Genomic DNA, 56925 nt, shown 5'->3' on the forward strand with positions numbered 1-56925 from the left:
CAGCTTATCAGATCCGAGCTTGTGCTCTTTCCCGACTCGCTTTCGTCTTCCGCGCCCTGACGGCCCGTCCGACGTTTCAAACTCTAGCCGATCCCTGCTCCGGAAAGCGAATCGGCCGCAATCTCCGAAAACGAGCACGACGAAATACGAACGGGAACGCGAAAGACACGCCGACCCGTCACGGATCATCGAACTGGTTTCTCAGGGATTGGCCGCCCCGGGACCGTCCACACAGATGCGTGTCCGGTGCTCCCTGCCGAGCGACCAGTGAACACTACGCCGGATCCGCGCCGGGTGCAAACATCCGCCCCCGGGTGCGTGGCGGCGCGCAGGGTGCCGAGGGGTGAACGGCCGGAAGGCCGGCCCCTGGTGGGGGCCGGCCTTCCGTCACGCCGGGGCGCGGTGGGCTGTTCAGCTGTTGGTGGGGAAGCCCAGGTTGATGCCGCCGTGCGAGGGGTCGAGCCAGCGCTGGGTGACGGCCTTGCCGCGGGTGAAGAACTGGACGCCGTCGGCGCCGTAGGCGTGGGTGTCGCCGAACAGCGAGGCCTTCCAGCCGCCGAAGGAGTAGTAGGCGACGGGGACGGGGATCGGCACGTTGATGCCGACCATGCCGACCTCGACCTCGTTCTGGAAGCGCCGGGCCGCGCCGCCATCGTTGGTGAAGATGGCGGTGCCGTTGCCGTACGGGTTGGCGTTGATGAGCTCCAGGCCCTCGTCGTAGGAGGGGACCCGGACGACCGACAGGATCGGGCCGAAGATCTCGTCGTTGTAGACGGACATGCCCGGCTTGACGTGGTCGAACAGGGTGGGGCCGAGCCAGAAGCCGTCGGTGGTGGGGGCGCCGGTGGCGTCCTCGGCGGTGACGGCGTGCTTGCGGCCGTCGACGGCGAGCTCGGCGCCGTCGGCGACGCCGGACTCGACGTAGGAGGTGACCTTGTCGCGGTGCTGGCCGGTGACGAGCGGGCCCATCTCGGAGTCGCCGTTGCAGCCGGGGCCCACCTTGAGGGTGGCCATCCGCTCCTTGATCTTGGCGACCAGCTCGTCGCCGATCGGGTCGACGGCGACCAGGACGGAGACGGCCATGCAGCGCTCGCCGGCCGCGCCGAAGCCGGCGTTGATGGCGGCGTCGGCGGCCAGGTCGAGGTCGGCGTCGGGGAGCACCAGCATGTGGTTCTTGGCGCCGCCGAGGGCCTGCACGCGCTTGCCGTAGCGGGTGCCGGTCTCGTACACGTAGCGGGCGATCGGGGTGGAGCCGACGAAGGAGACCGACTTGATGTCGGGGTGCTCCAGCAGGCGGTCGACGGAGACCTTGTCGCCGTGGACGACGTTGAAGACGCCGTCGGGGAGGCCGGCCTCCTTCCACAGTTCGGCGATGAAGTTGGCGGCGGACGGGTCCTTCTCGGACGGCTTGAGGACGACCGTGTTGCCGGCCGCGATCGCGATCGGGAAGAACCACATCGGCACCATGGCCGGGAAGTTGAACGGCGAGATGATGGCGACCGGGCCGAGCGGCTGGCGGATCGAGTAGACGTCGACGCCGGTGGAGGCCTGCTCGGTGAAGCCGCCCTTGATCAGCTGCGGGATGCCGCAGGCGTACTCCACGACCTCCTGGCCGCGGGCAAGCTCGCCGAGGGCGTCGGAGTGCACCTTGCCGTGCTCGGCGACGATGATCGCGGCGAGCTCGTCCTTGCGGGCGTTGAACAGCTCGCGGAAGTTGAACAGCACCTGGGTGCGCTTGGCGATCGACGCCTTGCGCCAGCTGGTGAAGGCCTGGGCGGCGGCGGCGACGGCCTGGTCCACCTCAGCGATCTCGGCGAAGTCGACCTGGCCGGTGACCTGGCCGGTGGCCGGGTCGTGGATGTCGCCGCGGCGGGGCGCGGTTCCGGCGGTGGCGACGTACTGGCCACCGATCCAGTGGGTGATGTGCTTGCTGCTCAAGGGTCTCTGCCTCCGGACTGTCCACGGATGTCCCGCGCTCGTCCTCCAGTCTGCGCGGGAGGGAGGGCCCGCTCAACGAGCACCCTGACGGGGAACCGCGATTCACCCTTACAGGTCGTCGGAGGCTCCCTCCGTGCGGTCCGGTTCCGGCTCCGGGTAGGGGTCGTGCAGGCCGTCGGCGAGCGCGGTGGTCTCCAGCAGGTCGAGGCGCAGGTCCTGGGCCCAGGTTTCGGCCCACCGCCGGGTGTCGTCGGCCTCGGGCGGCAGCAGGGTGGCGGCGCTCTCCAGCCGGTCGGCGAGCGCGGCGGGGCCGAAGTCCGCCTCGGTGTCGAACGCGCTTGCCAGGGCGAGGAGTTCGCCTTCGCTCCGGTGCTCGGTGAGGGCGTCCAGGGCCAGCAGGTCGGCGGGCAGGGCGCGTTCGCAGAGGGTGCGGACGGCGAGCGCGGCGGTGTCGTCCAGCGCGGCGACCGGGACGGGGGCGCCGGCCGGTCGGGTGGGCGGGTGGTGCAGCGGTTCGCGGCGCAGTTCGATCCGCTGCGGCGGCCGCCCGGGGCCGCCGTCGAGGGACGGCCCGCCCGCGGTGACGGCGAGTTCGCGGCTGCGCGCGCTGCCGGGCGGTTCCTGGACGCGGTGGCCGGCGGCGCGCAGGGTCTCGGCGAGCCCGGTGGCGAGTTCGGCCAGGGGCGGTCCGTCGGCGGTGACCAGCAGCAGCGCGGTGTCGCGACCGGGCGCGGGGACGGCGGTCAGGCCGTGCAGCCGCAGCGCGTCGGGCCCGGCCAGGGCGAGGGCGTGCCCGAGGCAGTAGGGCCGGGCGTCGGCGAGCAGCGCGGCCCGGTCGACGTCGGCGTCGGCGTCGGCGTCACGTTCCGGAGCGTCCACGGGGTCCACGGGGTTCACGGGGTCCACGGGCTTCCCGGCTTCCTTGGCGTCCATGCGGCCAGTCTGTCCCGTCCGGGCCCGCCCCATGCGGTCCGTGCCGGTGGGCGGCGGCGTCGTGGAGGGCGAGTTCGAGGGCGCGCGGGTCGACCAGCCGGCCGTCGGGGTGCGGGGGGAGCAGCCAGTGCGGTCCGCGGCCGGCCCGGCGGGCGGGGTGCGGGACGGCGATCCAGGTGCCGCGGCCGGAGGCGCGGACGCCGGTGCCGGTCCAGCGTTCGGCGGTGCCGGCGGGGACGAGGAAGCCGACGGTGTCGTCGTCGGGGTCGGCCAGGACGGGTCCGCCGCCGAGCCGTTCGAGCAGCGCGGCGGCGGGGCGGCCGAGCGCGCCGGGGGTGTGCAGGACGTCCCAGCGGTGGCCGGCGGGGAGCAGGGCGAGGCCGGAGCGGGTGCGTTCCCAGGTGCGGCGGTAGGCGTCGGGGTCGGGGGCGGCGTCGGCGAGCCAGTGCAGGGCGCTGGGGTGGGGGGTGGTGCTCACGGCGGGGTTCCTCGTCTCTCCCGGGGACGGGCGGCGGGCGGGGTGCCTGCTGCCGTCACCCGGGAGAGCGGGGTACCGGGGTTCTCTTACACGTGATCGCGGGCGGGCCGTGGGCGGGCCCGTCGGCGGGCCGCGGTCCGCCCGCGGTCAGCGGTCGCCGAAGACCGTCCGGTGCCAGTCCTTGCGGGCGGCCGCGGTGGTGTCGAACATGACGTGCTTGACCTGGGTGTACTCGTCGAGCGAGTACTGCGACATGTCCTTGCCGTAGCCGGAGGCCTTGTACCCGCCGTGCGGCATCTCGCTGATGATCGGGATGTGGTCGTTGACCCAGACGCAGCCGGCCGCGATCTCGCGGGTGGCGCGCAGCGAGCGGTGGACGTCGCGGGTCCAGGCGGAGGCGGCCAGGCCGTAGGGGGTGTCGTTGGCGAGGCGCAGGCCCTCCTCGTCGCCGTCGAAGGGCAGCACGACGAGCACCGGGCCGAAGACCTCGCCCTGGACGACCTCGCTGTCCTGGGCGGCGCCGGTGATCAGGGTGGGGCGGTGGTAGGCGCCGAGCGCGAGGTCGGTGCCGTCGTGGCCCTTGCCGGTGGCGGGGCCGCCGGTGACGACGGTGGCGTAGGAGCGGGCGCGCTCGACGAAGCCGGCGACGCGGTCGCGGTGGGCGTAGGAGACCAGCGGACCCATGTCGGTGTGCGGGTTCAGCGGGTCGCCGAGCCGGATGCCCTCGTACAGGTCGGCGACGCCGGCCACGAAGGCGTCGTACAGCGGGCGCTGGACGTAGGCGCGGGTGGCGGCGGTGCAGTCCTGGCCGCTGTTGATCAGGGACGCGGCGACGGCGCCGTGCACGGCGGCTTCCAGGTCGGCGTCGTCGAAGACCACGAAGGGGGCCTTGCCGCCGAGTTCGAGGTGGGTGCGCTTGACGGTGGCGGTGGCGATCTCGGCGACCCGCTTGCCGACGGCGGTGGAGCCGGTGAAGGACACCATGGCGACGTCGGGGTGGCCGATCAGGTGCTCGCCGGCGGTGCGGCCGGCGCCGGTGACGACGTTGACGACGCCGTCGGGGATGCCGGCGGCGGTGCAGGCGCGGGCGAACATCAGCGAGGTCAGCGGGGTGATCTCGGCGGGCTTGAGGACGATGGTGTTGCCGGCCGCGATGGCCGGGAGGATCTTCCAGGCGGCCATCTGCAGCGGGTAGTTCCAGGGCGCGATGCTGCCGACCACGCCGACCGCCTCGCGGCGGACGTACGAGGTGTGGTCGCCGCTGTACTCGCCGGCGGCCTTGCCCTCCAGGTTGCGGGCGGCGCCGGCGAAGAACGCGGTGTTGTCGACCGTGCCGGGGACGTCGAACTCGGTGGAGAGCTTGATCGGCTTACCGGTCTGCGCGGTCTCGACCCGGGCGAAGTCCTCGGCGTGCTCGGCGAGGATGCCGGCCAGCCGGTTCAGCGCGTCGGAGCGGGTGCCGGGGGTGGCGCCGGACCATCCGGGGAGGGCGGCGCGGGCGGCGGCGACGGCGGCGTCGACGTCGGCGGTGGTGGCCAGCTCGACCTGCTGGACGGTGGCGCCGGTCGCGGGGTTGACCACGGCGAAGGGTTCGCCGCCCGAGCTCCTGGCGGGACGGCCCGCGATGTGCTGCGCGCCGTCGTTGAAGCTGGTCAGGTCCATGAGCTGCCTCCATTGCCTACTCGTCCCGGCCGACGATGCCTCGGTTCGGGGGCCCGGGGCAAGCGTCACTCAGCAACGGCCGGGTCGAAGGGCCTTACACGCTGCAAGGCTGCTCGCGGGCGACAGGGCGTCGCGGCCGCGCATGATTGACTTGACACCTTGAGAAGCCCCCAGGAGGTATCAGCGATGCTCCCCACCGTCGCCCGCGTGCTCGACCTCGACGTGATGCGGCGCGGCCTGCCCCAGGTGGTGGCCGGCTCCGGCGCGCTGGAGCGCCCGGTGCGCTGGGTGCACGTCAGCGAGCTGCCGGACGTGGCGGGGGTGCTGCGCGGCGGCGAGCTGGTGCTGTCGACCGGCATCGCGCTGCCGGAGGACCGGGACGGGCTGGCCCGGTACGTGCGGGAGCTGGCCGAGGTCGGGGTGGCCGGGCTGGTGATCGAGTTCGGCCGGCGGTACTTCGACTCGCTGCCGCGGGCGCTGGTCGCGGCGGCGGAGCGACACGACCTGCCGCTGGTGGTGCTGCGCCGGGAGCTGAGGTTCGTCGCGGTGACCGAGGCGGTGCACGCGCTGGTGGTGAACGCGCAGCTGGAGCAGCTGCGGGTCTCCGAGGCGGTGCACCAGGTGTTCAACGAGCTGGCGACGGAGGGCGCGGAGCCCGCCGAGGTGGTCCGGCAGGTGGCCCGGATGGCGGGGGCGCCGGTGGTGCTGGAGAACCTGGCGCACCAGGTGCTGGCGCACGACCCGGCGGGGCGCGGCGAGCAGGAGCTGCTGGAGGGCTGGGAGCACCGCTCGCGCGGCGTCCACCCGCCGGGCCGCACCGGCTACGACCTGCGGTCGGGCTGGCTGGTGACCACGGTCGGGGCGCGCGGCCAGGACTGGGGGCGGCTGGTGCTGGTGGACGAGCCGGTGCCGCTCCCCCGGGACGTGCCGCACCCGCACGCGATGCTGCTGGAGCGCGGCGCGGCGACGCTGGCGCTGAACCGGCTGGTGGTGCGCGACCGGGAGTCGCTGGAGCGGCAGACCCACCGCACCCTGCTGTCGGGCGTCCTGACGCACGCGCTGACGGTCTCCGAGGTGGCGCTGCGCGCGCAGGCGCTGGGCGTGCCGCTGGAGGGGCGCCGGCTGGTGGGCGTGGTGCTGCGCCAGCGGCAGGGCCCGCTGCCGGCGGCGCTGGAGGCGCAGGCCCGGCTGCGGGACTTCACCGAGCTGGCGGCCACCGCGATCCGCGCCTCCCGGTTGTCGGCGCTGGTCGGCGCGCTGGACGACGAGGGCGTGGGCCTGCTGGTGGCGCTCGGCTCGCAGCAGGAGGAGCACGCCTCGTTGGAGGCGTTCGCGGCGGCGCTGCGCCGGCTGTCCGCGGAGGCGGGCCGGGACGGTGCGGCGGCCGAGCCGGTGATAGCGGTCGGCTCCTCGGTGGGTTCGGTCCGCGACGCCCGCCGCACCCTGCTGGAGGCCACCCAGGTCGCGGACGCGGCGCTGCACGACGCGCCGGGCGGCCGGGCCGCGTACTACCGCCTGCCGGACGTCCGGCTGCGCGGCCTGCTGCACCTGCTGCGCGACGACGAGCGCCTGCAGACGTACGTGGAGCGCGAGTTGGGTCCGCTGTTGGCCTACGACGCGGAGCACGGCGGCCAGTTGGTGCAGATGCTGCGGATCTACCTGGAGCAGGGCCGCAACAAGTCGGCGGCGGCGGACGCCGCGCACCTGTCGCGCCCGTCGTTCTACGACCGGCTGCACAAGGTGGAGCGGATCCTCGGCGTGGACCTGGACCAGGTGGAGTCCTGTCTGTCCCTGCACGTGGCGCTGCTGGCGCTGGACGCGGTGCGCCGCTGACGGCGGGTCGGCGGGCGCACCGCGTCCGGGCTCAGCGCGGGCCGAGGGCGACCAGCGCGGGGAGCTCCTTCCCGTCGACCTCCAGCGCGGCCCGCGAGCCGTCCGCGAAGTGCAGGTCGACCCGGGAGGAGATCCAGGTGTGCCGGGGTTCGACCCGGGTCAGGTGGGCGTAGGGCAGTTCGCCCAGGACGTGCTTGGCCCGGTCGTGGTCGAAGGTGCGGCGGGAGGCGGGGCCGGGGGTGTTGTTGCCGCTGCCGACCAGCAGGATCCGCCGGTCGGTGAAGAGCAGCAGGACGTCGTCGTTGTCGTGGTTGCGCTCGGCGGAGCGCACCGCGATGACGAACCGTCCGGCCTGGCTCTCCCAGCCGCGGGTGAGGCCGCGCCCGCGGAAGAGCCGGCGCAGCGAGCGGACCAGGCCCCAGGTGCAGTCCTCGACCAGGTCGGCGAGGTACTCGGCGATGTTCACGAACACGAACAGGCAGCCGAACGCGGCCTCGCCGGCCCGGCCGGAGGGGTCCTTGCGGTAGCGCCGGGGCGGCCTGCGGACCAGGTCGCACAGGTCGGCGTCGACGATGCCGCGCGGCTGCTCGCCGGGCGGCAGCAGGTGGCCGACCTCGGGCAGGTGCTGGGCGCCGGGCAGCGGTGGGGCGCCGTACGGGGGGTGGTGGGGCTGGCTCATCCGAAGGCTTCCTCGATGCGGTTGTCCGGGACCCGGTAGGGGGCGCCCTGCGGCGGGCCGTCGAGCGCGCCGGCGACGGTGCCCAGGCCCTGGTCGCTGAGCAGGTTGTCGGTGAGCACCCCGGCGAAGTCCCCGGCGCCGGTGACGGCGCCCAGGCCGCCCTTCACCGCCCCCTTGACCGCGCCGAACCCCTGTCCGAGGGCCTGCGCGGTGGCGAACTCGCCGAGGCTCCGTGCCGACGGGTTCCGGATCAGGTCCAGGCCGGTCCCCCACCGGTTGCCCTTGCCGCCGAGCTTGCGGACGGCCTTGGCGGCCTTGCGGGCCTTGTTGAAGGTGCCCAGGCTGCGGGCCGCCTTCATCGCCTTGACCGCTTCGTGCAGTTCCTTGAGCGCCTTCTCCAGTTTGAGCGAGACCTGGCCGACCCGGGCGATGTAGATGGCGATCTCGCCCTCGACGATGAGCGCCTCGGCGGCGGTGGCCAGGCCCAGGGTGAGGATGTCGACGACCAGGCCGGCGGCCAGCGTGATGATCAGGGTCTCGATGGCCTCGCGGATGATCTCGATGATCAGGTTCTCGGCGAGCTGGCACTCGGCGGCGGCCTGGCTGATGATCTGCGCGACCTGCGCCATGTCCTCGGCGGTGGCGTCGACGGCCTCGACCACGACGGCCATGTGGGCGCCGAACGCCGCCGAGGCCGCGCCGTCCCAGGCCGCGTCGACCTGGGTGCCGGCCGACCGCAGTTCGGCGGCGACCTCCCGCATGGCCTGGGCCTGGGCCTGCCACTCGTGCGCGGCGGCGGTCAGCCCCTGGAGGTCGCCGGTGACCTTCTCCAGGACGTCCATCAGCCCGGTGGCGTCCAGGGCCGCCTTGACGATGGAGTCGAGGCCGGCGTCGAGGCCCTCGCTGACCGGGTTCTCGAAGCTGGGCAGCGGCGGCAGCTGGTCGGTGACCCGGTCGCGGGTCCACTTGTACGCGTCGACGGCGTCGCCGAACGAGCCGGGGGCCAGGGTGCTCATCGGCCGCCCCCGTAGACCTCGGCGGTGTCCTGCTCGTTGGTCTGGTAGTTGTCGACGGTGGCCCGGACGCCCTCGCCGGTCGCGTCGAGCAGTTCGATCAGGTCGGCGAAGTTCTCCTGCTCCGCTTCGGCGTGCTCCTGGTACGAGTCGTACAGCTCGCCCGAGCCCGGCAGTTTGCCGAAGGCCTCGGACGAGAGCCGGACGCCGTTCAGCGCCGAGCGGATCCGGGCGATCCGTTCGGCTTGGGCGTCGAGCACGGCGGCGTACGCCGTGAGCGCTTCGGGTTCGACCCGAAATCCCGTGTCCCCCATGGTCATTCCTTTGCTCTCCCAGTCAGGCGGATCATCGTACTGATGGGGTTGGCAAAGACCTCACGGGGCCCCGGACGAATCGTCCGGAGCCCCGTGGAGGATGTGTGGAGGATCGTCAGACGGTGTGTGCGTCGGTGAGGGACAGCACCTCGTCCAGCACGGCCAGGCCGGTCTTGGCCTCCTCCGCGCTGACGTTGCACGGCGGCACCACGTGGAGGCGGTTCATGTTGGTGAACGGCCACAGGCCGCGCTGCTTGCAGGCCGCCGCGAGCTGCGCCATCGGCGCGTTGTCGGCGCCGGCCGCGTTGTACGGCACCAGCGGCTCGCGGGTCTCCCGGTCCTTCACCAGGTCGAGCGCCCAGAACACGCCCAGGCCGCGCACCTCGCCGATCGAGGGGTGGCGCTCGGCCAGCTCGCGCAGGCCGGGGCCGATCACGGTCTCGCCGATGAGCCTGGCGTTCTCCACGATGCCCTCCTCGGCCATCGTGTTGATCGTCGCCACCGCGGAGGCGCAGGCCAGCGGGTGGCCCGAGTAGGTCAGGCCGCCCGGGAACGCCTTCTGCGCGAAGGTCTCCGCGATCGCCCCGGAGATCGCCACGCCGCCCAGCGGCAGGTAGCCGGAGTTGACGCCCTTGGCGAAGGTCAGCAGGTCGGGGGTGATCCCCCAGTGGTCGGCGGCGAACCACTCGCCGGTGCGGCCGAACCCGGCCATCACCTCGTCCAGGATGAACACGATCCCGTACCGGTCGCAGATCTCCCGCACGCCCGCCAGGTAGCCGGCCGGCGGCACCAGGATGCCCGCGGTGCCGACCACGGTCTCCAGGATGATCGCCGCGACGGTGCCCGGGCCCTCGAACGCGAGGGTCTGCTCCAGGTGCGCCAGCGCGCGCTCGCACTCCTGCGCCTCGTTCTCGGCGTGGAAGTTCGAGCGGTACGGGTACGGGCCCCAGAAGTGCACGATGCCCGACACGCCGGTCTCGTTCGCCCAGCGGCGCGGGTCGCCGGTCAGCGTGATCGCGTTGGCGGTGGCGCCGTGGTACGAGCGGTAGGTGGAGAGCACCTTGTGCCGGCCGGTGTGCAGCCGGGCCATCCGGATCGCGTTCTCGTTCGCCTCGGCGCCGCCGTTGGTGAAGAAGATCTTGTCCAGGTCGCCGGGGGTGCGCTCGGCGATCAGCCGCGCGGCCTCGCTGCGCGACTCCTCGGCGAAGCCCGGGGCGATGGTGCACAGCCGGGCGGCCTTCGCCTGGATCGCCGCGACCACCTTCGGGTGCTGGTGCCCGATGTTGGTGTTCACCAGCTGCGAGGAGAAGTCCAGGTAGCGGTTGCCGTCGTAGTCCCAGAAGTAGGAGCCCTCGGCACCGGCCACCGCGAGGGGGTCGATCAGGGCCTGGGCGGACCACGAGTGGAAGACGTGCGCGCGGTCGGCGGCCTTGACGGCCTGCCCGGCGACCGAGTCAGCGGTGGGAGTGCTCATGCGACCAGCGTAGGGAGGCCGCCCGACCGGGGGCAGCTCCATCCTGTCACGCGAGTCGCGCGCCCCCCTGACAGGGTGAAAAGCCGGGGGCGCGGGGAAGGACTCCCCGCGCCCCCGGCCCGCGCCCTGGCGCCCTCGGTCACGACCCGCCGTTAGATCGCGGTCATGACGTGCTTGATCCGGGTGTAGTCCTCGAACCCGTACGACGACAGGTCCTTGCCGTAGCCGGACTTCTTGAACCCGCCGTGCGGCATCTCGGCGACCAGCGGGATGTGGGTGTTGATCCACACGCAGCCGAAGTCCAGCCGGCGGGACATCCGCATCGCGCGGGCGTGGTCCTTGGTCCACACCGAGGAGGCGAGGGCGTACTCGACGCCGTTCGCGTACGCGACGGCCTGCTCCTCGTCGGTGAACTTCTGCACGGTGATGACCGGGCCGAAGACCTCGTTCTGGATGATCTCGTCGTCCTGCTGGAGGCCGGAGACCACGGTCGCCGCCCAGAAGTAGCCCTTGTCACCGACCCGGTGGCCGCCGGCCTCGACCTTGGCGTGCGCGGGCAGGCGCTCGATGAAGCCGGCCACCTGCTTGAGCTGGTTGGCGTTGTTGAGCGGGCCGTAGAGGACGTCCTCGTCGTCGACGCCGCCGGTCTTGGTGTCGGCGGCGGCCTTGGCGAGGGCCTCGACGAAGGCGTCGTGGATCGACTCGTGCACCAGGACGCGGGTGGCGGCGGTGCAGTCCTGGCCGGCGTTGAAGTAGCCCGCCACCGAGATGCCCTCGACGGCCTCGGCGATGTCGGCGTCCTCGAAGACCACGACCGGGGCCTTGCCGCCGAGCTCCAGGTGGACCCGCTTGACGTCCTTCGCGGCGGACTCGGCGACCTGCATGCCGGCCCGGACCGATCCGGTGATGGAGGCCATCGCCGGGGTGCGGTGCTCGACCATCAGGCGGCCGGTCTCGCGGTCGCCGCAGATCACGTTGAAGACGCCGGCCGGCAGGTCGAGGTCCTTCAGCACGCCGCCGATGATCTCGGCCAGCAGCACGGTGGAGGCGGGGGTGGTGTCGGACGGCTTGAGCACCACGGCGTTGCCGGCCGCGATCGCCGGGGCGAACTTCCACACCGCCATCATCATCGGGTAGTTCCACGGCGCGACCTGCGCGCAGACGCCGACCGGCTCGCGGCGGACGATCGAGGTCATCCCGTCCATGTACTCGCCCGCGGCCTTGCCCTCCAGCAGGCGGGCGGCGCCGGCGAAGAAGCGCAGCTGGTCGACCATCGGGCCGATCTCCTCGGAGAGGGTCAGCGCGCGCGGCTTGCCGGTGTTGCGCACCTCGGCGTCGACGATCTCGTCGGCCCGGGCCTCGACCGCGTCGGCGACCTTGAGCAGCAGCTTCTGCCGGGTGGACGGGGTGGAGTCCCGCCAGACCGGGAAGGCGGCGGCCGCGGCGGCCATCGCGGCGTCCACGTCGGCCGCGCCGGAGAGCGGGGAGGTCGCGTAGACCTCGCCCGTGGTCGGGTCGACGACGTCGAGCGTGCGGCCGTCCGCCGCGTCGACGAACTCGCCGTTGATGTAGTTGCGCAGCGTACGAAGCTCGCTCACGGTCTCTCCTCGGTCTGGGCCTGCGACGTTGCAGCTCCGGGCGCCAGGTTACTCCCGGGTCCGGGCCGCCACGGCATGTCAGCGACAAGCCACGATCGGCGGTGTGCAGGCTCGCGCGTGTACGTGGCCAGCGTACCCATGCCACTGCCCTTATCGACAGACGGCCGCGTGAAGCACCACGCTTTCCGTTCCCGATATTCGGATCGGCGACGAAATCAGCAGCACCGCCGCTTGCGATTCGGCGGCCGGTCGGGCACAGTGGCGGCGTGGCCAACCGCGACCGGAACGCCAGCGTTCCCCTCGACGCCGCCTCCAAGGCGATCATCGAGCAGCTCCAGGAGGACGGGCGCCGTCCGTACGCCGCCATCGGCAAGGCCGTGGGCCTGTCCGAGGCGGCCGTCCGGCAGCGCGTCCAGAAGCTGCTCGACCAGGGCGTGATGCAGATCGTCGCCGTGACCGACCCGCTCACCGTCGGGTTCACCCGCCAGGCGATGGTGGGGATCCGGGTGGAGGGCGACATCGAGCCGGTCGCCGACGCGCTGGCCGCCTTCGACGAGGTCGACTACGTGGTGTGCACCGCGGGTTCGTTCGACCTCCTCGCCGAGCTGGTGTGCGAGGACGACGAGCACCTTCTCGAACTGATCAACAAGCGCATCCGCTCGCTTCCCGGCGTGCGGAGCACCGAGAGCTTCGTTTACCTGAAGCTCCGGAAACAGACCTACACCTGGGGCACCCGATGACAGCCGACCCGGCCCAGAAGGACCTTTCCAAGACCGCCTACGACCACCTGTGGATGCACTTCACCCGCATGTCGTCGTACGAGAACTCCCCCGTGCCGACGATCGTCAAGGGCGAGGGCACCTACGTCTGGGACGACAAGGGCCGCAAGTACCTCGACGGCCTGGCCGGCCTGTTCGTGGTGCAGGCGGGCCACGGCCGCGAGGAGCTCGCCGAGGCCGCCGCCAAGCAGGCCAAGGAGCTCGCCTTCTTCCCGGTGTGGAGCTACGCCCACCCGAAGGCCGTCGAGCTGGCCGAGCGCCTGGCGAACTACGCCCCGGGCGACCTGAACAAGGTGTTCTTCTCCACCGGTGGCGGCGAGGCCGTCGAGACCGCGTGGAAGCTGGCCAAGCAGTACTTCAAGCTGACCGGCAAGCCGACCAAGTACAAGGTCATCTCGCGCGCCGTCGCCTACCACGGCACCCCGCAGGGCGCGCTGTCGATCACCGGCCTGCCGGGCCTGAAGGCCCCGTTCGAGCCGCTGGTGCCGGGCACCCACAAGGCCCCGAACACCAACATCTACCGCGCTCCGGCCTTCCTGGCCGGCCCCGACGGCACGGTCGACCCGGAGGCCTACGGCCGCTGGGCCGCCGACGAGATCGAGCAGGCCATCCTCTTCGAGGGCCCCGAGACCGTCGCCGCCGTCTTCGTCGAGCCGGTGCAGAACGCCGGCGGCTGCTTCCCGCCGCCGCCCGGGTACTTCCAGCGCCTGCGCGAGATCTGCGACCGCCACGACGTGCTGCTGGTCTCGGACGAGGTCATCTGCGCCTTCGGCCGCCTGGGCACCATGTTCGGCGCCGACAAGTTCGGCTACGTGCCGGACATGATCACCTGCGCCAAGGGCATGACCTCGGGCTACTCCCCGATCGGCGCCACGATCATCTCGGACCGCATCGCCGAGCCGTTCTACAAGGGCGACAACACCTTCCTGCACGGCTACACCTTCGGCGGCCACCCGGTGTCCTCCGCGGTGGCGCTGGCCAACCTCGACATCTTCGAGCGCGAGGGCCTGAACCAGCACGTCCTCGACAACGAGTCGAAGTTCCTGGCCACCCTGAACAAGCTGCGCGACCTGCCGATCGTCGGCGACGTCCGCGGCAACGGGTACTTCTACGGCATCGAGCTCGTCAAGGACAAGGTCACCAAGGAGTCGTTCAACGACGACGAGGTCGAGCGCGTCCTGTACGGCTTCCTGTCCAAGGCCCTGTTCGACAACGGCCTGTACTGCCGCGCCGACGACCGCGGCGACCCGGTCGTCCAGCTGGCCCCGCCGCTGATCTCCGACCAGTCGACCTTCGACGAGATCGAGCAGATCCTGCGGACCAGCCTCTCCGACGCGTGGCAGAAGATCTGATCCTCCTTCCCCACCCTCCACCGAAGGGCGGCCCCGGCACCTCACCGCCGGGACCGCCCTTCGGCGTTCCCGGGCGGATCCGGGCGTTCGCGGACGGAGCCGGCAGGGTCAATCTGCGGGGCAACACGCCGCTTTCGGGGTGATTCCTCCCTGTTCGGAGGAGTTCGGAGCAGTGCGGCGCACCCGCGCCGCCGCCCGATCGTTCTAATCTGACGACTGTCATATCCCCGTCGGCACCTGGATGGATCTCATGTCAGCGGCCCCGCCCGACAACGACGTGCTCTGGGCCCGAGGGATCGTCAAGTCCCACCACGGCACCCCCGCCCTGCGCGGCGTCTCGCTGGGCGTCCGGGAGGGCGAGATGCTCGCCGTCACCGGCCCGCGCGGTTCCGGCAAGTCCACCCTGCTGGGCTGCCTCTCCGCGCAGCTCCCGGTCGACGAGGGCGAGGTCTGGTTCCACAGCGCCCCCGTGCACACCCTCGGCCGCTCCGGGCGCGAGAAGCTCCGCCGCGAGCGCTTCGGCTACGTCGGCCCCGAGCCGCAGCTCGTCCCGGAACTGACGGCCCGCGAGAACGTCGCCCTCCCGCTGCTGCTGGCCGGCGCCGGCCACCGGGCCGCCCACCGGGCCGCCGGCGACTGGCTGGAGCGGCTCGACGTCGCCGACCTCGCCAAGCTCCGCCCGGCCGACCTGCGGCAGGACCTGCGCCAGCGGATCGCCGTCGCCCGCGCCCTCGCCGCCGAGCCGCCGGTGGTCTTCGCCGACGACCCCACCGCGCCGCTGCACCGCGACGACCGCGAGCAGGTCCTGCGGATACTGGCCAGCGCCGCCCGCTCGCACCGGCTCACCCTCGTCCTGGCCACCCACGACCCGGCGCTCGCCCGGTTCGCCGACCGCACCGTCCAACTGGTCGACGGCCGGATCGCGGCCGGCGAACCCGCCGCCGTCGCCGCCGGGAACTGAGGGGGCCGCCGTGTACTACCTCAGGCTCGCCCGCGGCTACCGCGCCCTCGACCTCGCCCGCTGGCTGCTCACCGCGACCGCCGCCGCCGTGGTCGCCGCCTTCCTGCTGCGCGCGCTCGGCCGCGCCCTGCACGGCACCGGCGGCAACCTGGAACGGCTGCTGTGGTGCCTGCCGCCGCTCGCCGCCGTCGGCTGGTTCGCCGCCGTCGCCGCCCGCGCCGTCCCCGCCCAGCACCCCGAACGCGTCACCGGCCTGACCGCGGCCGGCGCCGGACCGGCCCGGATCCGGCTGCTGGTGGCCGGCGAGACCGCGCTGGCCTGCGCGCTCGGCTCGGCGCTGACCCTGCTGCTGTTCCTGATCCTGCGCAACGACATCGCCGGCCCGGGGCTCGCCCCCGACATCGGCATGGGCGTCCCGCTGCCCGCCGCCGCGCCGGTCGCCCTGCTCGCGGTCCTCCCGCTGGTCGCCGGCGTCTGCGCGGCCGCCGCGATCCGCTTCCCCGAGGGCCTCCCGGGCCACCCCGTCGAGCCCGCCCGCCACCACTACGGCGCCCGGCGGCTGCTGCTGCCCGCCCCCGTCCTGCTGGTCGGCGTCGGCCTCGAACTGTACGGGCTGCGCCCCGACGCCACCGACGCCGAACGCACCCTGGCCCTCCCCGGCGGACTCCTCGCCACCAGCCCCGCCCTGCTCACCGGCTGGGTCCTCGCCGCGTTCGCGCTCGCCCTGTGGACCGGCCCGCTGCTCGCCCTGGCCGGCCGACTGCTCGCCCTGCGCCGGCCCGAGCCGCTGCGCCTGCTGGCCGGCCGGACGCTCACCGCCCAGGCCCGTCGGCTCGGCGCCCCGCTGGCCGTGCTCACCGCAGTCGTCGCGCTGCTGCTGGTCGCCTGGCGGGGCTGGGCCCGCACCGGCGCCGGCGTGCCCGTCCTCAACCTGGTCGAGGGCCTGCTCGTCCTCGCCTGCGCGGTCGCCGCCCTCGCCGCCCGTCTGCACGAACTGCGCGCCGACCGCCGCCCCGCCCTGGACGCGCTCGACCGCCTGGGCACCCCGCCCGCCCTGCTCACCGGCACCGCCGCGCTGCGCACCCTCGCCGCGGGTGGCGTCCTGCTGCTGACCGGCGGGCTGACGGTGCTGCTCTGCCCGCTGCGGTAGCCCGCCGCCGCGGACGCGGAGGGGCCCGGGAGGAACGCGTCCTCCCGGGCCCCTCCGCCGCTCTCCGTCAGCCCGCGGCGGCCAGCTGGCCGCAGGCGCCGTCGATCTCCTGGCCGCGGGTGTCGCGGACGGTGGTCGGCACGCCGTGGGCCTGCAGGCGGCGGACGAACTCGCGCTCGTCCTCCGGCCGGGAGGCCGTCCACTTCGAACCCGGAGTCGGGTTGAGCGGGATCAGGTTCACGTGCACCCGGCGGTTCCTGATCAGCCGGCCGAGCAGGTCGGCCCGCCACGCCTGGTCGTTGATGTCCTTGATCAGCGCGTACTCGATGGACACCCGGCGGCCGGACTTCTCCGCGTAGTTCCACGCGGCGTCCAGCACCTCGTCGACCTTCCAGCGGGTGTTGACCGGCACCAGCTCGTCGCGCAGCTCGTCGTCGGGGGCGTGCAGCGACAGCGCCAGGCGGCAGCTCAGGCCCTCGTCGGCGAAGCGGTGCATGGCCGGGACCAGGCCGACGGTGGAGACGGTGATGCCGCGCTGGGAGAGGCCGAAACCGTCCGGCGACGGGTCGGTCAGGCGGCGGATCGCCGACAGCACCCGGTTGTAGTTGGCCAGCGGCTCGCCCATGCCCATGAACACCACGTTCGACAGCCGGGCCTCGCCGCCGGGGACCGCCCCGGACTTGAGGTCGCGCATGCCGGACGCGATCTGCTCGACGATCTCCGCGGTGGACAGGTTCCGGGTCAGCCCGGCCTGGCCGGTCGCGCAGAACGGGCAGTTCATGCCGCAGCCGGCCTGCGAGCTGATGCACATCGTGACGCGGTCCGGGTAGCGCATCAGCACCGACTCGACCAGCGTGCCGTCGAACAGCCGCCACAGCGTCTTGCGGGTGGCGTCGTCGTCGCAGGAGACGTGCCGCACCACGGACATCAGCTCGGGCAGCAGCGCCTCGGTCAGCTTCGTCCGGCTGGCCGCCGGGATGTCCGTCCAGCTCTCCGGGTCGGCCGACATCCGCCCGAAGTAGTGGTTCGACAGCTGCTTCGCGCGGAACGGCTGTTCGCCCAGCTCGGCGACGGCCTCCTTGCGCTCGGCAGGGCTGAGGTCGGCGAGGTGTCGCGGGGGCTTGGCGCCGCGCGGCGCGACAAAGGTCAGTTCTCCGGGCTTAGGCATGGTTGTTCCAGTGTCGCAGATGCCGAACGGCCCCCGGACGCGGTGGCGTCGCGGGGGCCGTTCGCACGCCGGACGGGCTCCGGACGGGCTCCGGGCGGCTCAGCCGCCGACGAAGACCGCGAGCAGCAGCCAGACCACGGGGGCGGTGGGCAGCAGGGAGTCCAGCCGGTCCATGATGCCGCCGTGGCCGGGGAGCAGGGTGCCCATGTCCTTGATGCCGAGGTCGCGCTTGATCATCGACTCGGCGAGGTCGCCGAGGGTCGCGGTGACCGCCGCGCAGCCGCCCAGGACCAGGCCCTGCCACCAGGTGCCGCCGTCGATCAGGAAGTGCATCAGCAGCGCGCCGGCGATCATCGACAGGCCGATGCCGCCGGCCAGGCCCTCGCGGGTCTTGCCGGGGCTGATCGTCGGCGCGAGCTTGGTGCGGCCGAACTTGTAGCCGACGGCGTACGCACCGGTGTCCGAGCAGATCGTGACGACCAGGAACAGCAGGATCCGCCAGGCGCCGTCGTCCGCGGCCAGCATCAGCGCGACGAAGGTGGCGAGGAACGGCACGTAGAAGGCGGTGAAGACGCCGGCCGTTATGTCGCGCAGGTAGTTCTCGGGCGGGGTGGCCATCCGGGCGACCATCATCGCCAGGCCGGTCACGGCGAGGATCGCGGCGGCCCACTGGCCGCCCTCGAAGTAGCCGGTGACGACCATGCCGACGCCGCCGACCAGCAGCGGGACCTGCGGGACGTGGACGTCCTTGCGCTCGGCGAGGCGGCTGGTGAGCTCCCGGATGCCGACCGCCACGGCGGCCGCGACGACCACCATGAAGACCGCCTTGACCACGAACAGCGAGGCCGCGACCACCGCCCCGAGTCCGACGCCCACGCCTATCGCGGCGGGCAGGTTGCGGCCGCCGCGCGGCTTGCGGGGCTGCTGGTCGGTCTGGGCCACGGGGGTCTCCTGGGCGGGGGGCATGAACTGAGTCTGTGCCGCGCCGCCCCCTCGCCATGCCGGGGGCCGCCGCGCGTGACCCGTTTGGGGTCGGCCGGGTCGGGCCGCCGGGCACCGAGCCGGCCGCAGCGGCGGGTTCGGGCCCGGGTGGAGCCGCGCCCCGGGCCGGGCGGTCGGGCCGCCGGTCCGGGGCGCTGCGGGCGGGGTCCGGGTCAGACCTCCAGCAGTTCGGCTTCCTTGTGCTTGAGCAGCTCGTCGATCTGCGCCACGAACTTGGCGGTCAGGTCGTCGAGCTCCTTCTCGCCGCGGCGGCCGTCGTCCTCGCCGATCTCCTTGTCCTTGACCAGCTTGTCGATCGCGTCCTTGGCCTTGCGGCGGATCGAGCGGACCGAGACCTTGGCGTCCTCGCCCTTGCCGCGGGCCTGCTTGATGTACTCGCGGCGGCGCTCCTCGGTGAGCTGCGGCAGCACCACCCGGATGACGGAGCCGTCGTTCGACGGGTTGACGCCGAGGTCCGAGTCGCGGATCGCGGTCTCGATGGCCTTCAGCGCCGTCTTGTCGAACGGGGTGACCATGGCCATCCGCGGCTCCGGCACGGAGAACGAGGCCAGCTGGTTGATCGGCGTCAGGGCACCGTAGTACTCCGCGACGATCTTGGCGAACATCGCCGGGTGCGCGCGCCCGGTGCGGATGGCCGCGAGGTCGTCCTTGGCGACGCCGACGGCCTTCTCCATCTTCTCCTCGGCTTCGAGGAGGGTCTCATCGATCACTGTGTGCTCCCTGTCCGGTTCATCTGCTGTTGTCCCGTCCCGGTGCTCCGGACGGCTGGTGCTGCTCAGGGCCGCCGGCGACTAGGCCCGGGCGGAGTCCTCGCTGATGAGTGTGCCGATCTTCTCACCCTTGACCGCGCGGGCGATATTGCCCTCGGCCAGCAGCTCGAAGACCAGGATGGGCAGCCCGTTGTCCTTGCACAGGGTGATCGCGGTGAGGTCGGCGACCTTGAGGTCGCGGGAGATCACCTCGGTGTAGTCCAGCGCGTCGAACCGGACCGCGGCGGGGTTGGTGCGCGGGTCGGAGTCGTACACGCCGTCGACGCCGTTCTTGCCCATCAGCAGGACGTCGGCGTGGATCTCCAGGGCGCGCTGCACGGCGGTGGTGTCGGTGGAGAAGTAGGGCATGCCCATGCCGGCGCCGAAGATCACCACGCGGCCCTTCTCCAGGTGCCGGATGGCGCGCAGCGGCAGGTACGGCTCGGCGACCTGGCCCATGGTGATGGCGGTCTGCACCCGGGTCTCCATGCCCTCCTTGATCAGGAAGTCCTGGAGCGCCAGGCAGTTCATCACGGTGCCGAGCATGCCCATGTAGTCGGAGCGGGCCCGGTCCATGCCGCGCTGCTGCAGTTCCGCGCCGCGGAAGAAGTTGCCGCCGCCGATGACGACCGCGACCTCGGTGCCGGAACGGACCACCGTGGCGATCTCGCGGGCGATGGCGTGCACCACGTCCGGGTCGACGCCGAGGCCGCCTCCGCCGGCGAACGCCTCGCCGGACAGCTTGAGCAGTACCCGGCGGCGTGCACCGCCCGGCGCGGTCTCCTGCGTCTCCTGCATGGACTTTCTCCTTCTCCGCCTGCTGGTCAGCAGATCTGCAAAGTGCTGTTCACGGGGCCGGGTGTGCGGACCCGGCGCCGCTTACACGAGAGGAGGCCACTGCCGCGGGAACCGGTACGGTCTCCTGCACGGCAATGGCCTCCTCGTCGTTCATGGTGCCGACGCCGCCCCCTGGGGGTGCTGGAGGGCTGGGTCGGCGCGCTCCGCCGTCCTCGCGGACGGGGCGGTCCCTCCTACCTTATGTCCGGCGCGGGGCCGGGAAGGCGGGACGGACCGCGGGGAACGGGTCTCAGGCGCCGACGCGGAAGCGGACGAAGCGCTTGAGGGTGACGCCGGCCTCGTCGAGGACCTTGGCGACGGTCTTCTTGTTGTCCTTGGCGAACGCCTGCTCCAGGACGGCGTTCTCCTTGACGAAGCCGGTGACCCGACCCTCGACGATCTTCGGCAGGGCGGCCTCGGGCTTGCCCTCCTCGCGAGCGGTGGCCTCGGCGACGCGGCGCTCGTTCTCCAGCTCCTCGGCCGGGATCTCCTCGCGGGAGAGGTATTTCGGCGCGAAGGCGGCGATGTGCTGCGCGACGTCCTTGGCGGTCTCCGCGTTCTCCTGGTCGAGCTCGACCAGGACGCCGATGGTCGGCGGCAGGTCCGGGTCCGACTTGTGCAGGTAGACGCCGACGAAGCCGTCGTTGTCGAACTGCGCGAAGCGGCGGAAGACGATCTTCTCGCCGAGGGTGGCGTTGGCCTCGTCCACGAACTGCTGGACGGTCTGGCCCGGGTTGATCTCGGAGGCCAGGGCGGCGTCCAGGTCGGCCGGGGAGGTGGCGGCGACGTGCGCGGCGATCGCGTCGGCGACCTCGACGAACTTGCCGCCCTTGGCGACGAAGTCGGTCTCGCAGTTCAGCTCGACCAGGACGCCGGACTTCTTGTCCTCGGCGATCAGCGCGGCGACGGCGCCGTTGGAGGCGTCGCGGCCCTCGCGCTTGGCAACGCCCTTCTGGCCCTTGATGCGCAGGAGCTCGACGGCCTTCTGGACGTCGCCCTCGGCCTCGTCCAGGGCCTTCTTGCAGTCCATCATGCCGGCGCCGGTGAGCTCACGGAGCTTCTTGACGTCCGCGGCGGTGAAGTTCGCCATGGTTGTGATCTCTTCTCACGTCTCGCGTGTCTGCGTGGGAAAGTGCCGGGATCCGGGGTGCGGACCCCCGGCACGGGAGAGAGGGGCACCCACCGGCTCAGCCCGGCCGGTGCCCCTCACCCTGGTGCTGCGTCAGGCCTGCTCGGCCTCGGCGGCCGGAGCCTCGTCGGCCGGGGCCTCGACAGCCTCGGCGGCGGCCTCGGCCGGAGCCTCGGTGACGGCCTCGGCGGCGGGGGCCTCAGCGGCGGCGGGGGCCTCAGCGGCCTTCTCGCCCTCGAGGATCTCCTTCTCCCAGGCGGCCAGCGGCTGGTCGGCGCCCGGCTCGGCCTTGGCGTCGCCCTTGGCGACACCGGCGCGGGACTTCAGGCCCTCGGCGACGGCGTCGGCGATCACGCGGGTCAGCAGGGTGACCGAGCGGATGGCGTCGTCGTTGCCCGGGATCTTGTAGTCGACCTCGTCCGGGTCGCAGTTGGTGTCGAGGATGGCGACGACCGGGATGTTGAGCTTCCGGGCCTCGCCGACCGCGATGTGCTCCTTCTTGGTGTCCACGATCCAGACGGCGCTGGGCACGCGCTGCATGTCGCGGATACCGCCGAGGGTCTTCTCCAGCTTGTCGTACTCACGCTGGAGGACCAGGAGCTCCTTCTTGGTGAGGCCGGAACCGGCCACATCCGTGAAGTCGATCTCGCCGAGCTCCTTGAGGCGCTGCAGACGCTTGTAGACGGTCGAGAAGTTGGTCAGCATGCCGCCCAGCCAGCGCTGGTTGACGTACGGCATGCCCACGCGGGTCGCCTGCTCGGCGATGGCCTCCTGGGCCTGCTTCTTGGTGCCGACGAAGAGGACGCTGCCGCCGTGGGCAACGGTCTCCTTGACGAACTCGAAGGCGCGGTCGATGTAGTTCAGCGACTGCAGGAGGTCGATGATGTAGATGCCGTTGCGCTCCGTGAAGATGAAGCGCTTCATCTTCGGGTTCCAACGACGGGTCTGGTGACCGAAGTGGACGCCGCTCTCCAGCAGCTCCCGCATCGTGACGACGGCCATGTGCCGTGCTCCTCGTGTGTTGCCCGGCGCGCCGTTCGACCGTTCAGGCCTTGGGGGGTGCCGGGGTACTCGGTTTGTCCGTGCCGGTCGGGCGACCGTCACGCCTGACGCCCCGACGTGCCAAGCCGCTCGGCCTGCGCGAGGCTTGCGGCCTCGGCAGGCTCGGCGGACCGAGCGGCACTCGCACCGTCGCGACCGCTCCCCGAAGGGGTCGGACCGCCGGTGGCGGGGCGTGCGAAGTCGACCCGGCAGACCGGGTCGCGTGTGAAGTGTACGGGAAGGCCCGAGCGGCGGGCGACTCCCGGCGTGCCCGCCACCCGCGCCGACAGCGCGTACGGCGTCCTCCCGGCCCTGCGGCGATGCCGCGCCGGCACCGCTTCGCCACCGCTCCGGCACCTCCCCGGACGGCCCGCCGCCGGCCGTTCACTCCTTCGGGGGACGGCGGTTGTCCACACCCCCCGGTTTGTCCACAGCCCCCGCGCTGTCCGCACGCGGCGCGCCCCGCCGGGGCCACCCTGGGGGCGGCGGCGCGCCCGGTGCGCGGGGCGCCGGGCCAGCGGTGGAGCGGGAGCGGAGGTGCGGGGGATGCGGACGTCGGTGCGCGCGCTGGTACTGGCGCTGGTGCAGGGGGTGGCGCTGCTGCCGTCGGGCGGGGGCGTGGGAGCGACGGGGGTGGCGGAGGCGGCGGTGGGGGTGGCCGGGGCGGGTGCGGTGCGGACGCCCGTCGCGGGGCCGCTCGTGACGGAGCCGTTGGCGGCGGGGCCTCCCACCGCGGGGGCGGCCCGGGGGCGGGCGTGGCCGGTGGGCGGGCGGTCGGGGGTGCTGCGGCGGTTCGAGCCGCCGCCGGCCCGCTGGGCCGCGGGGCACCGGGGGGTGGACCTGGCGGCCGCGCCGGGCACGGTGGTGCGGGCGGCGGCGCCCGGCGTGGTGACCTTCGCGGGGCGGGTGGCCGGACGGCCGGTGGTCGTGGTGGCCCACCCCGGGTTGGGCGCTCCCCCGCTGCGGGCCACGTACCTGCCGGTGGCGGGCTCCGCGCCGGTCGGCGCGGCCGTCGCGGCGGGCGATCCGATCGGCGTGGTGACCGCGGACCCCGGCCACTGCCCGACCGCCTGCCTGCACTGGGGGCTGCTGCGCGGCGACCGCTACCTGGACCCGCTCGCCCTGCTCGGCTCCGGCCGGGCCCGGCTGCTGCCGCTTCCTCCGCTGCTGCCCCCGCGCTGACGGGCGGTTCAGCTCCCGGCGGGCCCTTCCGGCTCCGGCCCGCGCGCCACCGCGGGGGCGGCGGGCGGGTCGACCGGGCGCAGGCCGTCGAGGGCGAAGCGCACCGCGGCGTCCGCGATCTCCCGGACGGCTTCGGTCGAGGCGGCGTCCTCGCCGCGGACCCGCTCGGTCTGGCGGACCGCCGCCTCCACCACGCCCTGGAGCAGCACGGCCGCGACGCCCGGCCGGTCGTGGCCGAGCTCTTCCAGGGTGCTCACCACCATCGCGGTCAGCCCGGCGTGCGCCGCCCGGATCCTGCCCCGCGCGGCGTCGTCGAGTTCGTACTCGGCGACGGCCACCACGGCCCGGTGCACCGGGTCGGTGGCCAGCGCCACCTGGCCTCGGACGTACGCCTCGACCCGCTCGGCCGCGCTGTCGCGGACCGCCATGCCGGCCTCGACCTCGGCGGCCCAGAGTGGGAGGTCGACCGTGCAGAGCGCTTCCACCAGTTCGGACTTGGAGCGGAAGTACTCGTACACCGAGGACCTGGCCAGGCCGGCGCGCGCCGCGAGCGCGCCGAAGCCCAGCGCCTCCCGGCCGCCTTCCGCCAACAGGACGCGCGCGGCGTCCAGCAGCGCTGCCCGCTGCAACTGTCGATGCTCGGCCACCGTGGCCGCCCGGATTTTCGGCACGCCCCAACTGTACGGACGCCGACGGCCGCTGGACACGACATCCCGCTCCCACCGGCCACCACGCACCGACCGCCGGGCGCGGCTCAGCGGGCGTCGGACATCTTCGCCCGCAGCTGCAGCACCGACTTGGTGTGGATCTGACTGACCCGGCTCTCCGTCACCCCGAGCACCTGGCCGATCTCCGCCAGGGTCAGGCCTTCGTAGTAGTAGAGCGTCACCACGGTCTTCTCCCGCTCGGGCAGGGTGTTGACCGCGGAGGCGAGCAGCCGCCGCAGCTCGCGGTCCTCGGCGATCTCGACCGGGTTGTCCGCGCCGCTGTCCGGCAGCGTCTCCCTCAGGGTGAGCCGGTCCCCGCCCTCGCCCGCGGAGTGCAGCAGCTCGTCGAGCGCCACCACGTTGGCCAGCGACAACTGGCTGAAAATGGTGTGCAGGTCGTCGGTCGAGATGCCCATCTCCGCCGCCACCTCGGGATCGTGCGGGGTGCGCCGCAGCCGGGCCTCCAGCGTGGCGTAGGCCCGCTCGACCGCCTTGGCCTTCTGCCGGACCGACCTGGGGATCCAGTCCAGCGCCCGCAGTTCGTCGATGATCGCCCCGCGGATCCGGCTGATCGCGTAGGTCTCGAACTTGATCGCCCGGTCGATGTCGAACTTCTCGATGGCGTCGATCAGCCCGAAGACCCCGGAGGACACGAAGTCCGCCTGTTCCACGTTCGCGGGCAGTCCGACCCCGACCCGACCCGCCACGTACTTCACCAACGGCGAGTAGTGCAGGATCAGCTGGTCCCGCAGCCCGTGGTCACCGCTCTCCTTGTACGAGCGCCACAGTGCCTGCAGCGCCGACTGGTCGGCCCCCTTCGCCCCCTCCCCCGCCCCGGGCGCCGCCGCCGGCACGGGCACCGTCGCCCCGGCCGTCCCCGTCGGTCCGGCACCGGGCACGGGCACGGCCGGAGCCACCGCGTCGGTCGTCGTCACCCCCGGCCCGGGACGCGGCACCGCGAGCGGCGCGGGTGCCGACGCGGACGCAGAACCAGGCGCGGGCGCGGGGCGCGGCACCGGTGGTGGCGGCGTGCCCTGGGTGCCGCCCGGGCTCTCGGCCGCTCCCCGGCCCGGGAGTTCGGACGAGCGCGCGGGCGGCGGCCCGCCCGCTTGGCGGCGGACCTGGGTGCTCCGGGCGGACGGCTCCTTCGCCTTCGCCCGCGTTCCCCGCTTGGCCTGACCGCGCCCCGACCGCCCGGCCGGGGGCACCGCCGGGGCCACCGACTCGGACCGCTGCCCGTCAACACCCCGCTCGCCGACACCCTGCCCGCCGACGCCCCGCTCGCTGACGCCGGCGGCTCGGCCCGAGCCTCCCGTACCGCTCCGACCGCCCGGCTTGACCCCCGCGCCCGCTCCCGCGATCGCGCTCTTCCCCGCAGTGGCGCCGACGTCGGCACCGTTGTCCGCTCCGCCGCGTGGGTGCGGGTTGGCGACCACGCCGGGCGGTGCCGCCTGCGGGCAGGGCAGCACCTGTCCGGCGCGGTCGGTCGACGGGGGTGCCGGGGTCGGCCGGGGCGCGGGCCCGGGCAGGGCCGGTGGGCGCGGGAGGGGGGAGGGCGGGACTGGACGGACCTGGGGCTGCGGGGCCGCGGCCGGGGCGGTGCCCGGCCTCGTCATTCCCACGACTCCCGCGGACCTGGCCCGCAGTTCCGCGGCGTTGTGGGTCTCGGCCCCCGTCCCGTCCGGGGACCGACCGTCACCGGTCACCCTGTGTCCGGGAATGTGAGTGGGCATGCGTTGGTCTGCGCCGTTCTGCCGAGTCATGTGCTGATAGGGACGCCATGAGCGAGCGTAGCGTGACCGAGTCGCTGCACAGCGCTACCGCCACTCGGGCGTCGCCCGATCCGGTGGCGGCAAAGGGCGACACCGGCGCGTCGCGGTCGGACCGTCCGACCCGCCCAGGGGTGACCTCCCCCGGCCGGGCCGCCGACCGGCACGGACCTCGCGACACCACCACACGGCCCGGACCCGGGCGCTCCACGCGGCCTCCCGGCCTAGTCGGCCGGTCCACCATCGTCCCTCAACTCGCCTCGCAGCACCTCCCGTTGACCGTTTCACCCCTTCAGAACCCCTCATCCTGTCCGGCTCCGCCCGGGTCCGATCACTTGCGACGCACCAACCTCCAATGCGCTCCGTGTCGCTCGACGAAACCGAGCGAACTCAGCTCGTGGAGGTGTTGGACGGTCGCCGCCTCGGAGAGCGCCGCGTAGTGGGCGAGTCGCTGTACCGGCGCGCCGTCCGCACTCGCCGGCACCGCTTCCAGGACGCGGGCCACCGGCGGCTCCAAGGCGTCCCTCGGCAGCATCGGGCCGACCCGCTCCGGGGCCAGGTCGGCGCCGATCGCACCGATCAGTTCGCCGACCTCGGCACCGCTGGTGACCATGCTGGCCGCCCCCTTCCGGATCAACGCGTGGACGCCGGCCGAGAGTTCGGAGGTGATCGGGCCCGGGACGCCCATGGTGTGCCGATTGAGGTCCAACGCCCGCCGCGCGGTGCTGAGCGCGCCGCTGCGCGGTGCGGCCTCGACCACCACGGTGCCGCGGGTGAGCGCCGCTATCACCCGGTTCCGCAGCACGAACCTGAACCTGGTCGGGTTCATCCCGAGCGCCAGCTCGCTCACCAGCAGCCCGTCGCGTCCGATCCGCTCGATCAGCGCCTCGTTCCCGCGCGGGTAGCAGATGTCGACCCCGCTGGCGAGCACGGCGATCGTCATCCCGTTGACCGCCAGCGCCCCGAGGTGCGCGGCGGTGTCCACTCCGTAGGCCGCGCCGGACACCACCACCCAGCCCCGTTCGGCCAGTTCGGAGCCGAGCTGGCCGGCGACGTGCCGCCCGTACGCGGTGCAGGCCCGCGATCCCACGACGGCCACCGACCGCAGGGCGAGCAGGCGCAGCGACGGCAGCCGCCGCGCGGGCAGGCCGCGGACCCACAGCCCGACCGGGCGGCTGTCGCCGAGGTCGTCGAGCTGGGAGGGCCATTCGCTGTCGCCCGGAATGATGAACTTCCCACCGAGCTTGGCGATGCGTTCCAGGTCGGCGGCCGGGTTGAACTTCCGCAGCCTCTCCTGGTACGCGGCGATCCGGTCGGCGCCGAGCCCCAGCCGCTCCGCGGGGGCTCCTTCGTAGAACCCCTGCACCAGCCTCACCGCGCCGAGCCGTTGAACGGCCCGGCCGATCGCGGCGTCGCCCGGCTCGATCAGTCTGGTGAGCGCCGCCCGTGAGACCCGCTCGGGCTCGGGCGGGTCGGGCGGGGCCACCGGCGCGGCCCAGGCCGTGGGCCGGATGACGCGCGGTTCGCCGCGCGCCGCCCCGGCGCGGACGGCGCGGTCGGCGCGGTCGGCGTCCGCGCCCCCGGTCGCACTGGGCTGGGTCGGGGTCGGCCGGTCCGTATCCGCCCAGCCCATGGGTGCCGGATCCGCCGCGCCTTGGCCGCCCGCCCTCGGCGCGGCCGCCGGGTCCGGCGGCCCGTGGTGCGAGCGGTGCGCCGAGGGCGGCCCGGCGCAGCGCGGCGGGTACCGGAGTCGTTGGCCCCCGTCGCACGCCGAGTGGGTGCCGGACGGGTGGGCGGTCTCGGGCGGGTCCGGCGGACCGGAACCGCTGGACGGGTCGGCTGTTCCCGGACCGCCCGAGGGTCGGCACGGATCGGCTCCGCTCCCGGCCGAGTGCGCCGCGCCGAACGGGCGGAGGGCACCGCGCGGCACGGACGGGGGTGCGGATCGGGCGGCGGGCGGCGCGTCCCGTGGAGCGGCGGGACGGCCGGCGTGTCCGTGGGGCGCTTGGCGGGGGGCGGGGTGTGCGGTCATGGGTGTTCCTCCTGCGGTGCGGTGCGGTGCCGTCGGCGGCGGGCGGTGCGGCGCGCCCGCCGGTCGGTGGCGGTCTCCTGCGGTGTCGACGTTCCGGTGGGTGAGTCAGGTGAGCGGTGGTCAGAACTCATCCGACGAGTCGGCGTAGGGGTAGGACGGGTCGCTCCTGCGGTCCGTCGGACGGGCGATCCGCTGGACGCCGGTGCGGAGGGTGAGCGCCGTCTGGATGTCGCTCCGGTTCGGCCGGTCCCGGCCGGCGAGGTCGGAGACCGTCCAGGCCACCTTCAGGACGCGGTCGAGGCCGCGTGCGGTGAGCAGGCCCCGGTCGAGGTCGCGTTCGGCGTCGGCCAGCGAACCGGGTGCGAGTTGCCAGCGCGTGCGCAGCTCGTGTCCGGGCACTTCGGCGTTGGTCCGCCACGGGGTGTCGGCGAGGCGAGCGGCGGCCCGGGCCCGGGCCTCCCGCACGCGTTCGGCGACCGTCGCCGTGCTCTCGGCCTTTCCGCCTCGCTGCATCAGCTCGGCCTTGGTGACTCCGGCGACCTGCACCTGGAGGTCGACCCGGTCCAGCAACGGGCCGGAGAGCCGCGCTTGGTAGCGGTTGACCATGACGGGTGTGCATTCGCATCCTTCTCCTCTCAGGGAATAGCGGCCGCAGGGGCAGGGATTGGCGGCCAGGCAGAGCAGGAAACGGGCGGGTAGTCGCATCGAGCCGGCGGCCCGGGCGATCATCACCTCCCCCGACTCCAGGGGTTGGCGCAGCGCGTCGAGGACCCGGACCGGGAACTCGGGTGCCTCGTCGAGGAACAGCACGCCCCGGTGGGCGAGGGAGACGGCCCCGGGCCTGGGCAGGCCCGTTCCGCCGCCGACGATGGCGGGCATGGTCGTCGAGTGGTGCGGGGCGCAGTAGGGCGGGGTGGCGATCAGGGGGCGGTCGGGCGGGAGCAGGCCGGCCACGGAGTGGATCGCGGTCACTTCGAGGGCTTCGGCCTGGGTGAGCGGTGGGAGCAGGGCGGGAAGCCGTTCAGCCAGCATCGTCTTGCCGGCTCCGGGCGGACCCTTCAGGTAGAGGTGGTGGCCGCCCGCGGCGGCGATCTCCAGGGCTTGGCGTGCCTCGTACTGCCCGGCCACGTCGGCGAGGTCGGGGCGGCCGGCCTGTTCGGCGGCCAGGTCGCGGACGCCGAGGCCGGGCAGCAGCAGTCCGGCGAACGAGGAGTCGGGGCGGCCGGTGGAGGGGTCGGGCGGTTCTTCGGGGACGGGGGCGTTGGTGAGGACCGCGATGAGCTGGCGGAGACTGCGCACTCCCAGGACGGAGACCCCGGGCACCAGTCTCGCTTCGGCGGCGGTCTGTTCGGCGACCACGATCTGCCGGTATCCGGCGTCGGCCGCCGCCAGTACCGCGGGCAGGACTCCGCGCACCGGGCGCACGCGGCCGTCCAGGCCGAGCTCTCCGATGATCAGCAGGCCGTCGATCGACGCGGGGTCGAGCCGTTCGGCGGCGGCCAGGACGGCGCAGGCCACCGCCAGGTCGTACCCGCTGCCGCTCTTGGGCACGGAGGCCGGAGTGAGGCCCACGGTGAGTTTCCGCAGCGGCCACTTCTCGCCGCTGTTGGAGACCGCAGCGCGCACCCGGTCACGGGCTTCCAGGAGGGCCTTGTCGGCGAGGCCCACCAGGCTGAACGCGGCGAGTCCGGGTTCGAGGTCGGCCTGGACCTCGACCACGACGCCGTCCACTCCGACCAGGGCGACCGAGCAGGTGCGGGCGAAGGCCATTCAGACCGCCCCGCGCAGGTGCTCGACCGCAGCGGCGCCCCGACGCGGGTTGACCACGGCGACCAGGTCGATACGGACCCCGCCGGGCGGCGGCGGGGCCGGCCCGCCGCTCTCCACGTCGGGTCGTGGTTCGACTCCCCCGGCCTGTTCGGCGGCGAGCACGAGCCGGGAGAAGTGGATCGGCCAGCGTTCGACGAGCCACCGTTCGGCGAGGTGGCGCAGTCGGTCGGCCTTGGTCTGGTCGATGGCTTCGGCGGGCTGCTGGAAGCTCCGCTCGGAGCGGGTCTTCACCTCGCAGATCGCGAGGGTGTCCCCGTCGAGCGCGACGATGTCGAGCTCTCCGTCGGCGCAGCGCCAGTTGCGTTCCAGGATGCACAGCCCGCCCTCCGCGAGCCGGCGGGCGGCGACCTCCTCGCCGTAGCGTCCGAGGCCGTTGGTGGAGAACTTCTTGGGATTCTGCACGGCAATCACCTCCGGCCGGAAGGTTGCCGTCACGCGCCGGGGGTGGGCCAGCGAAATCACCGGGCCTGTGGATAACCCGGGCCTGTGGATAACTCAGGTCACCCGTTCGAGCGACGAATCGAAAAATGCGCTGGACACCGCTCGACCCGCGCGGTCAATCTCGGTGCCCAGAGCACCACCGCGGCTCGCGGAGGTGCGGCGGTCCGGGCAGGAGGGCACGGTCGGCCGTGCCGCTCCCGCCGGGGCACCGGGCCCTCGGGGGAACGGCCGCTCGTCGGCGGTGCGGTCAGTTCCCGAACGCGGAATCGTCCGAGGGAAGCTCCAGATCGCTCTTGGCCAGTTCCTCGATGTTCACGTCCTTGAACGTCAGCACGCGGACCTTCCGGACGAACCGGGCCGGTCGGTACATGTCCCAGACCCACGCATCCGCCATCGCCACCTCGAAGAACACCTCGCCCTGCACCGAGTGCACCTGGAGGTCGTAGTCGTTCGTCAGGTAGAAACGCCGTTCGGTCTCGATCACGTACTTGAACAGGCCGACGACATCCCGGTACTCCCGGTAGAGCTTGAGCTCCATCTCGGTCTCGTACTTCTCGAGGTCTTCGGCACTCATTCCAAGCGTCCCCTCACTCGTCACGTCCACCCCATTGTGGACCACCGGACCCGTGCTCAGAGCCTTACTGGTGGTTCTGGCGGCCCATCGGTCAGAACCCGCTCCACCAGCCCGGCCAGCCCGCGCGGGTGGACGGTCTCCTCGGTTCTCCTCAACTCCCCCACCGTCCACCAGCGAACGGTCAGTAACAGCGCGTGCTCGTCCGCTCCGCTCTCCGTCAGTGACACCGAGGTCCGCGTAGTGCGGGCCAGCCGGAACCACTGCTCCTGTCGGTACTCCCTGCCCCGGAAGGAGAACTCCGCCGTGCCGTACGCGACCAGCGGTCCCCAGTCCACGTCCGTCAGGCCGATCTCCTCGGCCAGCTCGCGCCGGGCCGCCTCCGCCGGGCTCTCGCCCGGTTCGATGCCGCCGCCGGGCGTGATCCACCAGGTGGTCCCGGGCTCGGCCGGATCCGCCCCGCGCAGCAGCAGGACCCGGCCGGCCGGGTCCAGCAGCAGCACGCGAACGGCCCTGCGGTGCTCGACCGCCACCTGGTTCAGCTCCGTCCTGAGGCGCTGGGCACGCCTCCTGGCCAGTACGGGGGCCCGGTCCGGCGCATCGCCGGCCACGGGCTCAGGAGACCTCGCGCCGCCCTCGCAGCCGTCGGACCAGCGAGACCGTCCACCCCGCCACGGAGGCGGCCACGATCAGCACCGCCCCGCTGGCCGACGTCCAGGCGGCGGGCAGCAGCGGGCCGGGCTGGTGGGCGTTCGGCGCGCCCAGTTCGTCGAAGGCCGGGGTGCGCCGCTCCATCCCGGCCCGGGACAGCGGCTGGATCACCGCCTCGACCCGCGCCTTCACCCCGGAGACCGGCACCGAACCGAACGCCACGTCGAGGTGGCTGCGCGAGTCCAGGGAGTTCTCCCGCTGGTCGCCGAGCAGGAACAGCCGTCCCTCGGGCACGGTGACCGTGAAGGAGGCCGCGCCCAGCTGGACCGGGGCGAGGTAGGGCTCGGACACTCGGTGTCCGTTGACGGTGATCCGCCCGTCCTTGTCGCCGGAGACGGTGTCGCCGCCGACCGCGACCACGCGCTTCACCAGGGTCGAGCCGCCCCAGTCCGGGTCCTGGAAGACCACGATGTCCCCGCGCCCGACCGTCCCGCCGGTGCGGGCCAGGACGGTGTCGCCGGATGCCAGGGTCGGGCTCATCGAACCCGTCGGGATCTTGTACGGCCGGTACTGGAGGGCGAGCACCGCGAAGCCGCCGAGCAGCATCACCAGGCCGAGCCCGATCACCACGCCCTGCACGACCGACGCGGCGCTCCGGCGACGGGCCGGGTCGGCCTCGGTGCGCGGGGTCCGTTCCGCGAGGCTGCTCATCGGCTCCGCCCTCTCCTGGTGCCCGGGTGCTCGGGGCGAGCGCCCTCTGCCGGTCCGCGGGCCGTCGTCCTGGTTCGGACAGCGCTGCGGGCCGTGGCACGTGCGAGCAGATTACTCGCGAGTACCACGGCCCGCGCAAGAGGCGTTCCCGGTCCGTCGGCGCCCGGTCAGCGGCGGCGCTTGCGCAACCACCAGACGGCGGGCAGGGCGAGTGCCGTACCGGCCAGCGTCGGGACGAGCGGGCCGGCCGCCAGCCCCTTCTGGTCGAAGGTGTCCGGGACGGGCAGCGTCGCCCAGTCGCCGATCGGCCAGGCCACCACGAACGCGCGGCCGACCACGTTGTCGACCGGCACGGTTCCGCCACCGGGCTGGTCCATGTGGTACCGCGAGTCCAGCGAGTTGCCCCGGTGGTCGCCCATCACCCAGATGGTGCCCTTGGGCACGTTCACCGGGCCGAACGGCTTCTCCCCGCACGGGGTGTTGCCGGGGAAGATGTACGGCTCGTCGAGCGCGACGCCGTTCACCTTGACCGGGCCGGAGCCCTGGCACTCGACGGTGTCGCCGCCGACCGCGATGACGCGCTTGATCAGGTCCTTCTCGTCGCTGGACGGCATCAGCCCGATGAAGCTGAACACGTCCTGCACGCCGCGCACGAAGGAGTTGTCACTGCGCTGGGTCGGCTCGTCGTTCAACCAGCCGCCCGGATCCTTGAAGACCACGACCTCGCCGCGCTCCGGCTCGGAACCGAACCAGGGGGTGAGCTTGTCGACCAGGACGCGGTCGCCGACCTGGAGCGTGTTCTCCATCGACCCCGAGGGGATCGAGAACGCCTGGACGAAGAAGGTCTTGATCACCAGGGCCAGCACCAGCGCGATGCCGATCAGGATCGGCAGTTCCTTCCAGAAGGAACGCTGCTTCGGTGCCCGCCTCGACGGGTTCTCCGCGTCCCCGTCGGCCTCGGCGCCGGCCTCCGCGTCCCGGAGTTCCTCGCCGTCACCGGCGTGCAGTCCCTCCTGGTTGCCGACGGGTTCACCGTCGGGCTCCGGAGCACCTGAACGGGCACCGATCACCAGATCCCCCACGACATCTCCTCCCTGCTGTGCGGACGCCTGCGCGCCCGCGCTCACCAGTGCCGCACAGCGGGCACCACACTCTGCGATCGGTCGGGAACCCGCCTCTGGCTTGCCCTGCCGGGGCAGGCCCGACACCAGGCCGGAACCGAGCACTTCACACTTCTCTATCACTCCTGGTCGACGTGCCCGTGCTCCCACGCGCCGACCGGAACGTCAGTCGGCCACCGGCCTGCTCCTCCGGTGCGCCGCGCGGTACCGGGTCAGGAGCGGAAGGACGCCCAACACACCCATAACGAGTGGGGGTTCCGCAGGAACCGGCTCGATGGCCCCCGATCCTGTCACCCGCCCCGGCAGCGAGGAGAGTGAATCGGGGACATCCAGTTGACCGAAGTGGGAGAGCGGCCAGGCCACCACGAAGGCGCGCCCGACCACGTTGCCCACCGGGATGCTCCCGGATCCCGGGTTGCCCATGTGGTAGCGGGAATCGGCGGACAGGTCGCGGTGGTCCCCCATCACCCAGAGCCGCCCCTGGGGCACCGTCACCTTGAAGGTGATCCGCGAGGGCGCGTTGCCGGGCGAGACGTACGGCTCGTCCAGCGGGGTGCCGTTCACGCTCAGCCGGCCCCGCTCGTCACAGCACTCGACGGTGTCGCCGCCGACGCCGATCACCCGCTTGATCAAGTCCCGCTCGTCGTCGGAGGGGAGCAGCCCCACCGCGGAGAACAGCGCCTTCGCGTTCCGCAGCACGGGCCCGTCCGAGGACTGCCTGTGGTCGTTCTCCAGCCAGCCGCCCGGGTCCTTGAAGACCACCACCTGGCCGCGCTCCGGCTCGGCGCCGAACCACGGGGTGAGCTTGTCCACCACGACCCGGTCACCGACCTGCAGGGTCTGTTCCATCGAACCGGAGGGGATCACGAACACCTGGATCAGGAAGGTCTTCATCACCAGCGCGATGACCAGCGCCACCAGCACGATCACCGGCAGCTCGCGCAGGAAGGAGCGCCTGCTGCGGCGCGCGGCGCGCTTGGCTGCCCGGCGCCGCTCGGCCCGTCCCCGGAGCGGGCGCTCGCCCGAGGCGCCCCCGCCGTCCTCGCCCGGCTCCGCCAGGTACACGGACTCGGTCTCGAACGCGGAGCCGGGGCCGGCGGGGTCGGACGGGCCGTCAGCGGCGGTCCTGGGTCTACCTCTGCTCCCCATGGCCACCGGTCCCCTCAATCGCGGCGAACGCCGCCGGCCGGTCGAGGGAGGTGGCGCGGCCCAGGGGGAACATCAGCCAGTCCGCACGGCCGATCACCCTGTCCTCGGGCACGGCGCCGCCGCCGGGCTCGCCGAGGTGGTCACGGGAGTCGCGGGAGGCGCTGCGGTGGTCGCCCATCATCCACAGCCTGCCGCCGGGAACCACGATGTCGAACGGCACCGCCGACGGCGCGTCACCGGGGAGCAGGTACGCGCTCTCGTCCAGCGGCACCCCGTTGACCCGGAGCTTGCCGTCGGTGCCGCAGCAGGTGATCCGGTCCCCGCCGACGCCGATCACCCGCTTCACGTAGACCGTGTCGCCGGCCGTGGCGAGGCCCGCGCCGACCAACAGCCGCTTCACGCCGGACGGTTCGTCCTGGTACGGCAGGAAGGAGCCGATGCCGTCGAAGACCACCACGTCGCCCCGCTGGGGGTGCCCGCCGAAGGCGTACGCGAGCTGGTTGACCAGCACCCGGTCGCCCGGCCGCAGCGTCCCCTCCATCGAACCGGACGGCACCGAGAACGGCCGCGCCACGAAGGCGTTCACCAGCAGCAGCGCGGTCACGCAGACCGCGGCGATCCACAGCAGGTCCCGCGACCACCGCCGCCCGCCGCCCCCGGCCACGGCTTGGGCCTCGGCCTCGGTCCCGTCCTCAGCCCGGGGGGCGGAAACGGCGGCGGACCGCGGCGGCGTGTCCGTACCCGTGGGTACGGGACTGCCGTCGCGGTCCGCCAGTGGCTCGTGCGTGCTCATCGGGGGTGAGCTTATCCCCCCGGTCTACACCGGTTGGAGGGCCGACCCCCGTCGAGCGTGCGCGATCACGCGTCGCGCTTCTCCTTGATCTTCGCGGCCTTGCCGCGGAGGTCGCGCAGGTAGTACAGCTTGGCGCGGCGGACCGCACCGCGGGTCACGACCTCGATCTTCTCGACGACCGGGGTGTGCACCGGGAAGGTGCGCTCGACACCGACGTTGAAGCTGACCTTGCGGACGGTGAAGGTCTCACCGATGCCGGCGCCGTGACGACGGATGACGACGCCCTGGAAGACCTGGACGCGCGAGCGGTTGCCTTCGATGACTCGGACGTGCACCTTGAGGGTGTCGCCGGGGCGGAAGGCGGGGATGTCGGTGCGCAGCGAGGCCGCGTCGACAGCAGCGAGCTTGTTGCTCATCGTTGCTCTCCATCGCGGGCGCCACGGGCCGCCCACGGATATTCGTCTCAACTGATGGGGTGCCGCGGGCCGCTTCGGTTGGCGGTGATCCCCCCGTGGCGGGGGCACCGGTCCACTGACCCCCGCGAAGGGAGCCCGGCGACAGACAGCAGTCGCCTATTCTTCCACAGGCTCGGCCGCGGACCGAAATCGGCCGCTGGTCTCGTCCCAGGCGAGGCCGAGGACGCTGAGCGCCTCGCGCTCCTTCTTGGTGAACGCCTCGCGCTGCCAGCGGGCCACCAGGTCGGGTCGGTTGGCGAGCGTGCGGGCGAAGGCCTGCTCGCGCCGCCACTGGGCGATCTTCCCGTGGTGGCCGCTGAGCAGGATCTCCGGCACCTCCCGGCCGCGCCACTCGGCGGGCTTGGTGTACACCGGGCCCTCCAGCAGGTCGGCCATCGCGCCGGGGGCGAAGGAGTCGTCGCGGTGCGACTCCGCGTTGCCCAGCACGCCGGGCAGCAGCCGGGCGATCGCCTCGACCATCACCAGCACGGCGACCTCGCCACCGGCCAGCACGTAGTCGCCGATCGAGGCCTCGACCACCGGCATCCGGGTCGCGGCCTCGTCGATGACCCGCCGGTCGATGCCCTCGTAGCGGGCGGGCGCGAAGGCCAGCCAGGGGCGGGCGGCGAGGTCCTGGGCGAGCTCCTGGGTGAAGGACCGTCCGCTGGGGGTGGGCACCACCAGGGTCGGCACCTCGCCCTCGGGCCCGACGGCCAGGACGGCGTCCAGCGCGGCGCCCCACGGTTCGGGCTTCATCACCATGCCGGGGCCGCCGCCGTAGGGCGTGTCGTCCACGGTCCGGTGGATGTCGGTGGTCCACGACCGCAGGTCGTGCAGGTGCACGTCCAGCTGTCCGCGGGCCCGTGCCTTGCCGACCAGGGAGACGTTCAGCGGCTCCAGGTACTCGGGGAAGATCGTGACGACGTCGATCCGCATGTCGCTCACGCGTCGCCGCCCTTCCCGTCCGTGTCCGCGTCCGCGTCTGCGTCCGCGTCAGCACCGGCACCCTCGCCCTCGTCGGCGTCCGCGTCCGCGCGGGCGGAGGCGACGACCGCGTCGACGGGGTCGATCAGGCCGGGCGGCGGGGTGAGGACGACGCGCTGCTCGTCCAGGTCGATGACGGGGACGATCTGCTCGACGAACGGGACGAGCACCTCGGTGCCGTCCGGACGCTGGACGGTGAGCAGGTCCTGGTAAGGGAGGTGGACCACCTCGGTGAGTTCGCCGACCGGCGTGCCGTCGGCCAGCACCACGTCCAGGCCGATGAGTTGGTGGTCGTAGTACTCGTCCGGGTCGTCGGGGGTCTCCTCCGGGTCGACCTCGGCGATCAGCATGGTGCCGCGCAGGGCCTCGGCGGCGGTGCGGTCCTTGACGCCGGCGAAGCGCAGCAGCAGGCGGCCGCTGTGCACCCGGCCGGACTCGACGGTCAGCGGTCCGGTGGCGGCGGGGTCGGTGAGGAGGACCGCGCCGGGCCCGAGCCGCAGCTCCGGCTCGTCGGTGCGGACCTCGACGCTGACGTCCCCCCGGATGCCGTGGGCGCGGCCGATCTTGCCGACGACGAGCTGCACGGTGATCGTTCTCCTGAGAGGTGATGGCGCTGGAAGGTGCGTACGCGCTGGTGGACGGCGGGGACCCGCCGGTGGCGGCGGGAAGCGGCCGGACACCGCCCGCGGGCGGGCCCGGAAACGGGAAGGACCGGCCGGGACGGATGCGTCCCGGCCGGTCCTGAGACCCGGTGGCCGACCTGGCGGTCGGTGCCCTCGGCGGTCGAACGTGGGGTCAGCGGAGGCTGTCCACGTCGACCAGGTCGACCCGGACGTTGCGACCGCCCAGGGCGCCGACCACGGTGCGCAGCGCGCGAGCCGTGCGGCCGCCCCGACCGATCACCTTGCCGAGGTCGTCAGGGTGCACTCGCACCTCGATGGTGTGCCCGCGGCGCAGGTTGCGCGAGCGGACCTGCACCTCGTCGGGGTGCTCGACGATGCCCTTCACCAGGTGGTCGAGGGCTTCCTCGATCACGCTCAGGCCTCGGTGGAAGCGGCCTCGGCCTCGTCAGCCTTGTCCGACTTCTTGGCCTTCGGGGTGATGGCGACACCGGTGGTGGCGTCCTCGAAGCCGGCGACGGCCTTGGCGAACAGGTGCGAGAAGTCCTCGACCTTGGGCTCGGCCACCTTCAGCGGCTCCGGAGCCGGCAGGCCCTTGAACTTCTGCCAGTCGCCGGTCAGCTTCAGGATGGCGAGCACCGGCTCGGTCGGCTGGGCGCCGACGGACAGCCAGTACTGGGCGCGCTCGCCGTCGACCTCGATCTTCGAGGGGTTGTAGGTCGGCTGGTAGATGCCGATCTCCTCGATCGCGCGACCGTCACGCTTGGTGCGCGAGTCGGCGACGACGATGCGGTAGTGCGGGGAGCGGATCTTGCCCAGACGCTTCAGCTTGATCTTGACAGCCACGGGTGTGGTTTCTCCTGTGTTGACGTGGGTGAGCAGCGCTCCGCCGCGTGGGGCTGCGGCGCGAGGTGCCGTTCAAGGGACACGCCAGCCGTTGGGAGAGAGGGTCCTGATGGGCAAGCGAGTACTCAGCCATCCATTCTGCCACAACACGGAGGTCCCCCGGACCGCACCCCTGCGCGGTCCGGGGGACCCCGGAAACCATCGGGCCGACCGGCCTCGGCGCTCCCGAGCCCCACTGCCGACCGGGGGGCGGACACCCCGCCCGCACCCCGTTCGGACCTCACTCGGAACCGCGCCCTTCCCGCCGGGACCCCTCCCGGACGGTGCGGGCGCCGTGAACGCCCCGGACGGTTCAGGCGATCTTGAACGGCTGCTGGCAGGCGCCGCAGACGATCGAGGCCTGGGCCAGCACGGACGGGACGACGCGGACGTTGCGACCGCAGCCGCACACCGCCTTGACCCGGACGCCGCCGCCCGAGGAGCCGTGCCGGGCGGCCGGGCCGCGGAAGGCGCGGTGGTTGCCCTCGCCGGCGACGGCGAGCTGGTGCGCCCCGAGCGCGCGGTCGAGACGCTCGATGGTCCCGGCGTAGCGGTCGCGGGTCTCGTGCCCCATCGTCACCTGGGAGAAGCCGCTGCTGGCGTGCGGCTCGACCGGGTGGGCCAGGCCCAGCTCGGAGGCGAGCAGCAGGAAGCGGCGGTTGTGGTAGCGGCCGGCCCGCGAGGTGTCGCGGATCTCCCGGGCGGCGGCCAGGCCGTGGGCGGCCTCGTGCAGCAACCGCTCGAAGTTGAGCTGGGTGCCGCAGGCCGACGAGGACTCGCCGATCAGCGCCTCGGGCGACGCCAGGTCGGGCAGGTCCCGGTGGTGGGCCTGGATGTCGCTCCAGGCGGCGGCCAGTTCGGCCGCGAGGACGAGGGGCTGTGTCGTGCTCACGCTGTACCAACGATGGGGAGAGAGCCGATGTTCCGGTGGGCACCCGTGTTCGGGAATTCCCAGCGGACTCTCAGGAACGCACTTCCGCGCGCGAATTGCGCGGCTCCGGACTGACGCAAGACCAACCCCCTGCACGTATGGAGCCGGCGGGTTTCGCCGGGCTCTCGGCACCCGCCGCGGAGCCCAACATCCCCACGACGGACGGCCCGCGACCTGCCTGAAAAATTGACAGGGCCACGGGCCGTATACCGTACCGCTTGCGGGGTACCTCGGGGAGTTGACTGGTCAGTAGTCTCAACTGCCAGCGCCCGGACCGGGTTTCCGGAATACTCCGGCCCGCCCGGAGGACCGGCCCGGAGCAGTGGTCCGGACCGGTCCGGACCGGACCGGAAGACCGGCCCGGCGCACCGCCCTCAGTACGCGCGGGCCACCAGCGCGAGGTTGCCGGGCTGGTCGTCGGCGGCCGGCACCGAGCCGTCCGCGGCGATCAGGCAGCGCACCGACACGCCCTGCTCGGCCAGCTTGGCCTCGCCCTCGGGGCCGAGGTCGGCCCAGGAGATCCGGCCCCAGCCGGTGGTCGCGGCCTCGGCGGCCTCGTCGATGGTCTTGACGTCCACGGTGCGGGCCTCGCGGCGCTCGCGGGACTCGCGCAGCAGCTGCGCCTGGTCCTCCTCCAGGATGCCGGGGACGATCGCGGCCAGGGAGTCGACCGAGACCGGCTCCTTGCCGCCGGCGATCCGGCGGACCAGCATCGCGGTGCCGGCCTCCAGGTCGCGCGGGCCGACCTCGATGCGCAGCGGGACGCCCTTGAGCTCCCAGTCGACGGCGCGGCGGCCGAACGGGGTGTCGGTGCGGTCGTCGACGACCACCCGCACGCCCGCGGCCTCCAGCCGGGCGCCGATCTCGCGGACCTTCGCCAGCACCGCGTCCTCGCCCTTGATGGCGAGCACCACGGCCTGCACGGCGGCCAGCCGCGGCGGCACCCGCAGGCCGTTGTCGTCGCCGTGCGACATGATCAGGCCGCCGACCATGCGGGTGGAGACGCCCCAGGAGGTCTGCCAGACGTGCTCGCGCTCGGCGCCCTGCAGCTGGTAGGTGGTGTTGAAGGCCTTGGCGAAGTTCTGGCCCAGTTCGTGGCTGGTGCCCATCTGCAGCGCCTTGCCGTCGCCCATCATCCCTTCCAGGGTGAGGGTGTTGATCGCGCCGGCGAAGCGCTCCTTGGCGGTCTTGCGGCCGAGCACCACGTCGATGCCCAGCACGTTGGTCATGAAGTCGCCGTACACGTCGGTGTGGATCCGCGAGGCGTACGCGCGGGCGTCCTCGTAGGTGGCGTGGGCGGTGTGGCCCTCCTGCCAGAGGAACTCGGTGGTGCGCAGGAAGACGCGCGGGCGCAGCTCCCAGCGGACCACGTTGGCCCACTGGTTGATCAGCAGCGGCAGGTCGCGGTGGCTCTGCACCCACTTGGAGAAGTACTCGTTGATGATGGTCTCGGAGGTGGGCCGGACGACGACCGGCTCCTCCAGCTCCTTGCCGCCGCCGTGGGTGACCACCGCGAGCTCGGGGGCGAAGCCCTCGACGTGCTCGGCCTCCTTGGTCAGGTAGGACTGCGGGATGAACATCGGGAAGTAGGCGTTCTGGGCGCCCGCCTTCTTGATCCGCGCGTCCATCTCCTGCTGCATCCGCTCCCACAGGCCGTAGCCGTACGGTCGGATGACCATGGTGCCGCGCACCGGACCGTTGTCGGCCAGCTCGGCCTTGTTGATGAGGTCCTGGTACCAGCGGGGGAAGTCTTCCGCCTGGGGGGTGAGAACGGGTGCCTTAGCCATGGGCCGAATGGTACGGAAAACCGGGCCCGGACCGTGAATCCGGCTCACCCCGCCCACTCCTCCGCCCTTCGTCGGCCCGCGACCCGGAGCACCCACCGGACCACCAACCGGTCGAACCACCGACCGGACCGCGCCGCGCCCGCGCACACCCCGGGGCGCACACCCACGGCGCGCGGATACCTGCTCGCACCCCTCTGGACGGCGGGGGCGACCCGCTGTTCGCTGGGAGAGGGGCCGGGGGGCTGGGCTGCGGGTGCCGCAGTCGATTCCGAGGACCGATTGGGAGGCCGCGATGGCTTCAGCGCAGGTGACCGGCAGCACCGTGGACCGGGTCCGGACGGGCCCGCCGGCGGGGCGGGGCGGTCGGGCGCGGGACTGGGCGGAGATCCAGGAGCGCATGCTCGTCCCCCTCTACCAGGACGTTTACCGCCGGCTGGAGGTCGGCGCGGCGACCAGCCTGCTGGGCGTCGGCTGCCGGTCGGGGCTGGCGCTGCTGCTCGCCGAGGGGCGCGGCGCGCAGGTCGCGGGGGTGGAGCCGGACGGCGGGCTGCGGGAGCTCGCGGCGGCCCGCGGGTTGCAGGTGGCGCCCGGCGGGGGCGCGGGGGCCCTCGCCCGTTCGGCGCACCCCGTCCCCCGCCCGGCGCACTCCCTGGTGACGGTTTTCGAGCGGCCGCTGACGCCCGCGCTGGTGGCCTGGTCGGCGGAGCGGACCCTGCCCGGCGGGCAGTTGGTGGTGGCCACCTGGGGTCCGGCGGAGCGCTGCGAGAGCGCCGCCGTGCTGGAGGTCGCCCGCCGGCACGCCCCGTCCGCCCCGCTCTCGCTCGGCGCCCCGGACCCGCTCGCCACCCCCGACCCGTTCGCCGCGGCCGGCCCGGGCGTGCTGGGTTCGCTGCTCGCCTCGGCGGGGGTGCGCCCGTCCGAGAGCGGCCGGGTGAGCTGCCCGTTCGCCTACGCGGGCCTGGACTCGGCGGTCCGCGGCCTGCTCTCCACCGGCCTGTTCGACCGGGCCGAGGAGGCCGCGGGCGGCGCGCTGGTGGCGAAGGAGCTGGCGGAGGCGCTGCACCCGTACCTGCGGCCGGACGGCTCGGTGCGGATGGTGAACGAGTTCCGCTGGGCGGCGGGCACCCGGCCCCGCGCCTGAGCCCCGCGGCCGAGCCCTTCGGCTGAGCCCCGCGCCTGAGCCCCGCGCCTGAGCCCTGCGGCCGAGCCCCGCAGCCGAACCCCGCGGCCGAGGGGGTTCAGGACCGGCTGAGCCCGGCGGCGGCGTACGCGGCGTCCTCGTCGAGGGTCTCGGCCTCCAGCAGCGCGGCGGCCAGCGCGTCGAGCCGGTCGCGGTGCCGGTGCAGCAGGGCGACGGCCTCCTCCCAGCACTCGGCGACGATCCGCCGGGCCTCCTCGTCGACCGCGTCCAGCGTGGCGGGGGCGGCGGCCAGGCCGTACGGGGACTGGCTGTCGTCGGGGATCGCGGTGACCCGGCCGACCCGGTCGCTCATGCCCCAGCGGCCGGCCATCGAGCGGGCGATGGTGGTGAGCTGTTCGAGGTCGCTCTCGGCGCCGGTGGTGACCACGCCGTAGACGACCTGTTCGGCGGCCATCCCGCCGAGCGCGCCGATGATCCGGCCGCGCAGGTAGGGCTCGGTGTAGGAGTAGCGGTCGGTGTCGGGGGTGGAGAGGGTGACGCCGAGGGCGCGGCCGCGCGGCACGATGGTGATCTTGCGGACCGGGTCGGCGCCGGGCTGGAGCATGCCGAGCAGGGCGTGGCCGGACTCGTGGAAGGCGGTCCGCTCGCGTTCCTGCTGGGGCATCACCAGCGGGCGGACCGCACCGAGCTGGACCTTCTCCAGCGCCTCGGAGAGGTTCTCCTGGTCGACAGCGTCCTGCTCGCGCTTGACGGCGATCAGCGCGGCCTCGTTGACCAGGTTGGCCAGGTCGGCGCCGGTCATGCCGGGCGTGGTGCGGGCGACGGCGGCCAGGTCGGTGCCCTCGGCGAGCGGCACCTCGCGGGTGTGGATCCTCAGGATCTGCTCGCGGCCGGTCCGGTCGGGCGGGCTGACGGTGATCCGGCGGTCGAAGCGGCCGGGGCGCAGCAGCGCGGGGTCGAGGACCTCGGCCCGGTTGGTCGCGGCGATCACGATCACGCCCTCGGAGCCGGAGAACCCGTCCATCTCGGTGAGGATCTGGTTGAGGGTCTGCTCGCGCTCGTCGTGGCCGCCCATGCCGCCCCCGCCGCCGCGCTGCCGGCCGATGGTGTCGATCTCGTCGATGAACACGATGGCGGGGGCGACCTTGCGGGCCTCGGAGAACAGTTCGCGGACCCGGCTGGCGCCGACGCCGACGATCATCTCGATGAACTCGGAGGCCGAGGCGGAGAAGAACGGCACGTCCGCCTCGCCGGCGACGGCGCGGGCCAGCAGGGTCTTGCCGGTGCCGGGCGGGCCGGACAGCAGGACGCCGCGCGGCATCTTGGCGCCGAGCCTGCGGTAGGCCTGCGGGTTCTTCAGGAAGTCGACCACCTCGCTGAGCTCGTCGCGCACCTCGTCGATGCCGGCCACGTCCTTGAAGGTGGTGCGCTTGCCCTGGCTGGTGTCCACCGGCTTGGGCGGGGCCTTGCGGCCGAGCGCGCCGCCGCCGATGCCGCCGGACATCCGGCGGGCGATCAGCACCCAGACCCCGATCAGCAGCAGCATCGGGGCCAGCGAGATCAGCAGGTTCGCCAGGAAGCTGCGCTGCTGCACCACCGGTCGGGCCGTCACCTCGACGTTCTGCGACTGCAGGGTGCCCCACAGGTTGTCGCTGGCGAACGCCGGGCGCTGGGTGGTGAAGTCGGTGTAGTCGCCCTTGCCGCCGTCCGGCTTGGGCTGCTTGTTCCTGAGCGTGCCCTCGATGGCGTCGCCCTTGGCGTAGATCTTGGTGATGTTCCCGCCGTTGAGCTGCTTGTTGAACTCGGTGTACGAGATCGTGGTCGAGCCGCCGTTGCCGAAGAAGCTCAGCAGGATGTCGGACAGCAGGAACACCACCAGGGCGGTGAGGATCAGGCCCGTCCAGCCGCCCGGCATCTTCCTCTTCGGCGGCGGCGGGGGCGGGGCCCCCTCGGACCGCCAGGGCTGGTCGGGGGTCTGGCGCGGCGGCACGGGGTTGCTCACCCGTCGGACGATACGGACATCCCGGACCCCGGGGAGCGCGCAACGCCGCGAGCCGCCGGCCCCGCCGGGTCAGCGCACCGGGGTCGGCCACTCCTCGGCGGTCAGCGCGAACCGCTCGTGGTCGCGCCAGGCGTCCTGCAGGAACAGCATCCGCGGCGTGAAGCCCTCGTGCCGGAAGCCCAGTCGGCGCGCCAGCGCGATCGACCGCTCGTTGTCCGGCTGCACGTTGATCTCCAGCCGGTGCAGCCCGAGCCCGCCCCGGTCCGCGGGTGTGAAGCAGCGCTCGACCACCAGCCGCATGCCCTCGGTCATCCGGCCGGTCCCGGCGAACGGCTGGTACGAGTCGTAGCCGATGACGCCGTTGCAGAAGCGCGCCATCACGATGTTCGCCACGTTGCACTTGCCGACCAGGCCGCCGGTCTCGACGTCGACGATCAGGAACGTGCGCAGGCCGGTGCCCTGCCGGCTCAGCAGGTCCGGCAGGCCGTCCGGCTCGACCGGGTTCCACCTCCCGATGTGCGCGGCGGAGCGTCGCACCGCCTCGGCGTAGGGGACGACGTCATCGGGGCGGGGGGCTCGGATCGTCACGCGCATACGGGACATCATGGCGCAACGGGGTGCCGGGGCAGGGACGCGCGGATCGTCCGCACGCCCCTGCCCCGGCACCCGCGCCCGGGACCTACAGCAGGTCCTTGAACTCCTTGGGGAGGTCGAAGTCGGCCGGGCCCTTGCCGGGCTGGAGGCCGAACGCGCCGCCCGGCGCGGTGCCCTGGCCGGGGCCGAGTGCCTTGCGCTCGGCGGCGGCGGCCTCCTCCTGGGCGCGCTTGAGCGGGTTGCCGCTCTTGCGCTTGCCCTTGGCGACCGGGGCCTTCTTGGCGGAGCGCTTGGCGCCGCCGCCCATCCCGGGGATGCCGGGCATGCCGGGGATGCCCTTGCCGGAGGCCATCGCGGACATCATCTTGCGGGCCTCGAAGAACCGCTCGACCAGGCTGGAGACCTCGCCGACCTGGACGCCGGAGCCCTTGGCGATGCGCAGCCGGCGCGAGCCGTTGATCAGCTTGGGGTCGGTGCGCTCGGCCGGGGTCATCGACTTGATGATCGCGCCGACCCGGTTGACGTCCTTGTCGTCCAGGTTGTTGATCTGGTCGCGGATCTGGCCCATGCCGGGGAGCATGCCGAGCAGCTTGGAGATCGAGCCCATCTTCTGGACCTGCTCCAGCTGCGACAGGAAGTCGTCGAGCGTGAAGTCCTTGCCGCCGCCCTGGAGCTTGGCGGCCATCTTCTCGGCCTCGGCCTGGGAGAAGGTCTGCTCGGCCTTCTCGATCAGCGAGAGGACGTCGCCCATGCCGAGGATGCGCGAGGCCATCCGGTCCGGGTGGAAGGCGTCGAAGTCGTCGACCTTCTCGCCGTTGGAGGCGAACATGATCTGGCGGCCGGTGACGTGCGCGACCGAGAGGGCCGCGCCGCCGCGCGCGTCGCCGTCGAGCTTGGAGAGCACCACGCCGGTGAAGTCGACGCCTTCGAGGAAGGCCTGGGCGGTGGTGACCGCGTCCTGGCCGACCATGGCGTCGACCACGAACAGGACCTCGTCCGGGTCGACCGCGGCCCGGATGTCGGCGGCCTGCTGCATGAGTTCCGCGTCGATGCCGAGGCGGCCGGCGGTGTCGACGATGACGACGTCGTACTGCTTCTGCTTGGCGTACTCGACGGAGTCGCGGGCCACCTGCACCGGGTCGCCGACGCCGTTGCCCGGCTGCGGGCCGTAGAAGGCGACGCCGGCCCGCTCGGCGACCACGCCGAGCTGGGTGACGGCGTTGGGGCGCTGGAGGTCGCAGGCGACCAGCAGCGGGGTGTGCTTCTGGCTCTTCAGCCAGTGGCCGAGCTTTCCGGCCAGCGTGGTCTTGCCGGCGCCCTGGAGGCCGGCCAGCATGATCACGGTCGGGCCGGTCTTGGCGAACCGCAGGCGGCGGGTCTCGCCACCGAGGATGCTGATCAGCTCCTCGTTGACGATCTTGATGATCTGCTGGGCCGGGTTCAGCGCGCCGGAGACCTCGGAGCCCAGGGCCCGGTCCTTGACCTGCTTGATGAAGGCGCGGACCACGGGCAGCGCGACGTCCGCCTCCAGCAGGGCGATCCGGATCTCGCGCGCGGTGGCGTCGATGTCCGCCTCGCTGAGACGGCCCTTGCCCCGGAGGTTCTTGAACGTCGCTGCGAGGCGGTCGGAGAGAGTGTCGAACACGTCGGTCGCGGGTCCCTTGCGGCATCGAGTACGGGTACTGTCGTCGCCCCCAAGGGTAGCCGCACCCCGGCGGGCGGTCTGCGCCCCTGCGCGAACAGCGGGTCAGCGCCCCTCCAGCGCCTCCCGGACGGCCCGCGCGACCTGCTCGGCGCGGCCCTGCTCCAGCGGCCGGCCGTCGGTGGAGGTGAGGTAGAAGGCGTCGACGGCCTCCGCGCCGAGGGTGGAGACGTGGGCGGTGCGCACCCGGACGCCGGAGGCGTCCAGCGCGCGGCCGATCCGGTGCAGCAGGCCGGGCGCGTCGTGCGCGCGGACCTCCAGCACGGTGGCGGAGCGCGAGGCGTCGTGCGGGGCGACGGCGACCACCGGCGGCGGGGTGCTGATGCCGCGCCGGCGGGGCGCGGCGGCGTCGCGTTCGGCGAGTTTGCGGGTGACGTCCAGCGAGCCGTCCAGGGCGCGGCGCAGGTCGGCGCGGAGCCGGGCGGCGTCGGGCAGGTCGCCGTACTGGGCGGCGACCGTCCAGGACAGCAGCAGGACGGCCCCGGCCCCGACCGGGTCGAGTTCGCGCAGGCCGGCCTTGCGGACGGCGAGGCGGTGCAGGGCGAGCACCCCGGCGACGGTGCCGAGCAGGCCGGGGCGGTCGGGGATGGCCAGGGTCAGCTCGACGCCCATCGGCTCGCCGCCGTCGGCGTCCGGCTCGGCCTGGGCGGTGAACGCCAGCGCGGGGGCGCCGGTGCGGGCGGCCTCGACGGCGAGCCGCTCCTGGTCGGCGGTGACCTCGGGGTCGGCGGCGGGCGGCCGGGTGTCGCCGGCCAGCCGGGCGGCGGCGCGCTCGACCAGGGTGGCGACCAGCGAGGCCCGCCAGCTCGACCAGGCGGCGGGGCCGGTGGCGGTGGCGTCGGCCTCGGTGAGGGCGTGCAGCAGTTCCAGGTGGGCCTGGGTGCCGACGGTCTTGGCGATCAGGTCGGCGGTGGCCGGGTCGTCGGGGTCGCGCCGGGTGGCGGTGTCGACCAGCGTCAGGTGGTGGCGCACCAGCAGCGCCAGGGTGTCGGTGTCGCGCTTGCCGAAGCCCATCCGGACGGCCACGTCGCGGACGATCACCTCGCCGGCCTCGGAGTGGTCGCCGGGCCAGCCCTTGCCGAGGTCGTGCAGCAGGGCGGCGACCAGCAGCAGGTCGGGGCGGGCGGTGCGGCGGGTCATCGCGGCGGCCCGGACGGCGGTCTCGATCAGGTGCCGGTCGACGGTCCAGCGGTGCACGGCGTTGCGCTGCGGCCGGCAGCGGACCCGCTCCCAGTCCGGCAGCATCCGGCTGACCAGGCCCTCGGCCTCCAGCGCCTCCCAGACCGGCAGGCAGGCCTCGCCGGCGCCGAGCAGGGTGACCAGCTGCTCGCGGGCCTCGTCCGGCCAGGGCACCGGCAGCGGCGCGGCCTCGGCGGCCAGCCGGCGGACGGTGGCGTAGCCGACGGTCAGCCCGGCCTGGGCGGCCGCGGCGGCGGCCCGCAGCGGCAGCACCGGGTCGGCGGCGGGCCGGGCGGCCTGGGCGAGCACGGCCTCGCCGTCCTGCTCGACCACGCCCTCGGCGAGCGGGCGGCGCTCGGCCGAGGCCGGGCCGACCGGGGCGCGCCGGGCGCCGTTGAACGGGAAGCCGAACCGGACGGCGCGGCGCGGCGCGGCCCGGCGGCGCTCGGCCAGCACCCGGTCGACGGCGCGCCAGGTGACGTCGCCGGCGTACGCGACGGTGCGGGCCGCCTGGTAGACCTGCCGCAGCAGGGTGTCGGCGTCGAGCACGCCGAGGCGTTCGGCGACCTGGTCCTGGTCCTGCAGGGAGAGCCGCTCGGTGGCCCGGCCGGTGGTCAGGTGCAGCGCGTCGCGGACGTCGGCGAGGGTGCGGGCGGCGGCGTCCAGGCCGTCGCGGGGGGCGTCGGCGAGCCAGGTGGCGGCCACCGCGTTCAGCGCGACCAGGTCGCGCAGGCCGCCGCGGGCCTCCTTGAGGTCGGGTTCGAGCAGGAAGGACAGCTCGCCGTGGCGCTCGGCCCGGGCCCGGCCGAGCTCGCGCAGCTCAGGGAGGCGCTCGGGGGCGGCGGCCCGCCAGTCGGCGAGGACGGCGGAGCGCAGCTCGGCGGTGAGCTGCGGGTCGCCGGCCAGGTGGCGGGCGTCGAGCAGGCCGAGCTGGGCCTTGAGGTCCTCGGCGGCGACCTTGCGGGCCTCGCCGGGCGTGCGGACGGCGTGGTCGAGGGCGACGCCGCTGTCCCAGACCGGGTACCAGACGCGTTCGGCCAGGTCCGCGGCGAGCGGGCCCTCGTGCAGCAGCAGCACGTCCAGGTCGCTGCGCGGGGAGAGCTCGCCCCGGCCGTAGCCGCCGACGGCGACCAGCGCGGTGCGGGCGGGGGCGCCGGCCGTCCGGTAGAGGCCGGCCAGCCAGTCGTCGGTGAGCCGGGCCAGGGCGGCGCGCCGCTGCGGGCCGGCCGCGGCCGGGTCGGCCAGCAGGCGGGCGCGTTCGGCCGGGTAGCCGTACTCGGCGGGGTCGGTGCTGCTCACGTCTGCTCCCGGTGCGTGCTGGTGCCGGATACGCCTTCGGCGGACCTGCCGCGTGGGCAGGTCCGCCAGGAGGGTTGTCAGCGGTGGGTCGGAGGGCGCCGGCGGCTCAGAGGGCGTCGGGGCCGCGTTCGCCGGTGCGGACCCGGACGGCGGTCTCGACCGGGACGGACCAGACCTTGCCGTCGCCGATCTTGCCGGTGCGGGCCGCCTTGACGACCACGTCGATCAGCTGCTCGGCGTCCTCGTCGTCGACCAGTATCTCGATCCGGACCTTGGGGACCAGGTCGACGGTGTACTCGGCGCCGCGGTAGACCTCGGTGTGGCCGCGCTGGCGGCCGTACCCGCTGGCCTCGGTGACGGTCAGGCCGTGCACCCCGAAGGCCTGCAGGGCGTCCTTGACCTCGTCCAGGCGGTGCGGCTTGATGACGGCGGTGATCAGCTTCATCGGGCGTCGACCTCGGTCTTCTCGGCGGGGACGGCGGCGGCGGGGGCGGCCACGGGGCGGGCCAGGCTGGCGCCGACGGCGGTGAAGTCGTAGGCGGACTCGGCGTGCTCGGCCTGGTCGATGCCGGACACCTCGACCTCCTCCGCGACCCGGAAGCCGATGGTCTTCTGGATCGCCTGGCCCAGCAGCCAGGAGAGCACGAACGAGTAGACCAGGACGACGACCACGCCGAGCGCCTGCTTGCCGAGCTGGCCCAGGCCGCCGCCGTAGAACAGGCCGGACGCGGTCTGGCCGACGTGGCCGGTGGCGAAGAAGCCGATCAGCAGCGAGCCGACGACGCCGCCGACCAGGTGGACGCCGACCACGTCGAGCGAGTCGTCGAAGCCGAACTTGTACTTCAGGCTGATCGCCGCGGCGCACAGCGCGCCGGCGATCAGGCCGATCGCGATCGAGCCGAGCGGGGAGACCGAACCGCAGGCCGGGGTGATCGCGACCAGGCCGGCCACCGCGCCGGAGGCGGCGCCGAGGGTGGTGAACGCGCCGTGCCGGATCTTCTCGTACGCCAGCCAGCCGAGGACGGCGGCGGCGGTGGCGACCTGGGTGTTGACGAAGGCCATGCCCGCGACGCCGTTGGCGGCCAGCGCCGAACCGGCGTTGAAGCCGAACCAGCCGAACCAGAGCAGGCCGGAGCCGAGCATCACCAGCGGCAGGCTGTGCGGGCGCATCGGGTCCTTCTTGAAGCCGATCCGCTTGCCCAGCACCAGCGCCAGGGCCAGGCCCGCCGCGCCGGCGTTGATGTGCACCGCGGTGCCGCCGGCGAAGTCGATCACGCCGTTGCGGTCGCCGAGCCAGCCGCCGTCGCCGCCGTCGAAGAAGAACACCCAGTGCGCGACCGGGAAGTACACGACGGTCACCCAGAGCGCCACGAACAGGCTCCAGGCCGCGAACTTGGCCCGGTCCGCGATGGCGCCGCTGATCAGCGCCGGGGTGATGATCGCGAACATCAGCTGGAAGGCCGCGAAGCCGGTCACCGGGATCGTCCCGGTGAGCGCGTTCAGGTCGATGCCGCGCATGCCCAGGTAGTCGAGGTTGCCGATCAGGCCCGCCCCGGCGTCCGGCCCGAAGGCCAGCGTGTAGCCGTACAGGACCCAGAGCACCGTGACGATGGCCAGTGAGATGAAGCTCATCACCAGCATGTTGAGGGTGCTCTTGACCCTGACCATGCCTCCGTAGAAGAAGGCCAGGCCCGGGGTCATCAACATGACCAGGGCCGCACAGATGAACACAAAGGCGGTATCGCCCGCGCTGAAGCCGTCCGGCATCGGCGTCTCCTCCGAAATGAGAGCCGCACCACGACCGGGATACCTGTCCCGTGCCATCCCGGCGTGTCGGCGATGAGAGGAGAGTGCCGAAGGCGGGTTTCGGCCGATGCGGCTCGGTGTTTCGCCGCAGTGACGCGGACGACGCGCCCGTTACGGGCGCGTGAACCACGGCAGGTGACGCGTACTGGACAGCGCGTGTCATACTCCGACGGCCGTCCGGACGGGGGGCGGACGGCCGTGGGCGACGGGGCGGCGGAGGGGCCGCGGCGGGGTCAGACCACCGAGACGAACTCCGGGATGTCCTGCACCACGCGGTCGGCCAGCCGGTCCACCCCGGGGGCGCCGCGGAAGTCCCGGCTGGCGGCCTCGGAGGTCTTCCGGACCCGGGTGTTCAGCCGCTCGGAGCGCACCTTCTTGGCGATGTCGACCGCCTCCTCGCAGTACTTGGCCGCGTCCTCCGGCTCGTTCTGCAGCAGCCGCACCGAGCCCATCCCGACCAGGTTGAACGCGTAGGTGCGGACGTGGTCGCCGTCCTCCCGGAACAGGTCGACCGCCTCGGTGATCAGCGGCTCGGCGGCCTTGGCCATCGCCACGCTGCGGTCCGAGGTGTAGGCGAGGTCCCGGTACGAGTGCCCGTTCTCCGCGCACAGCTCGGCGTACGAGAAGAACCGGAGCCAGTTCGGCGTCTCCTCGTTGGTCTCCCGGATGTCGCTGAAGGTGTCCTCCGACAGCCGCACGGCCCGGGCGCAGCGGTTGACCTCGCCGATGGTGGAGTACGCCCGCGCCTCCATCGCGTACAGCAGCGACTGCTGGCGGGCGGTGGCGGTGTCCCGGCTGCCGTACTGGGCGAGGTGGATCAGCTCCAGCGCGTCCTCGCCGCGGTTGAGGTGGATCATCTGGCGGCTCATGTCGGTCAGCACGTGCGCGCCGAACGGGCGGTCGCCGGCCTCCTTCGCCGCGTGCAGCGCCAGCACGTAGTACTTCTGGGCGCTCGGGTGCATGCCCACGTCGTACGACATGAAGCCCGCCAGGTGGGCGAGCTCGGCGGTGATCCGGAACAGCCGCTTGGTGGTCGCCTCGGGGTAGGTCTCCTGCAACAGGTCGGTGACCTCGTGGAGTTGGCCGACCACCGCCTTGCGGCGCAGGCCGCCGCCGTTCTGCGCGTCCCACTTCCGGAACATCTCGGTGGTCTGCTCCAGCAGCTGCATCTCCGGCTCGGAGAGCCGGCCGGAGAAGTGCTCGCCGCCGTTGGCCGCGGCCAGGATCGGGGTGGGCGCGCCGTTCGGACCCGGCGTCAGCCAGCGCTGCATCGGCTCGATCAGCGCCGCACCGGCCGTCAGCGCCAGCGAAGTGCCAAGGAAACCACGGCGGTTGAGCATCAGGTCGCTGCGCGAGTACTCGCTGATCGCCTGGACGGTCTGCTGCGGGCTCCACGGCAGGTCCACCCCGCTGCCGGCGGTGGTCACCTGGACCACCGCGCGCAGCCCGAGGTCCTCGACCGAGACCACCGAGCCGAAGCGCTCCGAGAACAGCTCCGACATGATCTTCGGGATCGGCTCGCGCGGCTGCTCGCCGTCCAGCCAGCGGCGCACCCGCGAGGTGTCCGTGGAGACGTGGTGCGCGCCGATCTGCCGTGCCCTGCGGTTCACTTGGCGCGCCAGCTCGCCCTTCGACCAGCCGCTGCGCGCGAACCAGGAGCCCAGCTTCTCGTTCGGCTGCTTCTCACCCATGGGACCGTCCCCATCCCGCCCCGAACCCGGGGCCCCGCTTCGCCCTGACCCGTTTCCTCACCGCCCGCGTGACCGGTCGGCTGCGTTCCGTATGCCGAACGTAGCGTCCCTGCGCCATCCGGGGGAGCAACGTCGGGAAAACGCCACCTTTCGCCACCCCCACGAGTGAACTCCCGGACGCGCGACCGCGCTTCACTGGGAGTCAGCCCGGCATGACCCCGGCACATGCCCGGACCCGACGGCACCCGACGGAGGCACGCGTGCGGCAACGACGATCCGGCATCCGAAGCGCCGCTGCAAGGCGTCTGCTGGCCCGCGCCACCCGGATCGGTGTGCGCCGGTCCGCGCGCGCCTCCGGTGCACCACGCACCACGCGCCCGTCCGGCGACGCGCCGTCACCGTCCCGTAACCAGCGGCGACCGGAAGCGGTTGGGGGTGGCATGGACAAGCTCTTCGGCACCCTGCGGCTCACCCCCCTCGGCGCCCGCCGCCGCGCCCGGCCGACCGCGCTGCAGACCGCCGCCGAGTACTCCGGCCGCTGGGGCTGGACGCTGGCCGCCGGCAGCCCGACCGCGCGGCCCGGCACCGGCTGCGACTGCGGGGTCCCGCGCTGCGCCGCGCCCAACCTGCACCTGCGGGTCGGCCCGGCGATCGCCCCCGGCGCGACCGCCGCCGAGCTGGCCGCCCGCTGTCCGGAGGGCGCCCCGCTGCTGCTGCCCACCGGCCACCAGTTCGACGTCCTGGACGTGCCGGCCCAGCCCGGCCTGCAGGCCCTGGTCCGGCTGGAGCGGATGGGCACCCAGGTCGGCCCGGTGCTGGCCTCCCCGACCGGCCGGCTGCTGCTCTTCGTCGCCCCCGGCACCGCCGAGCGGCTGCCCGACCTGCTCTACCGGATGGGCTGGGACGACGCCTCGCTCGACCTCGCCTGCCACGGCCTCGGCTCCTACCTGGCCGCCCCGCCCACCCCGCTCGGCCCGCTCGGCCCGATGCGCTGGCTGCGCCGCCCCACCGCCGACGCCGCCCCGCCCGAGGCCCGGCTGCTGCTCGGCACCCTGGCGTACGCCTGCCACCGCACCCGCGACCGCGAGACCGAGCTCGCCGGCTGACCCGCGCCGGCCCGCTCCGGGGAACGCCCGAGGTCCGTCCCGGGAGGGCGCTCCCCTCCCCGGACGGACCTCGTCGGTGTGCGGGCCCGCTAGCCCAGCAGCGCGTCCACGAACGCGCCCGGCTCGAACGGCGCGAGGTCGTCCGCGCCCTCGCCGAGGCCGATCAGCTTGACCGGGACGCCGAGTTCGCGCTGCACCGAGATGACGATGCCGCCCTTCGCGGTGCCGTCGAGCTTGGTGAGCACGATGCCGGTGATGTCGACCACCTCCGCGAACACCCGGGCCTGCACCAGGCCGTTCTGGCCGGTGGTGGCGTCCAGCACGAGCAGCACCTCGTCGACCGGGCCGTGCTTCTCGACGACCCGCTTGACCTTGCCGAGCTCGTCCATCAGGCCGGTCTTGGTGTGCAGCCGGCCCGCGGTGTCGATCAGGACGGTGTCGACGCTGTCCGCGATGCCCTGCTTGACGGCGTCGAAGGCGACCGACGCGGGGTCGCCGCCCTCGGGGCCGCGCACGGTGTGCGCGCCGACCCGCTCGCCCCAGGTCTGCAGCTGGTCGGCGGCGGCGGCGCGGAAGGTGTCGGCGGCGCCGAGCACGACCTTCCGGCCGTCGGCGACCAGGACCCGGGCGAGCTTGCCGGTGGTGGTGGTCTTGCCGACGCCGTTGACGCCGACCACCAGCACCACGGCCGGGCCGTCGCCCGGCTTGACCGAGCGGACGGTGCGGTCGGCCTCGGTGCCGATCAGCTTGACCAGCTCCTCCCGGAGCAGGCCGCGCAGCTCGTCGGGGGTGCGGGTGCCGAGGACCTTGACCCGGGTGCGCAGGTTGTCGACCAGCTCCTGGGTGGCGGCGACGCCGACGTCGGCGGTGAGCAGGGTCTCCTCGACCTCCTCCCAGGTGTCCTCGTCGAGGCGGTCCCGGGAGAGCAGCGTGAGCAGGCCCTTGCCGAGGGTCGACTGCGAGCGGGAGAGCCGGGAGCGCAGCCGCACCAGGCGGCCGGCGGTGGGCTCCGGCACCTCGATCGCGGGCGCGGCCTCGGCCTCCTCGGCGCGCACCTCCTCGGCGGTCCCGGGCTCGACGACGCCGGGCTCGACGGTCCCGGGCTCGGCCGCTTCGGGTTCGGCGGTGCCGGGCCCGGCGGCGGCCGGCTCCTCCGGCGCCCGGGTGGCGCCGGAGGCGGTGGGCGGCGCGGTTCCCGCGGTGGGCCCGGTCGCCGTCGGCTTCACCTGGTCCGGCTTCGCGGGCGCGGTGATGGTCGGCGGCTGGCTGGGCCGGTCCAGTTCTCTGCGTCGTTTGCCGGAGACGACGAGTCCGGTGATCGCGCCGATGGCGACCACCGCAATGACAACGGCAAGGATCACGTATTCCATAACCCGTCCAGTATCACGTAGCGCCTAGGCCGGTCCCGGTTGCGCGGGTTCCGGCGCCGTCCTGTGCCCGCCCTCGCGATCCTGCCCGGGCACCCGCAGCCGCTGGCTGATCACCTGCGAGATGCCGTCGCCCTTCATGGTGACGCCGTAGAGGGCGTCGGCGGACTCCATGGTGAGCTTCTGGTGGGTGATGACGATCAGTTGGGAGCTCTCCCGCAGCTCCTCCATGATCCCGACCAGCCGCCGCAGGTTGGTCTCGTCGAGCGCGGCCTCGACCTCGTCCATGACGTAGAACGGGCTGGGCCGGGCCTTGAAGATCGACACCAGCAGGGCGACGGCGGTGAGCGAGCGCTCGCCGCCGGAGAGCAGCGAGAGCCGCTTGACCTTCTTGCCGGGCGGCCGGGCCTCGACCTCGACGCCGGTGGTGAGCATGTTCTCCGGGTCGGTGAGCAGCAGCCGGCCCTCGCCGCCGGGGAACAGCCGGGCGAAGACGCCCTCGAACTGGGCGGCGGTGTCGTGGTAGGCCGCGGTGAACAGCTGCTCGACCCGGGTGTCGACGTCGCGGACGATGTCCATCAGGTCGCGGCGGCTCCGGCGCAGGTCGTCGAGCTGCTCGCCGAGGAACCGGTGCCTGGCCTCCAGCGCGGCGAACTCCTCCAGCGCGAGCGGGTTGACCCTGCCGAGCTGCTGGTGGGCGCGTTCGGCGGCCCTGAGCCGCTGCTCGACCTCGGCCCGGACGTACGGGCGGGGCTCGTCGGAGGGCTCCTCGCCGTCCGCGGGCGGCGGGGGCGGGACGGGCTGGTCGGGGCCGTAGCCGGCCAGCAGCTCGGCGCCGGCGATGCCGAACTCCTCCAGCGCCCGGGCCTCCAGCTGTTCGATCCGCATCCGCTTCTCGGCGCGCAGCACCTCGTCGCGGTGGCCGGCGTCGACCAGGCGGTCGAGTTCGGCCTTGAGCGCGCGGCCGTGGTCACGGAACTGCCGCAGCTCGGCCTCGCGGACGGCCCGGTCGGCCTCGACGGCGGCGCGCTCGGCCTCGGCGGCGGCGAGGGTCTCCTCGATCCGGCCGAGCAGGTGGCGGGCACCGGCGGCGACGGCGCCGGCGGTGGCGCCCTCGCGGCGGGCCCGGTCGCGGCGTTCGGCCGCGCGGGCGCGGGCCTCGCGCTCGGCGCGGGCGGCGCGGTCGAGCTGGTCGGCGCGGCCGGCCAGGTTGCGGACCCGCTCCTCGTGGGTGCGGACGGCGAGCCGGGCCTCGGTCTCGGCCTGCCGGGCGGCGGACGCGGCGGCGGCCAGCCGGTCGCGTTCGGCGGGGTCGGGTTCGTCCTCGCCGCCGTCGGCGAGTTCCTCGGCGGCGGCCAGTCGGGCGGCGGCCTCCTCGGCGGCGGCCCGGGCCTCGGCGAGGCCGCCGGCGGCCTCGGCGGCGGCGCCGGCGGTGCGCTCGGCCTCGTCGGCGGCGGCCCGGGCGGCGCCGGAGGTGCGGCCGAGGGCGCCGGCGAGCTCGGCCCGGCGCTGCTCGCCCCGGCGCCGGAGGGCGGTCAACCGCTCGGTTTCGGCGGCGAGTTCGGCGCGCCGTTCGCGGGCGGCGGCCAGCTCCCCGGCCAACCGGGCGCAGCGGGTGTCGAGTTCCTCGATGCCGCGGGCGGCCTCGGTGACGGCGGCCCGGGTCTCCAGCGGGCTGGGCGCGCCGGGCGAGCCGCCCTGGGCGAGGGTGGCGGAGAGCAGGTCGCCGCTGCGGGTGACGGCCTGCCAGTCGGGGGCGGCGGCGACCGACTCGCGTGCCGCGTCGAGGTCCTCGACCACGGCGGTGCGGGCCAGCAGGCGGCGGGCGGCGGGTCCGGCCGGGCCGTCGACCAGGTCGCCGGCCCACCGGGCGCCCGCGGGCGGCTGCGGCCTCGGCGGCGGCGTGCCGCCGGTGACCAGCAGGGTGGCGCGGCCGGCGTCCTCGGCGCGCAGCCGGGCGAGCGCGTCGGCGGCGGCGGCCGGGTCGGTGACGGCGAGGGCTTCGGCGGCGGCGCCGAGCGCGGCGGCCACCGCGAGTTCGAACCCGGGGGTGACGGTGAGGAGTTCGGCGGCCGGGCCGAGGACGCCGGGGCGGCCGAGCAGGGCGCCGCTGCCGTCCTTGCGGCGCAGGCCGAGGGCGAGGGCGTCGTGCCGGGCGGTGAGCGCGGCGCGTTCCTTCTCGGCGGCGGTGAGGGCGTCGCGGGCGGCGGAGGCGGCGCGTTCGGCGTCCCGGTGGGCTTCGCGGGCGCGCTCGTGCCGCTGTTCGACCTCCTCCTCGCCCGCGCTGAACTCCGCGCCCTGTTCGTCGAGGCGTTCGTGTGCGGCCCGG

At 73.6% G+C, this 56925-nt stretch carries 50 protein-coding genes (1 of these 50 only partly in view); 8 read left to right on the forward strand and 42 right to left on the reverse strand.

Features of this window, described 5'->3' with window-relative positions; genetic code table 11:
* Nucleotides 1–411 precede the first annotated feature (411 nt).
* From ACZ3J7_RS32820 to ACZ3J7_RS32835, 4 genes are all read right to left on the reverse strand, one after another.
* Entirely contained in the window at nucleotides 412–1938 is a 1527-nt protein-coding gene (locus tag ACZ3J7_RS32820) for a CoA-acylating methylmalonate-semialdehyde dehydrogenase (protein WP_465627045.1), read from the reverse strand.
* A 108-nt stretch (nucleotides 1939–2046) separates the two neighbouring features.
* Nucleotides 2047–2871: a hypothetical protein gene (locus ACZ3J7_RS32825; RefSeq protein WP_465627046.1), complete on the reverse strand. Its 825-nt coding sequence runs from the start codon at nucleotides 2869–2871 to the stop codon at nucleotides 2047–2049.
* On the reverse strand, nucleotides 2798–3349 hold the full coding sequence (locus ACZ3J7_RS32830; RefSeq protein WP_465627047.1) for a hypothetical protein: 552 nt from the start codon (nucleotides 3347–3349) through the stop codon (nucleotides 2798–2800). Before ACZ3J7_RS32830 ends, ACZ3J7_RS32825 begins: the two co-directional genes overlap by 74 nt.
* A 147-nt stretch (nucleotides 3350–3496) precedes the next feature.
* Nucleotides 3497–5011 carry a gamma-aminobutyraldehyde dehydrogenase gene (locus ACZ3J7_RS32835; protein ID WP_465627048.1) on the reverse strand — a complete coding sequence of 505 codons (1515 nt, stop codon included), beginning with the start codon at nucleotides 5009–5011 and terminating at the stop codon, nucleotides 3497–3499.
* Between the two features lie 186 nt (nucleotides 5012–5197).
* On the opposite strand from ACZ3J7_RS32835, the gene ACZ3J7_RS32840 reads away from it, so the two are divergent.
* On the forward strand, nucleotides 5198–6844 hold the full coding sequence (locus tag ACZ3J7_RS32840) for a PucR family transcriptional regulator (RefSeq protein ID WP_465627049.1): 1647 nt from the start codon (nucleotides 5198–5200) through the stop codon (nucleotides 6842–6844).
* A gap of 31 nt (nucleotides 6845–6875) precedes the next feature.
* Here the strand turns inward: ACZ3J7_RS32840 and ACZ3J7_RS32845 are convergent, their stop codons facing one another.
* From ACZ3J7_RS32845 to ACZ3J7_RS32865, 5 genes are all read right to left on the reverse strand, one after another.
* On the reverse strand, nucleotides 6876–7523 hold the full coding sequence (locus ACZ3J7_RS32845) for a hypothetical protein (RefSeq protein WP_465627050.1): 648 nt from the start codon (nucleotides 7521–7523) through the stop codon (nucleotides 6876–6878).
* Nucleotides 7520–8539, reverse strand: coding sequence for a WXG100-like domain-containing protein (locus ACZ3J7_RS32850; RefSeq protein ID WP_465627051.1), 1020 nt, complete (start codon nucleotides 8537–8539; stop codon nucleotides 7520–7522). The genes ACZ3J7_RS32845 and ACZ3J7_RS32850 overlap by 4 nt, the downstream gene beginning before the upstream one ends.
* Nucleotides 8536–8850, reverse strand: a complete 315-nt coding sequence (locus ACZ3J7_RS32855) for a WXG100 family type VII secretion target (protein WP_465627052.1) — start codon at nucleotides 8848–8850, stop codon at nucleotides 8536–8538. Before ACZ3J7_RS32855 ends, ACZ3J7_RS32850 begins: the two co-directional genes overlap by 4 nt.
* 115 nt (nucleotides 8851–8965) lie before the next feature.
* Entirely contained in the window at nucleotides 8966–10324 is a 1359-nt protein-coding gene (locus tag ACZ3J7_RS32860) for an aminotransferase class III-fold pyridoxal phosphate-dependent enzyme (protein ID WP_465627053.1), read from the reverse strand.
* 152 nt (nucleotides 10325–10476) lie between these two features.
* Complete coding sequence (locus tag ACZ3J7_RS32865) at nucleotides 10477–11922, reverse strand: gamma-aminobutyraldehyde dehydrogenase (protein WP_465627054.1); 1446 nt, start codon at nucleotides 11920–11922, stop codon at nucleotides 10477–10479.
* Nucleotides 11923–12188: 266 nt separating this feature from the next.
* Here ACZ3J7_RS32865 and ACZ3J7_RS32870 point away from each other — a divergent pair, with 266 nt between their 5' ends.
* From ACZ3J7_RS32870 to ACZ3J7_RS32885, 4 genes are all read left to right on the forward strand, one after another.
* Complete coding sequence (locus ACZ3J7_RS32870; protein WP_014138339.1) at nucleotides 12189–12662, forward strand: Lrp/AsnC family transcriptional regulator; 474 nt, start codon at nucleotides 12189–12191, stop codon at nucleotides 12660–12662.
* Nucleotides 12659–14053: an aspartate aminotransferase family protein gene (locus ACZ3J7_RS32875; protein WP_014138338.1), complete on the forward strand. Its 1395-nt coding sequence runs from the start codon at nucleotides 12659–12661 to the stop codon at nucleotides 14051–14053. Before ACZ3J7_RS32870 ends, ACZ3J7_RS32875 begins: the two co-directional genes overlap by 4 nt.
* Nucleotides 14054–14303: 250 nt before the next feature.
* Nucleotides 14304–15014 carry an ABC transporter ATP-binding protein gene (locus ACZ3J7_RS32880; RefSeq protein ID WP_465627055.1) on the forward strand — a complete coding sequence of 237 codons (711 nt, stop codon included), beginning with the start codon at nucleotides 14304–14306 and terminating at the stop codon, nucleotides 15012–15014.
* A 10-nt stretch (nucleotides 15015–15024) separates the two neighbouring features.
* Nucleotides 15025–16164, forward strand: coding sequence for a hypothetical protein (locus ACZ3J7_RS32885; RefSeq protein ID WP_465627056.1), 1140 nt, complete (start codon nucleotides 15025–15027; stop codon nucleotides 16162–16164).
* A 67-nt stretch (nucleotides 16165–16231) separates the two neighbouring features.
* Here the strand turns inward: ACZ3J7_RS32885 and rlmN are convergent, their stop codons facing one another.
* The 6 genes from rlmN to rpsB all read right to left on the reverse strand — a co-directional run bounded on the left by rlmN (nucleotide 16232) and on the right by rpsB (nucleotide 22051).
* A complete protein-coding gene (gene rlmN, locus ACZ3J7_RS32890) occupies nucleotides 16232–17332 on the reverse strand; it encodes a dual-specificity RNA methyltransferase RlmN (RefSeq protein WP_465627057.1) in 1101 nt (366 codons plus the stop codon).
* 99 nt (nucleotides 17333–17431) lie between these two features.
* On the reverse strand, nucleotides 17432–18490 hold the full coding sequence (locus ACZ3J7_RS32895) for a phosphatidate cytidylyltransferase (protein WP_465627112.1): 1059 nt from the start codon (nucleotides 18488–18490) through the stop codon (nucleotides 17432–17434).
* A complete protein-coding gene (frr, locus tag ACZ3J7_RS32900) occupies nucleotides 18487–19044 on the reverse strand; it encodes a ribosome recycling factor (RefSeq protein WP_014138333.1) in 558 nt (185 codons plus the stop codon). The genes ACZ3J7_RS32895 and frr overlap by 4 nt, the downstream gene beginning before the upstream one ends.
* An 81-nt stretch (nucleotides 19045–19125) precedes the next feature.
* Nucleotides 19126–19881: a UMP kinase gene (gene pyrH / locus ACZ3J7_RS32905; protein WP_100836193.1), complete on the reverse strand. Its 756-nt coding sequence runs from the start codon at nucleotides 19879–19881 to the stop codon at nucleotides 19126–19128.
* Nucleotides 19882–20170: 289 nt separating this feature from the next.
* The gene (gene tsf, locus ACZ3J7_RS32910) at nucleotides 20171–21010 is read right to left on the reverse strand and encodes a translation elongation factor Ts (RefSeq protein WP_465627058.1); all 840 of its coding nucleotides are present in this window, start codon (nucleotides 21008–21010) and stop codon (nucleotides 20171–20173) included.
* Between the two features lie 132 nt (nucleotides 21011–21142).
* Entirely contained in the window at nucleotides 21143–22051 is a 909-nt protein-coding gene (gene rpsB / locus ACZ3J7_RS32915) for a 30S ribosomal protein S2 (protein ID WP_465627059.1), read from the reverse strand.
* A 585-nt stretch (nucleotides 22052–22636) separates the two neighbouring features.
* Here rpsB and ACZ3J7_RS32920 point away from each other — a divergent pair.
* Nucleotides 22637–23272 carry a peptidoglycan DD-metalloendopeptidase family protein gene (locus ACZ3J7_RS32920; RefSeq protein WP_465627060.1) on the forward strand — a complete coding sequence of 212 codons (636 nt, stop codon included), beginning with the start codon at nucleotides 22637–22639 and terminating at the stop codon, nucleotides 23270–23272.
* 8 nt (nucleotides 23273–23280) lie between these two features.
* Here ACZ3J7_RS32920 and ACZ3J7_RS32925 read toward each other — a convergent pair whose 3' ends face one another.
* The 18 genes from ACZ3J7_RS32925 to proS all read right to left on the reverse strand — a co-directional run bounded on the left by ACZ3J7_RS32925 (nucleotide 23281) and on the right by proS (nucleotide 40709).
* A complete protein-coding gene (locus ACZ3J7_RS32925; protein ID WP_465627061.1) occupies nucleotides 23281–23943 on the reverse strand; it encodes a TetR/AcrR family transcriptional regulator in 663 nt (220 codons plus the stop codon).
* A gap of 83 nt (nucleotides 23944–24026) precedes the next feature.
* A complete protein-coding gene (whiG, locus tag ACZ3J7_RS32930) occupies nucleotides 24027–24833 on the reverse strand; it encodes an RNA polymerase sigma factor WhiG (protein WP_465627113.1) in 807 nt (268 codons plus the stop codon).
* Nucleotides 24834–26079: 1246 nt separating this feature from the next.
* On the reverse strand, nucleotides 26080–27381 hold the full coding sequence (gene dprA, locus ACZ3J7_RS32935) for a DNA-processing protein DprA (RefSeq protein WP_465627062.1): 1302 nt from the start codon (nucleotides 27379–27381) through the stop codon (nucleotides 26080–26082).
* A 519-nt stretch (nucleotides 27382–27900) separates the two neighbouring features.
* Complete coding sequence (locus tag ACZ3J7_RS32940) at nucleotides 27901–29550, reverse strand: YifB family Mg chelatase-like AAA ATPase (RefSeq protein WP_465627063.1); 1650 nt, start codon at nucleotides 29548–29550, stop codon at nucleotides 27901–27903.
* Nucleotides 29551–30021, reverse strand: coding sequence for a YraN family protein (locus ACZ3J7_RS32945; protein WP_465627114.1), 471 nt, complete (start codon nucleotides 30019–30021; stop codon nucleotides 29551–29553).
* Between the two features lie 277 nt (nucleotides 30022–30298).
* Nucleotides 30299–30625 carry a DUF2469 domain-containing protein gene (locus tag ACZ3J7_RS32950; protein WP_043916176.1) on the reverse strand — a complete coding sequence of 109 codons (327 nt, stop codon included), beginning with the start codon at nucleotides 30623–30625 and terminating at the stop codon, nucleotides 30299–30301.
* A 56-nt stretch (nucleotides 30626–30681) separates the two neighbouring features.
* Nucleotides 30682–31233 carry an NUDIX hydrolase gene (locus ACZ3J7_RS32955; protein WP_465627064.1) on the reverse strand — a complete coding sequence of 184 codons (552 nt, stop codon included), beginning with the start codon at nucleotides 31231–31233 and terminating at the stop codon, nucleotides 30682–30684.
* A gap of 4 nt (nucleotides 31234–31237) precedes the next feature.
* Nucleotides 31238–31984, reverse strand: a complete 747-nt coding sequence (gene lepB / locus ACZ3J7_RS32960; RefSeq protein WP_465627065.1) for a signal peptidase I — start codon at nucleotides 31982–31984, stop codon at nucleotides 31238–31240.
* A 167-nt stretch (nucleotides 31985–32151) separates the two neighbouring features.
* A complete protein-coding gene (lepB, locus tag ACZ3J7_RS32965; RefSeq protein WP_465627066.1) occupies nucleotides 32152–33066 on the reverse strand; it encodes a signal peptidase I in 915 nt (304 codons plus the stop codon).
* A gap of 204 nt (nucleotides 33067–33270) precedes the next feature.
* Nucleotides 33271–34254: a signal peptidase I gene (lepB, locus tag ACZ3J7_RS32970; RefSeq protein ID WP_465627067.1), complete on the reverse strand. Its 984-nt coding sequence runs from the start codon at nucleotides 34252–34254 to the stop codon at nucleotides 33271–33273.
* Nucleotides 34238–35047, reverse strand: a complete 810-nt coding sequence (lepB, locus tag ACZ3J7_RS32975; RefSeq protein WP_465627068.1) for a signal peptidase I — start codon at nucleotides 35045–35047, stop codon at nucleotides 34238–34240. The genes lepB (ACZ3J7_RS32970) and lepB (ACZ3J7_RS32975) overlap by 17 nt, the downstream gene beginning before the upstream one ends.
* 65 nt (nucleotides 35048–35112) lie before the next feature.
* Nucleotides 35113–35463 carry a 50S ribosomal protein L19 gene (gene rplS, locus ACZ3J7_RS32980; protein ID WP_030458810.1) on the reverse strand — a complete coding sequence of 117 codons (351 nt, stop codon included), beginning with the start codon at nucleotides 35461–35463 and terminating at the stop codon, nucleotides 35113–35115.
* Nucleotides 35464–35619: 156 nt separating this feature from the next.
* Nucleotides 35620–36438 (reverse strand): tRNA (guanosine(37)-N1)-methyltransferase TrmD, encoded by an 819-nt coding sequence (gene trmD / locus ACZ3J7_RS32985; RefSeq protein ID WP_465627115.1) that lies wholly within the window; start codon nucleotides 36436–36438, stop codon nucleotides 35620–35622.
* A 5-nt stretch (nucleotides 36439–36443) separates the two neighbouring features.
* A complete protein-coding gene (gene rimM, locus ACZ3J7_RS32990; RefSeq protein WP_465627069.1) occupies nucleotides 36444–37070 on the reverse strand; it encodes a ribosome maturation factor RimM in 627 nt (208 codons plus the stop codon).
* Between the two features lie 211 nt (nucleotides 37071–37281).
* A complete protein-coding gene (locus tag ACZ3J7_RS32995) occupies nucleotides 37282–37521 on the reverse strand; it encodes an RNA-binding protein (protein ID WP_014138265.1) in 240 nt (79 codons plus the stop codon).
* Between the two features lie 2 nt (nucleotides 37522–37523).
* A complete protein-coding gene (gene rpsP, locus ACZ3J7_RS33000; RefSeq protein ID WP_014138264.1) occupies nucleotides 37524–37952 on the reverse strand; it encodes a 30S ribosomal protein S16 in 429 nt (142 codons plus the stop codon).
* Between the two features lie 352 nt (nucleotides 37953–38304).
* A complete protein-coding gene (locus tag ACZ3J7_RS33005) occupies nucleotides 38305–38883 on the reverse strand; it encodes a hypothetical protein (protein WP_400953431.1) in 579 nt (192 codons plus the stop codon).
* A gap of 413 nt (nucleotides 38884–39296) precedes the next feature.
* Nucleotides 39297–40709, reverse strand: a complete 1413-nt coding sequence (gene proS, locus ACZ3J7_RS33010; RefSeq protein WP_465627070.1) for a proline--tRNA ligase — start codon at nucleotides 40707–40709, stop codon at nucleotides 39297–39299.
* Between the two features lie 292 nt (nucleotides 40710–41001).
* Between proS and ACZ3J7_RS33015 the strand changes: the two genes are divergently transcribed.
* Nucleotides 41002–41850 carry a class I SAM-dependent methyltransferase gene (locus ACZ3J7_RS33015; RefSeq protein WP_465627071.1) on the forward strand — a complete coding sequence of 283 codons (849 nt, stop codon included), beginning with the start codon at nucleotides 41002–41004 and terminating at the stop codon, nucleotides 41848–41850.
* 97 nt (nucleotides 41851–41947) lie between these two features.
* Here ACZ3J7_RS33015 and ftsH read toward each other — a convergent pair whose 3' ends face one another.
* From ftsH to nsdA, 7 genes are all read right to left on the reverse strand, one after another.
* The gene (ftsH, locus tag ACZ3J7_RS33020; protein WP_465627072.1) at nucleotides 41948–43852 is read right to left on the reverse strand and encodes an ATP-dependent zinc metalloprotease FtsH; all 1905 of its coding nucleotides are present in this window, start codon (nucleotides 43850–43852) and stop codon (nucleotides 41948–41950) included.
* Between the two features lie 69 nt (nucleotides 43853–43921).
* Nucleotides 43922–44446, reverse strand: coding sequence for a GNAT family N-acetyltransferase (locus tag ACZ3J7_RS33025; protein ID WP_465627073.1), 525 nt, complete (start codon nucleotides 44444–44446; stop codon nucleotides 43922–43924).
* 85 nt (nucleotides 44447–44531) lie between these two features.
* Nucleotides 44532–46091 (reverse strand): signal recognition particle protein, encoded by a 1560-nt coding sequence (ffh, locus tag ACZ3J7_RS33030; RefSeq protein WP_465627074.1) that lies wholly within the window; start codon nucleotides 46089–46091, stop codon nucleotides 44532–44534.
* Nucleotides 46092–46193: 102 nt separating this feature from the next.
* Nucleotides 46194–48626, reverse strand: coding sequence for a [protein-PII] uridylyltransferase (locus tag ACZ3J7_RS33035; protein WP_465627075.1), 2433 nt, complete (start codon nucleotides 48624–48626; stop codon nucleotides 46194–46196).
* Between the two features lie 106 nt (nucleotides 48627–48732).
* Nucleotides 48733–49071 (reverse strand): P-II family nitrogen regulator, encoded by a 339-nt coding sequence (locus tag ACZ3J7_RS33040; RefSeq protein WP_014138256.1) that lies wholly within the window; start codon nucleotides 49069–49071, stop codon nucleotides 48733–48735.
* On the reverse strand, nucleotides 49068–50393 hold the full coding sequence (locus tag ACZ3J7_RS33045) for an ammonium transporter (protein WP_465627076.1): 1326 nt from the start codon (nucleotides 50391–50393) through the stop codon (nucleotides 49068–49070). Before ACZ3J7_RS33045 ends, ACZ3J7_RS33040 begins: the two co-directional genes overlap by 4 nt.
* Before the next feature lie 272 nt (nucleotides 50394–50665).
* The gene (gene nsdA / locus ACZ3J7_RS33050; RefSeq protein WP_465627077.1) at nucleotides 50666–52123 is read right to left on the reverse strand and encodes a transcriptional repressor NsdA; all 1458 of its coding nucleotides are present in this window, start codon (nucleotides 52121–52123) and stop codon (nucleotides 50666–50668) included.
* 440 nt (nucleotides 52124–52563) lie between these two features.
* Between nsdA and ACZ3J7_RS33055 the strand changes: the two genes are divergently transcribed.
* Entirely contained in the window at nucleotides 52564–53229 is a 666-nt protein-coding gene (locus ACZ3J7_RS33055) for a bifunctional DNA primase/polymerase (protein ID WP_465627078.1), read from the forward strand.
* Nucleotides 53230–53318: 89 nt separating this feature from the next.
* On the opposite strand, the gene ftsY is transcribed toward ACZ3J7_RS33055, so the two are convergent.
* Complete coding sequence (gene ftsY, locus ACZ3J7_RS33060; protein ID WP_465627079.1) at nucleotides 53319–54599, reverse strand: signal recognition particle-docking protein FtsY; 1281 nt, start codon at nucleotides 54597–54599, stop codon at nucleotides 53319–53321.
* A gap of 24 nt (nucleotides 54600–54623) precedes the next feature.
* Nucleotides 54624–56925 carry the 3' portion of a chromosome segregation protein SMC gene (smc, locus tag ACZ3J7_RS33065; RefSeq protein WP_465627080.1) on the reverse strand. It continues 1286 nt past the right edge of the window, so only the last 2302 of its 3588 coding nucleotides appear in the window; the start codon falls outside the window, past its right edge — the gene reads right to left on this strand; its stop codon occupies nucleotides 54624–54626.

The sequence above is a fragment of the Kitasatospora sp. NPDC015121 genome, assembly GCF_055562955.1.

Coding starts and splice junctions, on each gene's coding strand:
- ACZ3J7_RS32880 (WP_465627055.1), top strand. CDS start 14,304: ATGTCAGCGGCCCCGCCCGACAACGACGTGCTCTGGGCCCGAGGGATC.
- ACZ3J7_RS33025 (WP_465627073.1), bottom strand. CDS start 44,446: ATGCGCGTGACGATCCGAGCCCCCCGCCCCGATGACGTCGTCCCCTAC.
- ACZ3J7_RS33055 (WP_465627078.1), top strand. CDS start 52,564: ATGGACAAGCTCTTCGGCACCCTGCGGCTCACCCCCCTCGGCGCCCGC.
- ACZ3J7_RS32950 (WP_043916176.1), bottom strand. CDS start 30,625: ATGAGTGCCGAAGACCTCGAGAAGTACGAGACCGAGATGGAGCTCAAG.
- ACZ3J7_RS32920 (WP_465627060.1), top strand. CDS start 22,637: ATGCGGACGTCGGTGCGCGCGCTGGTACTGGCGCTGGTGCAGGGGGTG.
- rlmN (WP_465627057.1), bottom strand. CDS start 17,332: ATGCCTAAGCCCGGAGAACTGACCTTTGTCGCGCCGCGCGGCGCCAAG.
- lepB (WP_465627068.1), bottom strand. CDS start 35,047: ATGAGCACGCACGAGCCACTGGCGGACCGCGACGGCAGTCCCGTACCC.
- ACZ3J7_RS32860 (WP_465627053.1), bottom strand. CDS start 10,324: ATGAGCACTCCCACCGCTGACTCGGTCGCCGGGCAGGCCGTCAAGGCC.
- ACZ3J7_RS32835 (WP_465627048.1), bottom strand. CDS start 5,011: ATGGACCTGACCAGCTTCAACGACGGCGCGCAGCACATCGCGGGCCGT.
- lepB (WP_465627065.1), bottom strand. CDS start 31,984: ATGAGCAGCCTCGCGGAACGGACCCCGCGCACCGAGGCCGACCCGGCC.
- trmD (WP_465627115.1), bottom strand. CDS start 36,438: ATGCGGATCGACGTCGTCACGATCTTCCCCGAGTACCTGGAGCCGCTG.
- lepB (WP_465627067.1), bottom strand. CDS start 34,254: ATGGGGAGCAGAGGTAGACCCAGGACCGCCGCTGACGGCCCGTCCGAC.
- proS (WP_465627070.1), bottom strand. CDS start 40,709: ATGGCTAAGGCACCCGTTCTCACCCCCCAGGCGGAAGACTTCCCCCGC.
- ACZ3J7_RS32940 (WP_465627063.1), bottom strand. CDS start 29,550: ATGGCCTTCGCCCGCACCTGCTCGGTCGCCCTGGTCGGAGTGGACGGC.
- nsdA (WP_465627077.1), bottom strand. CDS start 52,123: ATGGGTGAGAAGCAGCCGAACGAGAAGCTGGGCTCCTGGTTCGCGCGC.
- ACZ3J7_RS32875 (WP_014138338.1), top strand. CDS start 12,659: ATGACAGCCGACCCGGCCCAGAAGGACCTTTCCAAGACCGCCTACGAC.
- rplS (WP_030458810.1), bottom strand. CDS start 35,463: ATGAGCAACAAGCTCGCTGCTGTCGACGCGGCCTCGCTGCGCACCGAC.
- ftsY (WP_465627079.1), bottom strand. CDS start 54,599: ATGGAATACGTGATCCTTGCCGTTGTCATTGCGGTGGTCGCCATCGGC.
- pyrH (WP_100836193.1), bottom strand. CDS start 19,881: ATGCAGGAGACGCAGGAGACCGCGCCGGGCGGTGCACGCCGCCGGGTA.
- ACZ3J7_RS32825 (WP_465627046.1), bottom strand. CDS start 2,871: ATGGACGCCAAGGAAGCCGGGAAGCCCGTGGACCCCGTGAACCCCGTG.
- ACZ3J7_RS32850 (WP_465627051.1), bottom strand. CDS start 8,539: ATGAGCACCCTGGCCCCCGGCTCGTTCGGCGACGCCGTCGACGCGTAC.
- tsf (WP_465627058.1), bottom strand. CDS start 21,010: ATGGCGAACTTCACCGCCGCGGACGTCAAGAAGCTCCGTGAGCTCACC.
- ACZ3J7_RS33015 (WP_465627071.1), top strand. CDS start 41,002: ATGGCTTCAGCGCAGGTGACCGGCAGCACCGTGGACCGGGTCCGGACG.
- ACZ3J7_RS32840 (WP_465627049.1), top strand. CDS start 5,198: ATGCTCCCCACCGTCGCCCGCGTGCTCGACCTCGACGTGATGCGGCGC.
- ACZ3J7_RS33045 (WP_465627076.1), bottom strand. CDS start 50,393: ATGCCGGACGGCTTCAGCGCGGGCGATACCGCCTTTGTGTTCATCTGT.
- ACZ3J7_RS33040 (WP_014138256.1), bottom strand. CDS start 49,071: ATGAAGCTGATCACCGCCGTCATCAAGCCGCACCGCCTGGACGAGGTC.
- dprA (WP_465627062.1), bottom strand. CDS start 27,381: ATGGGCTGGGCGGATACGGACCGGCCGACCCCGACCCAGCCCAGTGCG.
- rpsB (WP_465627059.1), bottom strand. CDS start 22,051: ATGGCCGTCGTCACGATGCGGGAGCTGCTGGAGAGCGGCGTCCACTTC.
- ACZ3J7_RS32855 (WP_465627052.1), bottom strand. CDS start 8,850: ATGGGGGACACGGGATTTCGGGTCGAACCCGAAGCGCTCACGGCGTAC.
- ACZ3J7_RS32845 (WP_465627050.1), bottom strand. CDS start 7,523: ATGAGCCAGCCCCACCACCCCCCGTACGGCGCCCCACCGCTGCCCGGC.